A 57,671-nucleotide genomic window follows, 5' to 3' on the forward strand; every position below is an offset into this window, starting at 1 on the left:
CAAACAATAAAGATAAACAACGTAATAATAATTTAGAAAATAGCTGCACATCGATTGCTTATATTCAGTAATTAGCACAAGAGCTACCTTCTAAGCTGTAAATTTAAGAAACCTTCGTTACAGCACTTAAGCAAATTAACTTTAATGCGCTCGATAATTTTAAAAAAATTTTCAATTAAAATGATAACGCTAACAGCTGGGATACAGAGTTATGAACAACCTAATCAAAAAAGGATTTAACATTATATGTTTATTTTCTTTTACTATTTATGCTTACGCCTACGATAGTGACTTAAATCAAAAATTAAAAAATATGGCAGACAAGCAAGAAATAACAGCTCAAGGTAAAGTATTATTTGAGCAAGTCTGCGCATCTTGCCATTCAAAAGACTTAAGTGGAGCTTCAGGTTTTAACCTAAAGGATGGTGAATGGATCCACGGCAGTCAGCCATCACAAATAATTGAAAACGTAAAACGCGGTTTTGCAGATGCCGGTATGCTCGCCTTCAATAATGTATTTTCAGAATTACAACTTCAATCCATTGTTGCTTATGTATTATCTAAAAGAGAAGGTTTTGAAGGTCTTACCTACAAAATATATCAAATGGAAGATGCTAACGATAAGGTTATATCTGCTGAAAAAATTATAAAAACAGGTGAGTTAGCTTCTAACCTTCCTGATTTTCAATTACCAGAAATAAAGCATTACGCCATTGAATTTGAAGGTGATTTTTATGCACCAAAAGATAAAGACACAAAAATTTGGGTTGAATGGGGCCGCCCTATCGATATTGATTTTTATACTGATGGTGAAAAAATTGAGCGAGAAGAGCCCATTTGGTATCCCACATGGAAACTGAAAAAAGGTAAACAACATTTAAAAATTATATACCGCGCTGGTGATAACAAACCAAATCAAAGAAATGTTTCACTCATTGTAACTAATCCTGATAGAACCATTAAATTGTTTCCTATATCTACACGCGCAAAAGATATTTTGTCTGACAATAAGCTCGAAGTTAAAGCAACAAACCAAACCATTATACTTCGTAAAACAATACATAAATTACCTAGTTATTCCATTTCTGTAGGTTTACCTAGCAAAGTGAATTATGCCTTTAATACGCGTTCATGCTCGGTTGTTGGTTTATGGAAAGGTGATTTACTCAACATTGGCCCTAACATTTCAGGTCGAGGTGAAAGCCCAAGCTTACCTCTTGGCGATTGGTTATTTCGTTCGCCAGAAACATTACACTTAAATAATACCGATTCTAAATCATGTACTTACAAAGGCTATAAATTAGTAAAACAAGAACCCGTTTTTACCTTTACCATTGAAAATAATACATTTACTGTAACCGCCTTAAGTAAAAAGTCAGACGAAATCACCTTTAACTATCGTGTAATAGACAACAAAAACAGCTCTAAGTTTACAGTTAAACTACCTAAAACAAATTCTCTTATTTGGAGAACACCCAACGGTAAGGTTACAAAAAATAGTGCCACAGTTATCCCTGATGCATCAGGAAATTTCTCCATTATAGCCACTTTTACTAAATAAGCAGGTTCACATGAAAAAACAAATACTTACCACATCAATTGCCTCGTTATTACTTAGTAGCTTTGCCTTTAACTGTTTTTCTCAAGGTGCCCCTAAAAACACTTACAAACCAGATGGTTATAAAATTATAACTATTGAAACCCCTAAAGATGTTCGCTTCCATGTTACAGGTATAGACACAGATAAAAGTGGAGGCGTATATGTAACAACACGACTGGGCGATGTATGGTTATATAAAAACGAACAATGGAAGATTTTTGCTGAAGGTTTACATGAACCTACAGGGTTATTAATTGATGAAGACTCTATTTTAATCGCTCATAAACCTGAATTAACACGCTTAACCGATAACGACAAAGACGGCATAGCCGATCAATATGATAACTTCGCTAGCGGTTGGGACTTTCATGACAATTATCACGAATTTACTTTTGGCCCAGTAAAAGACAAAAATGGTAATTTTTATGGCACCTTAAACTTAAGTCATAACAACCCAGGAGCCTTTAGCTTAGGAGCCATGGGAAGTGCTGGAGGTTATAGAGGATTTGCATTTAAAGTAACACCAAAAGGCGACTTTACCCCTTACGCTTGGGGGCTTCGTTCACCAGCAGGGATAGGAGCTAGTCCAGAAGGATTAATATTTTTCACTGACAACCAAGGTGACTGGGTTCCTACGTCAAAATTACACTTACTAGAGCAAGGTAAATTTTACGGGCATCCAGTATCGTTAATTGATGTTGAAGGCTACACCCGAGACAAACTAAAAGAAATGCCGATAGAAGCTTTTGCCGCGATGAGTGAAAAACCGGTAGTTTGGATCCCACATATTGAAGTGGCTAACTCGCCGGGTAATCCTGAGTGGGATACAACTAGAGGAAAGTTTGGCCCATTTTCAGGACAAATTTTTATAGGCGATCAAACTCAATCAAATCTATTTAGAGTGCTACTTGATAAAGTTAATGGTAAATACCAAGGCGCTGTTATCAACTTTATGAACAAATTTCAAAGCGGCAACATCCGCACAAAGTTTGACTCGCAAGGACAACTTTGGGTTGGGCAAACAGCCAGAGGATGGGGAGCCCAAGGCGGTAAACCTTTTGGGTTACAAAAAGTGGTTTGGGACGGCACTAACCCTTTTGAATTATTAAACATAAAACTAACAACTACAGGTTTTCGATTAACCTTTACTGAAGTATTAGCTAAAAATAGTGTGATCAAAGAAAGCTTAAACGCGCAAGAATGGAATTATCATTATTCTGGTAATTACGGCTCTCCTAAAAAGAACTTAACATCATTAAAACTTAATAACATAAAACTCTCTGCAGATGGAAAGTCGATTGATATTGATATGCCACTAACGGCCGACAAAGTTGTACAAATAGACTTTACGGGTTTACGTGATATTAAAGGTCGTTCAGTGAGTGTTGATAAAGTTTACTACACACTAAATGAGTTATTAAAAAGTCACTAATTGATTAATAAGGTTTAAAAGTAAATGATAAAAAACATTTTTTTATTAATCGCTTGTTGCTGGATTTTATTAGGCTGCGTATCAAGTAATACAGCTGAGTTAGATATTAGCCAATCGATGCAAACAGTACCTGATACAGCAAAATTCATAGATCCTGATTATTATATTTGGGGTTCTAGCATGGTTGAAGGAGATGATGGAAAGTATCATTTATTTTATAGTCGCTGGCTTAAATCATACGGTCATAATGCTTGGTTAACTCACTCAGAAATAGCTCATGCTGTAGCAGATAAACCTTTAGGTCCATACAAACATGTAGACATAGCTTTACCTGCAAGAGGTAAAAATTACTGGGATGGTTTATCTACGCATAACCCAACTGTTCATAAATTTGGCGATAAATATTATATTTATTACATGGGCAATACAGGCGATGGCAAGGTGATGAAAGGCTTTAATTTTTCACATCGTAACAATCAAAGAATTGGCGTAGCTGTAGCAAATAGCCCCTATGGCCCTTGGAAAAGAACAGATACACCGTTAATTAATACCAGCGAAAATAACAATGCTTGGGATGCGTTGATGGTGAGTAATCCTTCTGTACTGCAAAAAGCAGATGGCACCTTCCTCATGGTTTACAAAGCAGTAGCTAAAAAAGCACCTCTGCCTGCAGGTGGTCCAGTGGTTCACTTAATGGCAACAGCAAAATCCCCTATAGGGCCTTTCACTAAACATGTAGATCCTGTATTTACTAAAGTTGGTGAAAAATTTCCCGCTGAAGATCCTTATATTTGGCTCCAAGATAATCAATATTGGGCCATAGTTAAAGATATGAAAGGTGCATTTACTGATTCAGGAAAATCATTAGCTTTATTTAATTCCCAAAACGGTTTTGATTGGCATAAAGCAAATATGCCTCTTGTTTCAAAACTTGAAATAAACTGGCAATCAGGTAAGCAAAAAGTCGCTCATTTAGAACGCCCTCAAATTTGGTTTAAAGATGGTAAACCTGCCATTTTATTTTGTGCTGCAGACGAAACACGAGAGCATTCTTACAACGTGCATATCCCATTGATTGAAATAGAAAAGCTAAAATAACCTCAACCCAATATAGGCAAAGTGACTCAACAAGCTTAGAAAAACAACAATAAAAATCGAGCCGTAGCTCGATTTTTAATTTTACAATATCAACAAAGCACTAACTATAGATGTTTTGTCTCTTTTAATTTAAAGGCTCTAGATGCGCCTCGACCATTTTGAAAGGTATAAAGAGCTAAGTAACTAGGCGTTTCAGGTATAGCCACCTCAAACGTTACTTCTGATACTTTATTTGCTTTCAATTTGTATTTTAATGGTTGAGTTAATGAAATTTCAGCACCATCAAGTGCATTAAAAGAAATATAAGCATCGTCTGCTGTTACTCTTTCAAATTGCAAAGTGACTAATAAACGATTAGGTTTACTGCCAACAGACATTTTATAGTAAGTATCTATACCTGAAGCACGCTTGTTAATTGGCGGGCTACCACCTAACCATAATCCACTTCGAGATTCGTCAACAGTAACAGCAAATTCAAGTGACTTATTTACACTCACTTTTTTTACTTTTACATGTTCAACTTTATCTTCATGGCCAGAGCTAAGCGACGCTTTTGTATCTGTCGTTTCAGGTGAGCACCCCATCATTACAAAAGATATAATAATGGGAGCAAATAAAGCAAAACAAGGTGAGTTTGCAATCTTCACTTTATTTTGCCTTTTTATTAACGATGAATATTTCATTCAAATTAATCAGCAATTCTAACTAATTCAAACTTAAAGCCACATTGGCTGCCTTTAAGAATAACTTCAGGATTATTCATACTTAATACAATATAATACTGATTACCCTCTACAACACTAATTTGACCAAAGTAGCCATCGTCATAATCATAAAGAGAAACTGCTTGTCCTGCATTAGTACGTATTTTTATATAACCTGATTGATCACTTACCTCATGACCTAACTTGTTTAAAGCCTTTATACCCACATAACCAGTAAAGTTAGCTGTAAATAATGCTCTACGTCTCATCCCTAACCCATTACTAGAATTAGCACCTGGTAAGTTATTATTGATACAAAACTCAGGTGAATTAGATGAAATCAATATTGCATCATCCGTTGGCGCTTCAGATTGAATAAGTGGAATAGTGATATATAACTGCTCTAAATCATTTGCACCAACACTTGAACCACCTTTATTTGCCGCTGCACTTATTTTAGGATCCGCAGGAGTATTCGCTGGATACATACCAAAAGGGTCACTTGTTTTAACGTTAGCTATTGCCATTAAAGCTTTAACTTCTGTTTCAACATCAGGGTTAGCTTTTAAGTAATAATCTAAGAATGTAAAAATAGTGGCTGAATGAATACCCGTTTTCATTTTAGTTACAGCATCAAAAAACTCATTAAAACCTTTACCGTCAATATTACCCATTGCATACATTAACTTAATAACAGTCTCTTCAGAATAAAAGCCATTTGCTCTGTCTTCACCAATAGGTGCGTTTAAATCTTCACAGGCACCATCAAGTTGCTGCTCACCTGCAGTATCACAATAGTAATGACTGCCAGATAACAAACCACCCACTGCAGTACCATAACCTTCACCGTAGGCTAAACTTGCGTCTTTATATTCATTATAAGAATGACTATCACCCGGGCTATCAGCATAAGATAATTGTGCTTGTAAGTAATGACCAAATTCATGACCGATTACACCTTTATCAAATTCATCAGTATCAGCATCAGCTTTACCTAATACATATACACCTGGCGATAAACCGCTACCGCTATAATGAGAAGTTCCTATTTCACCTATTGCTCTATCTCCCCAAACAGCAATGTTTTTAGGAGACCAATAAAGGTTTAAATCAGGCATTTCAATATTAGGATTAAGAGTTGTTAATTTATCAGCTGCACTTTTTACAATACGTAATATTGAGAATGGTGCTGATTCACGTTCGCTATCAGCATTCACATGTCCATCACTGTCAAAACCAACTTTAGCTCTAATATCAAGCTTGTTAGTGCTTTCAGCTTCATCTTTAATGGTTATAGCGTTTGAGGTCAGTTGGTATAATTTTTTCACAGCGCCAGCGCTGGTATTGTCACGAATAGCAAAATTGTACTCAGGACCCACATCAGGTGTTGAACGAGTTTTTTGAATTTGTGCTTTAACAACAACTTTAACTGTTGTTGATTCAGGCGCATTATCAAATTGATAAAAACCTTGATCATCTGACACGGTACTAGCAATTACTGCACCGTTTGAGTCAATCATATCAACGGGTACACCTGCAACAGCAAATATTTCTAAGCTGTTACTACTGTAATTATGCGCTGCACTTTCTGTGTAAACGATGCCAGGTGCTTCTGCCGTTATATGGCCAGATAAAAGGCTTGTGCCTGTAGCTATAGCAGAAACACGAGCAGGTGCTTTCTCTTTAATATTTGCAGTTGCGTTAGGTGCTTCAACCGTAATAGTCGTCGTGTTTTCTAATCGGCCATGATCCATGATAACCAGGTCAACTTCACCTTCACTTTGTGCCGGACAATCAGCAAACATAATATTATATTTAGTTGCGTTATTCGTATCAGTTAATGATTGAAGATCGTATACCGCACACTTTTCACCCGCTAAAGTAACGTCTAAACTCATTGACAGGTGTGTTCCAACAATATCAAAAGTCGATATTTCAGAGGCTGTAATTTTTGAAAAAGCTTCGTGATCATTACTTTCAGGGTGATCAGCATCAACATACTCAACTTGCGATGCAAGCGGAGCTAACACAACGTCATGGAAATAAGCATCAAGATCTACGTCATAACCTAAATTAGGATCAATAAGTGGGTTATCAAACATATTCTCCATTGCATAAAAATAGTAATCACGTATTTCATCACTAGTGAATAAACCATTATTTGCTAGGCCGTATACTAACGTTTCAATCACTTCATCAGCACTTTCAGCTTCAATATCTTGTTGCATTTGAGATAAAGCAGCAAGCACAACACCGTAGCGACCACCGGCAGTACCGTCAGCCTCTTCAATGTTTAAATCCATTGGAATTGCGCTGGTAAGATCAAAACCATTCATACCAAAGGCATTAGCTACATTCGTTAAAACACCTGAGTATTTCGAAATTGGGTCAAGGTCATACACCTCAACAACTTGTGTCGCTATTTCAGTTAATGGGGTTACGCTAGTACTAAAAGTAGAAGACGTTACATTGTAGTAAGCACGTGTAAGGCCTGCTGTAAATAATTCACCTGTGGCTTCATCTTTATATTCACCACCTTCACATTCAATAAGTGCAAAACCTAAATCCGCAGGAATATCTTTAAAGGTTGCAACACCTGTTTCAGTAACAGCCGATGCAATGGTTTCATTATTGGCATAAATCGAACAGGTACCTTCATCGACAGATGACAACATAAAATGTACTTGTAATTCTTGGCTAGGTATTGAAAAAGCTTTTAAAGCAAAAAACAGTGATTGAAAATCAAGCTATTTTTACTAGCGTTGTCGGATTTGTATCACAATGTAACAGCTATCATCATCTTGAATCTCGAATTCATTTTAATTTAAAGGATAAATATAAAATGCTAAAAAAATCAATAATAACAGCGTCAGTGTTTGCAGCTATGGCCGCAATGCCAAGCCAAGCTGGTGTAATGTTTAATTTCGACTACTCAAATAATACTGCTGGTGTTGGATTTCTAGATAACAGCGAAGGTGCAGCACGTCGTGCGGCGTTAGATACTGCAGGTAACATGTTTTCAAATATGTTTGGCACCTATTTTAGTGATTCAGCAACTTTAGATATTAGCGTAACCTCAACTGATGACATTAACAGTGATACGTTAGCGTCAGCAGGTTCAGAGCTTGTAAGTGCATGTCCTGTGTTAGGTGGTTGTGTTATTACTGAGGTTGTTAAAACTAAATTACAAACAGGTGTTGATGCTAATGGTGCAGCAGCTGACGGTAGCGTAGATGTGAACTGGGCATCAGAATGGAAGTTAGATCCAAATACTCCAGCAGATGCCGCGTTAGATGAATTTGATTTTTTTGCCGCTATTTTTCATGAACTAACCCATGCCCTTGGTTTTAATTCAATCATTGATAAAAATGGCGAAGGTTTCTTTAAAGATGAATGGTCAACATTTGATACATTTTTACAAGACTCTACAGGCGAAAAAGTTGTTACTGATACTTTCTTTATTAATCAACCTGCTTGGGATGCTGCTAGTGTTGGCGGAACAGGTAGTGGTTTATTCTTTGGTGGTGCTAATGCTGTAGCGGCTAATGGTGGTAACGCTGTTGAAATATTCAGCCCTACAACTTGGATTGATGGTAGTAGCGGTAGCCACATTGATGGTACGCCTTTCCCAACTGATATGATGAAATACGACAGAGGTTACGGCCCAGAAACTCGTGATTATAGTCCTGTAGACGTTAGTATATTAACAGATATTGGTTACACTAGAGTTGCCTCAATAAGTGTGCCAGAAACAGGAACTTTAAGTTTAGCTTTTCTTGGTCTTGCTGGATTATTTTTACGTCGCCGTAAAGCATAATACGGTTACAAGCGTTGAAATAAATGATTAAAAAGCTCGGAAACGAGCTTTTTTTGTTTTTGTCCCGAGGTATTCAAGCAATGTGGTTTAATCAACTTATCGTAATATGTGTAATAGGAACTTTATTAACGGGAACAGCTTGTATGGCAAAAGAAAGAAACACTACAACGAATATCCCTCCTGTAACCTACAAACTGGACGAGCTTAGTATTAACCTAACAATACACGCAGGATCTAAAAAAGGTAGCAGTGCTCAACGCCTCAACATTTTTGGGCGAGGTCATTCAACATTAGAAGAAAACGGTAGCTTAACCCCGTTAAATTATTCATCTGAAGATATTATAAAAATATTAAATAGCTTCTATCAAATTCGCTTTTTCGATCTACCAAGTCGTCATAACATTAAATATTCAGTTTATCTAAATGAAAATGGCTCTATTGGTACTAATGCTTTACGCATGATTGACGCGTCTAGTACAACGGTTTGTTTTAACTTACCTGATTATGAAAAGTGCGTGACTTATGGCTTAGACGGCCCAAATGAACTCCAATCACTAACACAACGTTTGTTTACTGAAGCTAAACAGCTCGCAAATGCGGAGATAACCAAGCAATAATTTTTATAATTATTTAATGTTTTATTTTAATATGGCTACCCTACCAATGCACAGGATCAACTTTATAGTACTGGCTTAACTGTCGGTAAAGCGTAGGGTAATGATGATTAAATTTATTCGATTGCTCAAAAAACACCTCACTAGCCACAGCAAAAAATTCAGCAGGATTTGTCGCTCCGTAATAATCAAAAAGTGATGGACTACCTGATAAGGCTTGTTTTTTTAATAACTCAAATTGCTTTGAAAATGCATCAGACCAGCTTTTATAATCTTGGTCTTTACCTAAAATAGGCGCTCCATTAGCACTACCGTCTTCTTGGTCAAGCTGGTGGGCAAATTCATGAATAACAACATTATGCCCATCATCAGGAATTTCAGCACCATCTAAGGTGTCTTGCCACGACAACACTATTTTACCAAGCTCCCAAGATTCGCCTGATAGTGCCGTTCTTTTTGTATATTGCACTCCGTCTGCATTTCGTATTTGTTGCTCTTTAACAAACGCACTTGGGTACACTAATATCGTGTTTAATTTAGGGTAATAATCTGTTTTTCTATTCAATAAAAGTAAACACGCTTGCGCGGCAATGGTGATTTTTATTTCATCGGTTATTTCAACACCATTACAACCAATAAAATCTTTTTCAGCTAAAAACACTTGAATATGTTGTTTTAACTGTAGTTGTAAATCAGCCGGCATTCTTCTGAAATATGGCATACGTTGTTGAATAATTTTACGCCACTGTTTGTTAAACGGCTTTTTTCGAATAACCCCACGTTTATATTCACGCCAATAAGGCTTACCTACAGAAAGGCCTATAAGTAAAACACAAATAATAATAGGTAACAGAAATGACAACATAATAAGTTTTTATAAGTAAACGTTATTATTAAATTGGTACGACGAGTATGGATATCAAGTGGTATAAGTGTTTTATTAATAGTCGTACTCGAACACTAAAATTTTAATCAATTCTAAAATTCAATGTCCTCCATGGTTTATATTAACCTGAGTTCGGCTTAATAAATGTTCTTCTAGCAGCAACTTTTACTAACTTCTGCGTTAAATTCACTTGTAATAGGCTAGCTATTGACGCGTAAATTTGCCTTGAATTAAGTAAAACTATCAAGCTAGAAGCGAACCGAGTTTTTAGTGATTACTTTTCAAGGAGTTAACAATATATTAAACCGAACTCAGGTTATATTGATAATTATTCAATTAAAGCTAGGTTACACATGTTCAATTTCTAACTTATTCCTCCCCGCACCTTTTGCTTTATATAAACAGTCATCAGCTCTCATGATCAAGGCATGTAAACTTGTATCTTCGCCGTGTTTAAAGCCAGCGACTCCCATACTAAAGGTTATATATTGTTCAGGGGGTAAACCAATTATAGGTCTATTATTAAGCTCTTGATGTAATCGTTCAAAAATAAGTTTAATATTATTTTTATTAGTATCAGGCAAAACAAAAAGCCACTCTTCACCACCATAGCGGCCAAATTTATCTTCTTTTCTCATGATAGTTCGACATGCTATTGCAAATGACTTCAATACTTCATCTCCCACATCGTGCCCGTAAGTATCATTGACTTTTTTAAAAAAGTCTAAATCAATAATCCCTATAGATAAGTCTACGTGATTACATTTAGCTTCTTTGAAACGTTCATTCGCATACTGCAGTATTGCACGTCGATTAGGCGAGTTAGTTAAATGATCTTTTAAAGCCATTTCTTTAAAGCGATTACGGTGTTGGTTAAGCTTAAATAGCATAAAAGCAAAAATAAAAATAACTCCTATTGTAAACGCTATGATCAAATACCCATATTTTTTCTGTTGTTGCTGTTGGGCAATTTTTAAATTCTTTAATTCATTTTCTTTAAGTAACATTTTATTTTCATTTTCTTTCAACTCACTTTCAAATTGCACTCGATATTTATGTGAATTTTGCTTTGTTTCTATTTTATGAATAAGCTCTTTTTGCTCTCGATATTTTTTTTCGTTTTGATAAGCCGTTAAGTAATCACCTTGTGCATAGGCAAGTTGAGCAGAAACCTCTAAAAAAAATGCGCTGTAAGTCGGTTGATTAATGTCAGCTAATAATATTTCTAATTGCTTTAAAACGTCTGCTGCTTCATCTGTATTCTTAAGTTTTATTTGAGTTTTCATAACTCCTAACAATGACTCAAAATACATATGTTTATCACCACTTTCAGCAAAAATTTCAGCAGTCCCCTTGTAATAATTTAATGCTTCTTGCCATTTTTTTTCATGAAAAAGTACGCTAGCTAACGAAAACTGTGCCCATGTCACGCCAATTTTGTCATCTAACAAGGTACTTAGTGCTAAGGACTCTTCAAAAATTTCTTTTGCCTCTTTATATTCACCGTTGAATAAATACGTTCGCCCCAAATTATGTAAGACTATAGATTCAGAAAATTGCTTTTTAGTTTCTTTGAAAATATTCAATGCTTCTCGGTAAAACTCTTTAGCTCTTTCATAATCTTCAAGACTTAAATAAACACCCGCGATTTCAGTAAATACGAGGGATGTATTCACTTTGTCGTCTAATGATAAATATAATTGATAAGCTTTTTTAAAATATTGAAGTGCTAGGGTATAGTTTCTAGAAAGAATTTCGCTTCCTCCTAAATCAACATAAATTAATGCGACAATAGATTTATCTGTTTCCGCTTCAGCTTTATTGAGTAATATTTCACGCATTTCAATAACTTTCTTTGAAAAGCCTTTAGCATCTTCAATAACAAGTGATCCTAATTCAAAATTTAATATTTCATTTTTTAAATTTAGTTTTTTAGCCTTGGGAAGAAATTCATTAATAAGATCATTAGCTTCATTAAAGTGCTCTAAAATACTTAACTGTTGAACTTTGAGCGACATAGCCTTAATTAAAATGACAGGCCATTGATTTTTTTTAATCACGTCAATCAGAGGATCAAGCTCAGCTAAAATCTCTTTTGGGGTAAGGGTAGTATCGTGAGTTAGTGAATCTATACGTTTATCAATTTCCATCTGGGTTTGGATTTGGGCTTGTGCAAACGTAGGCAACCCGAAAATAAATAACAGAACAAAAATACGGAAAGCGCTTAACCTAATCAACTTCATAAACAACCTTTAATCGTCTTTCATAAATTATAGACCAAGAAATAAGTTCTTCTGGATATTTATTTAATCCTTAAATCAACTCAATTATGCACTTACACAGATACTCGTTACCACTTAAACCAGTATATTGAATAAAAAGGGGCATATAAGAAGTTCATTTGAATATAGCTTTTAAGTAAAGATATATTTTTATATTGAGCGTAGTTTATAGATATTAATTATAGATTTGCATTTAAGAAAGGTAATATTAAGAAAGAAATAGTTACTTATTAATATTGAGTATTAATAAGTAACTTTAGACAGCTAATATGTTATTAAAGACAATGCGATACATAAACTTAGAGCATAAAAACACAAGGTTTTATACGTTAATAAAATTCCCCTTTAAGCCACTTTGTCCGCAGTCTTTTGATTATCAAGGTATTCGTCTAATGAACCTTGAAAATCAATCACTTTTTTATCTTTAATATCAATAATACGTGTTGCTAAGCTTGATACAAACTCACGGTCATGGCTTACAAAAATTAGTGTACCTTCAAAGTCTTTAAGCGCATTATTTAATGCGTCAATCGCTTCAATATCCATATGGTTGGTTGGTTCATCCATAATTAATACATTAACGTCTTGCATCATTAACATACCGAAAAGTAAACGGTTTTTCTCTCCACCTGAACAGTTACGGGCTTTTTTGTTGGCGTCGTCGTCAGTAAACAACATACGTCCTAACATGCCACGCACAGTTAAATCGTTATGACACGGTCTTCGCCATTGCGACATCCAATCCATTAAGGTTAAGTCGTTATCAAAAAAGTGTCCGCTGTCTTGTGGGCAATACCCTACTGAAGCATTTTCAGACCACTTAACTACGCCATCGAGCGGCTCTAATTCTTTCATTAAGCAACGTAAGAATGTTGTTTTACCTACGCCGTTTTCACCAATAATTGCAAGCTTAGCACCCGCTTCAAGGAGTAAATCACCGTTTTTAAAGAGTGTTTCGCCATCAAAACCATGGCTAAGATTTTCAAGCTCTAACGCTTGGCGATGCATTTTTTTGCCAGCAGCAAAAGCAATTTTAGGTGTTATACGGCTTGACGATTTCACATCATCAAGTTTAATTTTATCCATTTTTTTAGCGCGAGAACTGGCTTGTTTTGCTTTAGAAGCATTAGCGCCAAAGCGATTTACAAAGTCTTGTAGCTCTTCAATTTCAGCAGCTTTTTTCTCATTACCTGATAATAATTGCTCACGTAATAAGGCGGATTGCGCAAGGAAGAATTCGTAATTACCAGGGTAAATACGTAACTCACCGTAATCAATATCCGCCATATGTGTACAAACTTCATTAAGAAAATGTCTATCATGAGAGATGATGATCATGGTGCATTTACGTTTATTTAACTCGTTTTCTAACCAGCTAATGGTATGAATATCCAAGTTGTTGGTTGGTTCATCCAGTAATAAAATATCTGGATTAGCAAATAAAGCTTGTGCAAGTAACACACGTAGTTTCCAACCGGGCGCCACTTGTTGCATTAAACCGTAATGAAAAGATTCTTCAATACCTGCTTCTAATAAAATTTCACCCGCGCGGCTTTCCGCACTGTAACCGTCCATTTCTGCAAATTGGCTCTCTAAATCACCAACACGCATACCATCGTCTTCACTCATTTCGGCTTGAGCGTAAATAGCATCCCTTTCTTGCTTAACTTTCCATAGAGCCACATCGCCCATAATAACCGTATCAACCACGCTGTATTGTTCAAAAGCGAATTGATCTTGGCTTAAGGTACCCACTTTATTACCCGTTGAAATTGAAACATTACCTGAGCTTGGCGTTAATTCACCCGTCAGTATTTTCATAAAGGTAGACTTACCGCAACCATTAGCACCAATCAAACCGTAACGGTTACCGTTGCCAAATTTAGCCGAGATGTTTTCAAACAAAGGCTCTGCGCCAAATTGCATTGTAATGTTAGATGTAGTGATCAAAAGGATATTCCTAGGTTGTGCTAACAGCTATATAAAAGTAAAAAATTAAATAACAAAAGACTCAAATTTAAGGTCGCGTAGTATACAGGAATAACGACTTAAACCCTACTCTACATTCATCATTTATAATGAATGTTTTATGATGGTATTACAGTTGACTCTGCCCATTTCGCCTTACAACATAATAAATCGGCCTATTTTTGCAATTTATAAAACCAGTAAAGCCTTCAACAAACTAAACAGGCTTAAATTAACCCTATTCTCTTCATCAAAAGAGCCTATCGATTTTGGTGCAACAAAGAGGACTATCGATTGTTTAAGTTGCATTTTACGACTAACCAAACCTCACAAGAAAATATCTAGCAAATGTCATAAAAATTTATTCAATTAAAATACAAATACTTACGTAAAAATCAAATCTAAAAAACAAAAAACAAACCAATTGGTTATGTTTTTGCTTGTATCTATAACTACTAAGAAATACTTAACCTTTTGTTGCGTGATCAACAATGCTACACAAAATGATCATTAAACTTTAAGGAGTTTCATATTCGTTTTCATTCATTACTCTAATAAGGAAAGTTAAATGTTCTTATTTATAAAGCGCATACATTACATAATTGGGTTACTCGTAATTTTTGCTACGCACTCATTTGCCGTTGATAAGAATAGTACTACAGCTAACAAAACTGTTACTTCTTCCTTTATATCTTCAAATAACGAGCATCTTTGGTTTGAACAATTTAAAAAAAATGCAACAGATAAACAGCTTTATCATTTTTTATATAACATGCCTAAAGGTGGAGATCTCCATCATCATTCTAGTGGTAGTAACCTACCTAAATGGTGGTACGAGCTTGCATTAAACCAAGAAAAAAATGGTGGATACACCTATTTCACCCGAACTCACCTAAACATTTGTAACGGTTACGGAAAAAATGAATTTGGCATGGAAACTCAAACCCTCATGTTTCGTACTATTAGTGGTAGTAGTTATAACAAATTAAACGAATGTGAAAAAAATAATTACACTGCCCTCAATAAACTCAATAACAGTGAAATTGAATCTTGGAAAAAAAGTATTTGGTTAGATAAACCTCATGAGGGACGAGATGAGTTTTTCCAAACTCATTGGCAACGACTTAACGAACTTACTGCAAATCCTTTTATTGCAGCAGAAATGTTAGTAAAAAACATGGAGTCTTTCGGTAAAGAAGGACTTCTATATATAGAAGCACAATTAAATGCAACGCAAAAATATAAAGTAGACGGAAGCCCTTATACACAGGAAGAAGCATTAAACATATATATCGCTCGTTTAAGTCAACCAGACGCAATTAAAACAGGTGTAACTGTGCGTCTACAATATGCCTTATTACGATTTTTACCCAATGCAGAACAAGCATTAACATCTATGTATGACTTTGTTGATAAGCACCGTAATATTTATGTAGGTATTAATATGGTAGGCCGTGAAGATAACCCTAAAGGCCACCCTCTTCGTTTTTTACCTACCCTGAAAAAACTTAGGAGCAAATACCCCGCTATTAATTTAGCCATACACGCAGGTGAATCTGAAGCGCCTAATTTTAATATTCGCGATACGCTATTGTTGGGAGCCAAAAGAATCGGCCATGGAATTAACTTATTAAGTGATCCGCAAACACTATTATTAATGCGCAATAATGATTATTTAATAGAAATTAACCTGATCAGTAATTTAAAACTCGGTTACGTGGCTGACCTTAATCAGCATCCATTTCCTGAGTTTTTACGCTTAGGGATTCCTGTAGCGTTATCAACAGACGATCGAGGTATGTGGCATTCAAATATGACCGATGAATTTTTTATAGGAGTTAAGTATTTTAATTTGTCATGGTCTGAAATAACAAACTTAAGTAAAAACTCATTATCTTTCAGCTTTTTAGATACTAAAACCAAGAGAAAATTACTAAAAAAACTTGATAAGAACATCTTGGAATTTGAAAAAAACTATAAACACAAAGGGGAAAATTCATTAAAAAAACGCCCCATATTTAATGAATTTATTTTAAGCCACTCCCCTAGCGTGGCTGGTTAATATGAAAAACAATGATATAAATAACAAAAGTAAAACATACAAAAGCGTTTTATATTTTTTATTTTCAATATCCTGCTTTAATTATGCAGATACTCTTCCAAAGCAACTTTTAAAAAGCCAATCAAACAAGAGTTATGTTGAGGTTATCGCCCAAGCTCAGTTATCAGAAGTTGCACATACGATTACCCCAACACAGATAAAAGATATACTCTTAGACAGTGAACAAACACTTAATATCAATGCACTTAAAACCACAATCCAAGAACGTCAATCAGCCGCATTATTAAAAAAGTTAGGCTGTATTACGAAAATAGAACGTAAACCACCTCAACTCATCCAATGTAAAGCACTGTCCCCGTTAACCAATAAACATTTAGTTATTCCGAAAGAGATAATAAACCCATTAAATTTATTATTACGCAATAATATTATTCAGGGATATAACATTAAACAAAACAAAACCCATAACAATAATTTATTACAAAACAACACTTTACTCTACGGGCATTCATCTCTAGCACACGCTAAACAACTCATTGTTTTATTAACACTTAATCAAGTTAAATTTACTTGGGAATTAATACCTAAAACATCGGCCTTTAATATTAGATCCGGTTGGAACGACATAACTGATAACGAATTACAGGAAAAAATACGTTACGCACAAGAATATGATTTAAAACTAGCTTTTGAAAACCATCAAGAAAAGCTTAATTTTATGCCCCTTATTAATCAATACGCTAAACGCAATAATAACAACCAACAAGGCCTTATCATTCATGCTTGGTGGCAGCCATTTTATCGCTCATTTGTTCAAGAAAAAAACTACAAAAAAGTGACACGTATTAACCTAGTATTTAGTCATTTCACGGCATCAACTTTAGCACTTAACACACAACAATCTGATGTTATAAACCATATACAAAAACAGTTAGTGAACACTCCGAGTATTGTAAAAATAAATACTGAGTCTATTTGGGTGAACCCGTCTTTTTATCGTTACTTAACAGGAAAATATCAATAATTAAGGTTTATATATATGCAAAAAAATCATGATATTTTATATACATTAAACGACAAACCACCTTTTTTTGAAAGTGTAACGGCAGCTTTTCAGCACGTACTTGCTAGTTTTGTAGGAATTGTTACGCCTACACTTATTATTGGTTCAACCTTAGGCTTAACAAGCCAAATACCCTATTTGATCAGTATGGCTTTAATTGTGTCTGGTATAGCGACTTTTATTCAAGCTAAACAGTTTGGGCGTATCGGTTGTGGGCTTATTGCAGTGCAAGGTACCAGCTTTGCTTTTATTACCGCATTAATTACCGGTGGCTTTATAGTAAAAAGTCGTGGCGGTAGTTCAGATGATATTTTAGCCATGATGTTTGGTGTAACACTGGTTGGCTCATTTATTGAAATTTTTATTAGCTTCTTTATTGATAAAATTAAAAAAATTATTACCCCATTAACTACCGGCATCGTAATTACAACGATAGGTTTGTCACTTATAAAGGTAGGAATGACAGATTTAGCTGGCGGATTTGGCAGTGAATCATTCGGGTCAATACAAAATCTGTTATTAGGCGGAACAGTACTAGTCATAATAATTACCTTAAATGCCAGCAAGAATGCTTGGTTAAGATTGTCGTCTATTTTTATCGGCATTTTTGTTGGTGCATTAATCGCTTATCCGCTTGGGTTACTTTCATTTAATCACCTGTCACAACTACCTGTTATATCAATCCCTCTCCCTTTTAAATATGGCTTAGCGTTTGACTGGCAAATATTCCTTCCTGTAGCACTAGTGTACTTACTAACGGCTGTAGAAACCGCTGGCGATCTTACTGCTAATAGCTTGTATTGTGGCTTACCCATAAAAGGTAAACGTTATATAGAAAGAATAAAAGGCGGTATTTTAGCCGATGGTATTAATTCGTTAATTGCCGGGGTTTTTAATACTTTTCCTAATACTACGTTCGGACAAAATAATGCCGTTATTCAATTAACAGGTGTTGCAAGCCGATATGTTGCTTTTTTTATTGCTGGCATTCTTATTTTATTAGGTTTATTTCCTATTTTAGGAGGGATCTTACAAGCTATGCCGAAACCTGTTTTGGGTGGCGCAACATTAATTATGTTTGCCACCATTGCGGTTGCAGGAATAAAAATAATGTCTTTCGAGCCTATTAACAGACGAAACAGTTTAATTATAGCAACATCTTTTGGCATGGGCTTAGGCGCAATGTTAGTACCAGAAGCATTGGCGCAGCTACCTTTATGGTTAAAAAACATATTGTCATCACCGGTAACTACCGCAGGGTTTACAGCCATTACACTTACGCTTTTATTACCAAAAAATACTATTGAGCTAAACGAAAACGCTTTCGATACCAATATCAGTTCAGATAAAAATTAAAAGGCAAACTATGCAAAAAATTCAAAAGAATACGATTGAGCCAAACACAGCTAAAAGTAAATTATGGCTTAAATCTCCTCAAGCGGTATTTACCGCTAACGCTTTTGATGCAAGCAATGGATTAGTTATTCACAACAACAAAATTGTAGAATGTGTGCCTAAAGGAAAACAACCCGAGTGTAGTTACGACTCTGTAATAGATTGCAGTAATCTAGTACTAACACCAGGGTTAATTAATACACACCATCATTTTTATCAAACCTTAACGCGCTGCTTACCACAAGCGATAAACAAGCCATTATTTCCATGGCTAAAAACCCTATATAAAGTATGGCAACACCTTGATGAACCTATGTTGCATGCAGCCACACGCTTAGCATCACTCGAACTAATGCTTTCAGGTACAACAATGGTTTGTGATCATCATTATGTTTTCCCGAAAGGTTTAGAAAATGCCATTGATATTCAAATAAACGCATTACATGATTTAGGCTGTAGAGCTATGTTAACCCGTGGTTCTATGAGTTTAGGTGAACAAGACGGTGGTTTACCTCCAAACAGCGTAGTACAAAACGAACAAACAATTTTAGATGACAGCCAGCGCTTAATTTCTACATACCATGACGCAAGCGAAGGCTCATTTCTTAATATAGCATTAGCACCTTGCTCCCCGTTTTCCGTAACAACTGAATTAATGAAAGAAACAGCAACACTAGCCAACAAAAACAACGTACTTATTCATACTCACTTAGCTGAAACAGAAGATGAAAATGCTTTCTGCGTTAATCAATATGGTGTTAGACCTCTTGAATATTTAAACAATTGTGGATGGTTAACTAACAATACATGGCTTGCACACGGCATTCATTTTAATCAAGACGAAATCAATGCACTCGGTAAAGCACAAGTTGGAATAGCACACTGCCCAACATCAAATATGCTATTAGCTTCAGGTATTTGCCCTACCATAGCACTCGAAAAAGCGGGTTGTAACATAGGAATAGCGGTTGATGGTTCAGCCTCTAATGATTGTTCAAATATGATACAAGAAGTACGTCAGTCATTGTTACAACAACGACTCACTTATGGTGCACAAGTCATTACAGCTGAAAAAGTACTAGGCTGGGCCACCAAAGGCTCTGCCAACGTACTCCATAGAAGTGACCTTGGTGAACTTGCACCGGGTAAACAAGCCGATATTGCTTTTTTTAAGTTAGACGAATTACGGTTTTCAGGTGTAGGTGACTTTATCGCAAGTATAGTAACTTGTGGTGCGCAACACGTAGAAAAACTGATGGTAGGTGGAGAATGGGTAATAGAAAATGCAAACCATAGTAAAATATTACAAGAAGAACTCTTTTCATTACATAATAATTTAGCCAAAAAGCTACACGCTTTATGTTAATGAACCTGAGATATGAATTATTAACGTAATTCTAGGAGAAACCTTAAACCATCAACAAACTAACAAATAAATCGCTACCTACACTCACCTTTAAGATTAAAACTCTAACTTGATTGGTGCATTAAGCACCACCACGGTGCTTATTAAATAAACAAAACACGTAACTTTATCCTGTTACTTTTGCATAAAAAACAAACTAGCTCATATCAATAAAAACAAAACAACTAATAAACAATCACTTATAATTAAAAAAACAAATCCTGACACCAGTGTCAGGATTGTGGCATTAATTCTGCAGTTACCAAGTTTAGAAACACTATTTACTTATAAAAAAATATTTACACAAAAGCTAATAACAAAAATAGCGTCGAAAAATTTATAAACTATCAAGGGGTAATCATGCCAATAATAAAATATAAAGTATCATCGTTAGCAGCAGCTGTAGCATTAGGCTTGTCCATTTCGTCTAACGTACTGGCAGAGGAAGCTAGCAACACCAACAAGGAAATTGAAAAAATAGAAGTTACCGGTTCACTAGGAAGCTTACCTGGTAACGATGTAGAATCTGTATTTGGTTTTGGAAAATCAATTTTAGAAACCCCTCGTTCAGCTTCAACAATATCTGACGCACAAATTGAACGCTTTAGTATAAGTGATATCGATGAGTTAGTTGCATTCTCTCCAGGTACTTTTACACAATCATTTTTCGGTGTTGCTGGTTCTTTAGATGTTCGAGGCACTCCCGGTGAAACTTATTTCAGAGGCGTAAAACGCTTAGATAACCCGGGTAACTACCCTACTCCTATTGGTGCTTCTAGCCGTGTTGATATTGTTCGTGGTCCAGCTTCACCTATTTATGGCCCTTCAAAAATTGGTGGTTACTTAAATTTCACACCAAAATCTGCACGTGCAAGTGGAGGCGGATACCTTGATAAAAATGAAGGTGAATTTTCTTATACTACAGGTAGCTGGGATAAAAATGTTATTACAGCTGAAGTCGGCGGCCCTGCACAAATTGCGGGTAAAACCGCTGGATTTTATCTTTACGGTGAAATCGAAAACTCTGGCAGTTTTTATGATAATACCGATACGGATCAAACCGTATTGCAAGCTGCCTTTGATATAGATATTACTGACAATTTAAAATTAGAACTAGGTGGTATGCACCATAGATACGAAGGTAATCAAGTAGCGGGTTGGAACCGTTTAACACAAAATTTAATTGATACCCAAACGTACACAACAGGAACAGCTAAGCCACTAGATACAAATGGTGACGGTTCAATTTCACATCAAGAATATGCAGCTTTAGATCATCCAGTCTATGAAAAAGTAGATCTTGCTGGTGAAGGTTCTTTCTACGCATTTCCACCTTCATTTACTAATGATCAAGCAACACCAGAAATGATGCTTGATAACCCCGGCACAACAAAACTCAGTAAAAGCAGTGTACTTGTAGCAGCAGACGACATATTAGCAAATACAGTGAACACCTTGTATTTTGATGTAACCTATTATGGCGAAAACGACTGGGAAGTAAAAAATCAATTATTCTATGAAGCCTACGAAAATTTAAATGAAAATGCTTATGGCTTTTCACAATTTCACGACAGCTATGTCGTTGAAGATAAAGTTATACTTTCAAATGAATTTGAAATAGATTCACTTTTAGCACAAGTACAAATTTCACCGTCTATTAGACATACTAACTTTAAGCATGGCGATGATTTTACGCATGAATATTTCGACCGTCGTGATTTAACTATGCCTTCATCTGCATTGGATAGGCGTTTACTGTCCACACGTATAGATGCTGATTACACCACATACAGCACTGGTCATTACACCGATTATGGTATAGCTGCGATGACAGACCTAACATGGGAGTTTGGTTTAAACGCTGTGCTAGGTATCCGTTACGACAGCATAGATATTAAGTCAACCAGTCGAGGCGACAAGCTACTTGAAGTAGCACCAATTACGACAGAAAAAGATACTGTAGATGGTATTTCTTGGAACGCCAGTATTTCATTCAAAACAGAATTTGGTTTAATTCCATATTTTACTAAGGCTGAACAAGCGACCTTAATTGCAGGCCAAGGTGCTGAAATAGACGCTAGCACAGTGGCGTCTGGTGGTGCATTTGATACATCAGAATTAACTGAATTTGGTATTAAAGGTACCTTCTTAGATGATAGCTTGTACTTCGCACTTTCTTCATATGAACAAAAGCGTACAGACTTTAATGCTCAAGCGATCATAACCAATGCAACAACGCAAAACGAAGGTGTTGAATTTGAACTACGCTGGGTAGTTAACGAGCAGCTTGTTGTAAGTGCCGGTTACACCAATTTAAAAGTTTATAACATTACGGCGCAAGAAGAAGGCTCACAATTTGGTTTCTTAGGTGCAGAAGACTTAACATCACTGACTGATCCATCGTTAATTTATGGTGGTAACGTTATAGGTTTAACCTTTGTTAATAATAAAGAAGAGTCTCGTAAAGCTGGTATACCTGAACATATATATACAGCTACAGCAACTTACGACTTTCTTAATGGGTTCGCAGCTAACGCAAGTGTAGTAAGAGCCGACTCTACTTACTCTGGCTTTTCACAAGCCGTTGAACTACCCGCTTATACGTTAATTAATGCCGGTATTTTCTACGACGCTGAAACATGGACTGCGAGTATTAATCTTAAAAACATCACAAATGAAGATTATTACCGTGCCAACTTTCCTGATTTGTTTGGTGCTCAAATCGTATTGCCTGAGCTGCCTAGACACTTCCAAGCTAAATTTTCTTATAAATTTTAAGAAAATAAACGCTTAAGTTGAAAATTGTCAAAACGAGGGAACTCATGTGTTCCTTCGTTTTAATAAACCATTAAAGTTATTTTAAATAGCGAGAGAGAATACAATGAAAAATATTAAACAAATATTTTCCACATTAATAATAATAGCCATCACATCGGCTTGCTCACCAGCAAATAACCAATTAACACCAAAGCAAAAAGCAATTGAAGTAAAGGCTGTTGTCGTTACCATGTTTGAAATAGGTGAAGACAGCGGTGATAAACCTGGAGAGTTTCAATTATGGAAAAGCGGACAGAAATTAACAACAAAGTTTGACTTTCCACAAGGCCATCACGACTTATACTTTAATGAAAAAACAGGTGTTTTAGGTATGGTTACAGGCATGGGGATAGCAAGAGCGTCTGCTGCTATTATGGCACTTGGCCTTGATGACCGTTTTGACTTAACACACAGTTATTGGTTAGTTGCCGGTATAGCAGGATTTGATCCTGCGGATGCATCTATAGGATCTGCAGCTTGGGCAACCTGGTTGGTTGATGGCGATTTAGCTCATCAAATTGACGCAAGAGAAATACCAGATAATTGGAAAACGGGTTACTTTCCACTATTTGCTAATGAACCTTACCCCGCATCAAAAGAGTCTGACGGACACCATAAACCTAATGGTGAAGTATATAAACTTAATAGCCAACTTAGTGACTGGGCTTATGAGTTAACTAAAGATACTAAACTAAACGACTACCCATCAATGAAAACAATACGCGATCAGTACACCCAGTATCCTAATGCACAAAAACCTCCTTTTGTATTAAAAGGAGATCATTTATCTGGATCAACTTTTTGGCATGGTAAATTATTAAATGAATGGGCAAATGACTGGACAGCATTTTGGACCGATGGCGAAGGAAACTTTGTAAGCTCAGGAATGGAAGATACAGGAGCTTATCAAGCAATGACTTTCTTACATAAAGCAGGAAAGGTAGATAAAAATCGTTTTATGGTTTTACGTACAGGGAGTAATTACACCGTTCAACCTACCGGTTTATCTGCTGCAGAAAATTTGGCACAAGAAAGCAACGCAGAAGGTTATGCAGGAATGCAATCAGCCCTTGAGTCAGCCTATAGTGTAGGAAGTAAGGTTATCGACACCTTAACAAGTCATTGGGATACGTACCGAACTACAATGCCTTACGATAAAAAATAAACCTATTCCATACTGACTAATAAAATAGTCACTTATTGTTTATTAACACCAAATAAATAAAGCAATCTTGCAGTATATTTTTTATTTACTACGTTAAAATACAATACATAAAAACCATACATAAAAAATATAGCCTTACACTGAGCAATAATATGATAAAAATATTAGAAACACTTTTTAAACTGCAAGAGCACGGTACTGACATTAGAAAAGAAATTGTTGCAGGGTTAACAACCTTTGCAGCAATGTCTTACGTGTTAGTGGTAAACCCGAGCATATTAGCTGCTGGCGGAATGCCCATTGAAGGCCTTATTACAGTAACCGCCTTAGCAGCTTGTATTGGCACAATAATGATGGGGTTAATGACCAATTACCCCATAGCAATGGCACCTGGCATGGGCCTTAATGCTTTTTTTGCTTTTACTATTTGTTTAACTCGTGAGGTTCCTTGGGAAGCTGCTTTAGGTATTGTTTTTTGGAATGGGATTTTATTTCTACTACTTTCTTTAACAGGTATAAGAACTAAAATTGCAGAATCAGTACCCGAAGCTTTAAAAATAGGCGTGCAATGTGGTATTGGTTTATTCATCGCTTTTATTGGCTTAAAGAACGCGGGATTAGTGGTAAGTAATCCTGCGACCTTTGTTTCAATAGGTGATTTATCGCAACCCGTTACTTTACTTGCTTTGTTCGGTGTTTTACTTACCGTTGTATTAATTATTAAAAATGTAACAGGTGCCATTTTAATTTCAGTGGTTGTATTAACCGTTATTGGTGCCTTTATTCCAACTGAAACGGGTTATTTAACGACTCATCCAGAATCAATTTTAGGCGCACCCGACAGTATAAGTAATACATTTTTTGCTATGGATATTATGTATCCAATAATTAACATCGCTCAAACATGGGATCTTATTTTTGCGTTAGTGTTCGTTAATATGTTTGACACTATTGGCACCCTTATTGGTGTTACTCGTAAGGCCAATTTAGTTGATAAAAAGGGGAAATTACCTAAAATGGGCGCGGCTTTAACGGCTGATGCTGGTGCTAGCGTTATTGGGGCATCATTAGGTACTTCGCCCGTAACCTCATATATTGAATCTGCCGCAGGTGTATCTGCCGGAGGAAAAACAGGTCTAACTGCCATTGTGGTTGGTATTTGTTTTATTCTTGCTTTGTTTTTAACCCCCTTAATGAAAGTTATTCCTTTAATGGCCACTACGCCAGCATTAATCATGGTGGGAATATTTATGATGGAGTCTTTTCGCCATTTAGACACCTCAGACATGACATCATTAGCCACTGCAACTGTTGCACTTATAGCCATGCCGCTAACCTTCAGTATTAGTGAAGGTATAGCATTAGGCTTTATTACTTACGTGGGCATAATGATGGGAACAAACAGAATGAAAGAAGTATCAGGCATCACGTACTTTATAACGGCTATTTTTTTATTGCGTTATATTTTCGATTTAAAATAAGTAATTGAAAATAAAAACTATGACTCATTAAAACAAGCTAAATATTGACGAAGTAATTCATTAATTTCTTTGATCATTACCTCTTAATAATACACTTCAGCTGCCTCGTTTTGCAGCTGTATTTCCCCTTCAATTAACTGTGTTGACACACCATTTTTAACGTACCTTAAATCACGTAATACCATGGCAATACCATCATTAACAATATGAATACTCTACCCTTCAAAGCAAATGAGTTCTAATTCATTCCATTGCCCTATAGGGCGTTCAAAGTTTTCTTTACGTAAAACAAAACCTTTTATTTTTTCATTAGTTTCAACATTAATAAACGACTGAGATTCGTCAGCCACTAGGTTTCATAATAATCTCAGGTAAATAGGCTCTAACATCTATTGCTGAAGCAGCCTCCCCCCAATAATCACCGATATGGTCTTGCATAATTTAAAGCTCTTGCAAGAGCATCCAAAAATGAAAATATTCTGCGCCATGTTTTCCTAATGGCATCTATTTTAAATTTTAGTAAATGGTAACAATTTAATTTTTAAAAGTTAAAAGACTATTATCGCATTTTCTTGTTTGCTACAGTAAAAATATAAAAGTTCATACTTCCTATATTTTAGGTAGCTATAAACTTGATTTTAATACATATTTCAACTCAATTGATTAACTAAAAAATAATTATTAAAAATAAAAAATAAGGTATTCACTTGTCTCAGTCGTTTAAAGAACACCTACATTTAAATATGAAGGTGGAATTGAAAAAGTTAGCTTTTTGTTGTGCAGCTTCTATTTCGCTATTACCCGCAACGGTAATTGCTTCTGAAGAAGCCGCATATGAAAAAAGAATTGTTAACTTCGATATTCCTCAAAAAAGCGCTGAGCTATCGCTCATTGAGTTTGCTGAACAAGCTAACCTCACGTTTATATTGCCATTTGATACGGTTATTGGGAAAAAGCTGCATCAGGTAAAAGGGGTTTATACGGTACGAAAAGCATTAGACATTATGCTAGAAAATACTGACTTTAAAGCACATATCGATGAGCAAGGACAGCTAATAATAATTATAGATAATAAAAATCAAGAGACAACAGATATGATTAAAAAAAGTCAAGTTTCAACAGCTGTATTTGCAGCCTTAACCTCTACAGCTTTACTTACCAATAACGTAGCTGCTGAAGAAAATAATGGCGATAATGTTGAAGTTATTCAAGTTCGGGGAATACAAAGTAGTTTAACCAAAGCCATGTCGCTAAAACGTAATGCGGGTGGTATTCAAGATAGCATTGTTGCAGAAGATATAGGTAAGTTTCCAGATCAAAATGCAGCAGAGTCATTGCAACGTATTACAGGTGTTTCAATCTCACGCCAAAATGGTGAAGGTTCAAAAGTTACTGTGCGTGGCTTTGGTCCTAAATTTAACGTTGTAAAAGTAAATGATCGTACCTTAGCAACAACCGATGGCGGGCGAGACTTTGACTTTCAAGTACTCGCTTCTGAACTCATTTCAGGTATTGATGTAGTTAAAACCCCAACCGCTGATCTATCAGCCGGCAGTATAGGTGCTTACGTGAACATAGGCACAGCTAGACCCTTTGATAGCCCCGGTTTTAATGCTCTGGCCTCTGCAAAAGCAAACTACAATGACTTATCAGAAGAAGTAGACCCTCAATTTTCAGGGATTATTAGCAATACCTTTGCTGATGACAGCTTTGGCGTTTTATTTGGAATATCTACCAAAGAAACCAACAACCGCATTGATAAATATCGTACAAATCGCTGGCATGAGCTATACAGCCTTCCTGAAGGTTTAAATGACGCGGTTAAAGACGAAAGTGGTAATATCATTCCTGATGCAAATGGCTTCCGTCGACCGGGTCGAGCAGCTTTTGAAAGCCATGACGAACAACGTAAAAGAACGGGTGCTAACTTAGTTTTACAATGGGCGCCAACTAACGATATTATTTCTACATTTGATGTTTTATATACTGATTTAGATCGTCAAGCAACAAGTCTTGGTATACAAATTCCTACGCAAGCAACACAATATAATAGCGCCATTATTAATGAAAATGACACCTTGATTCGTGCCAATATTACCGATAATAACATTGACAGTTTAAACCGTGTTTTAGGAGGCGATTCAACATCTTGGGCTTATGGTTTTAATACCCTGTACAATAAAGGTAATTTAATTGTTGAATTTGATGCTTCGCATTCAACCGCAGAATCAACTCAAATCATCAGACAATATGTTCCTCACTTCACTTTACCTGATGCCCCTGAAAATCGTGAAATTACTTTAGACTATGGCGTAGGCGATGTATTAAACACCACTTCAACTATTGATGTTAATGATATAGACAGCATTCGTGGTCATTGGAATGGAGCAAGTACCAATGAAATTGAAGATGAAGTAACTGAATTAAAACTTGATACAACATATGAATTTGAGGGTGACTTAGTTGAGTCTGTTCAATTAGGTGCCGCTTATTTAGATCGTACAACCTCAAATAATGCCTTTAGTTTGAATAATAACGGCGGCTACTGTACTCCTTGTGGTGGCGCGCCTAATGTAACTTTCGATAACACAGCTCAAATATTTGGTCCAAGTAATAATTCGGGTTATTTAAGTGAAGAAGCCGGTAACTTCCCACGTAGTTGGTTGGTTATCAAAGATCTGAATGCTTACATTGAAGGTGTGCAAAGCATTGGTGAAAAAAACTGGTATAACGATCCTGTAACTGGGTGGCGAGTAGATGATACTTTAGGCTCTCCGTTATTAGCTCCAGGACAAAAATGGAATGAAGAAACATTTGATGCTGCACCTTCTTATGAAAATGAAGAAACCACTTTCTCTTTATACGGTCGCGTAAACCTTATTGGTGAGATTGGCGATTACTCTTGGTCGGGCAATGTTGGTTTACGTTATATCGATATTGAAAATACAGCGAATGGCTTTAGCCAACAGCTAACAACAATCAAAATCAACCCAAGTTCAAATGACTCTGAACTACGTTTAGATACAACCTTTACCGACGCACTTCCACTTAGCGTAAGTTCAAATAGCCAATACCTCTTACCGAGTATCAACCTTAATTTAGACTTAAATAACGGTTTATATTTACGTACCGCTATAGCACAAACGATATCTCGTCCAGCAATCAGCGATACCGGTGTAAATCAAAGTATTGTTGTTGATAATACAGGACAAATAACTACTCAATCAGGTAACCCTTTATTAGAACCTTATAAAGTAAATCAGTTTGATTTGTCACTTGAGTATTATCAAGACAATGGTAATACCTACTCTATTGCTTACTTCTATAAAGATATTACTGACTTTATTTCAACACAAAGTTTGCAAGCACCATACTCAGGTAGCGCAGTTATTGATGCCGATGTATTAGCTCGTATTTCAGGTGGATCTTTACCTGAAACTACCACAAATAAACAAAATCGCAGTGGCGGTACCGTGAACGGGCTTGAATTTAGTGCATTACATTACTTTGACTATTTACCCGGATTTTTAAGCGGTTTTGGTTTACAGGCTAACTATACTTACGCCGATAGTACTGATGATGATGCCGAAGAAATTAATCAACCGGGCATTACTGACCCAGGTAACGCATTAGAAGGATTTGCTAAAAACTCTTACAACTTGATCGCTTTTTACGATCAAGACGGTTTACAAGCACGTTTAGCTTACAACTGGCGTAATAACTTTTTACACGCTAGAGATGGTGCTGCTGAAAGTATCGCCGCGGCTTTACCTGTTCATACAGATGCTTATGGACAATTAGACGCGAGTGTTTCATACGACATTAACGACAAATATACGATCACAGCTGAAGCTATTAACTTAACGGATGAGGGCCGAGTAGAATACGTAGATATACGTGAACGTGTTACACGAGTTGAATACGCAGGTGTTCGTTATCAAGTAGGCATTAGAGCTAAATTCTAAGCCCTAATTAAATAACCTTAGCTCGGCATAATAAATATTATTTATTATTTCAATTAATTAAAAATATCTTAAACCAAGTTTAGGTTAATCACGAAAACAGAGGCTTAACGCCTCTGTTTTTTATCACTTATTATCTTGTACTAATATGCCGTTACCCCCCCCCCATTAACGTCTTATGTCATTGTTGGTGGTACTATGCGTACGACCACACAAAAAATGCGTCTAATAATAAAAAAAGTACACGTTATTTTGAAACAAAGTGAACAATCTTTGGTCAATAACATTAAGCCATTATTAAACCATCAAGCCTATATTGACCACCGATTAAAATTAATTTAATTATTTTTAAGGTAAAAGATATTTTGAATCGTTTAATAGACAGGTGAATTAAAAATAATATATAAATGCCAAATAAAAAATTTAGTTTCGTTCAGTCAGTTTTATCAATAAGACCCAGTCTTATGCACTATATATCAAAATTAGCGCCTCCCGCTGAAGTTGAAGATATAGTACAAGAAGCTTACGTTAAATTATGTCAGCTCGAAAAAAAACCTTCTGAAAATGAGAATGGCAAAGTACATCATCGTTCCTTATTGTATGTAATAGCCAAAAATTTAGCGCTAGATCATAATAAAAAATCAGAGGTTCGTTTAGCCGATGGTGTTGAACATGAAGATCAATATAAAACAGAAGAAAGCAATACACCGTTTGACTATGCAGTAACCCATGAAAGTTTTGGCCATTTTTGTAAAGTTATTCGAGAAATGCCCAAACAATGCCAAAAAGTATTTGTGTTAAAAAAAGTGTATGGCTTTACTCAAGTAGAAATATCTCAAGAGTTAAACATTAGTATTAAAGCAGTAGATAATCATGTTGTTAGTGGCATGAAACGACTTAAAAAACATATGGACAGAGCAAACAATGGTCTTTCAAAATCGAACAGGAAGGTAGGAGGATAATATGAAAAATAATATTAGCCGCTTATCCGACCATACAGCAAGCAGCGATGATCAAATTTTAGATCAGGCATTACATTGGCTTGCAGAGCTTGACCGTGGTTTATCACAACAGCGAGAAAACGATTTAAAAGACTGGTTAGCACAATCAAATAAACACAAAGATACCTTTTTAGAAATGGTCGCTATGTGGGATAACTTAGATGTTCTCTCGCAACTGTCTACTATATTTCCTTATAAGAAAACACAAACTAAATGGTATCAGTCAGCTAATATGTATCGTGTTGCAGCCTCAATATTCCTTTGTACTTTATTGGGAATTTATTATGTTGTTCCCTATAGCAATAACATAAACAACACGAATATTGCTGCAACAAACAATGAAAACATTGTTACGTACCGCACACAAATAGGTGAAAAATCAACCGTAAGATTGTCTGATGGATCTGTTATTACCTTAAACACCAACAGTGAAGTTACTGTTAATTATTCAGATACTCTACGTAATTTAATGCTCAATTACGGTGAAGTACACGTAGATGTTGCCCATAACAAACAACGTAAATTTTTAGTACATGCTGGTGGTAAAGTGATTGAAGCTGTTGGTACAGCCTTTAATGTTCAGCACTTTAATAATATAGATATTGAACTCATGGTAACTGAAGGTACTGTTATTGTATCCGAACTTGCTAATAGCGCAGCTTCAGACAAAAACATTCTCGACGAATTTACCAATTTGTTATCTAAGCCTGAAGAAAAACTTATTGCAGTAACCGCCGGTGAACAGGTTAATTTAACCGTTAACCAAAAAGTAAAAGAGTCAACCGTACACGTTGAGCAAGCACCTACCGAAATAGCATCACGATTGTCTTGGATGGATGGTAATTTAGTCTTTAAAGGTGAATCATTACAACAAGCAGTTGACGAAATAAGTCGTTACTCACAATGGAAATTAGAGCTGCAAGGCGACGATGTTAAAAAAGTTAAAATTATAGGTCGTTTTCAAACGGGTGACATAGAACCGCTACTCTCTATATTGAATAAAAACTTCAATATCAATGCAAAACATGTCGCTAACAACAAAATAATTTTAAGTTTAAACAAAACAAGTTAATTAATATGCGCTTTACGGGTAATAACTGGAAGGTTTTACCTTTTGCATCTAAGTTCAAACGGGCTTAGGTGCTTTTTTATTTTCCAACAAAAAGTCTTCAAAGTAATGTTCAAAACTCTGAAGACGTCATGTTAAATAACCTCAGCTCGGGATAAGCAAAGTTACTCAACAAGCTATTTTTATGCCTAACTTCGTTGAATTTATTACTAATAGCCAGCTATTAGATAGAAAAATTCGCCTTGTTATACACAAAAATATCAATGTTGAGAGACTAATATAACTTAGGAAAACAACGATACAGATTAAGGTTTTGATAAATAAGATTTTTAATTCATTATCTAACATTCATTAACCCGAGTTGAGATTAAATAGTATTCCCTACTCAGCTATTTCTGCTACTTTTGATATTTCAGCTTGTCTTATTTCTTCTAATTTTGCATATAAGTGCTCGGTAAAAAAGCCATGCATTAAAAAGCGTTGTCCTAAGTTCCAAGGGCCCACTAAATACTGTGGGTACTTGTTATATGCCAATTCAGTTAAGGTATTGTCCCCAATGATACGACCAATTCTTATGGCGATTGATTGATCTAAATTAAAGCCATTTATTGCGTCTCTGTATTCGTCTTTTTTCAGTAACAAACAAAATAAACACATGAATAAAGCATGGGAGGTTTCAAAATCTAAAATTTGAGTCGTCTTTTTCTCAACTAATAATTCATCCATATGAATAGGTTGCCAACTCTGCCATTGGTAAGGCGTATTAGTATTAAGATTACTGACTTTATTGCTATTACCTAGTTTTATAAAGCAATCAAATAACTCTTGGTCATGATCAACAAATGTACTGTGCAACATGTCGTTAATTGTTTTTGGATAAAGATTAACTCTATGTTCATGCCCTGTATTTTCTGACAAAAAATTCAAAATATTAGATTCTGTCGCGTAGTGCCTTAAAATAAGTAGGTTGGCTTCTGGTGAGACAAAGTATTTACAAAACCAGCAAATTGTTTTTTGTAATGCTTTATGCGCACTAAATTGAGGTAAAGGTAATCGCTTAACAAACCAAACAATATGCAACAAAATAGCAAAGGTAAATTGTAAAATAGGTCTTAGCACCCAGCGGAATTTATTATCTAAATCTTGTAACCATAAATTAGCCGCTTCACTTTGTATCGGTAAAGAATCGTCTGTACTTATGGCTTGTAAATAAGCGCTACGAGGTTTATTCATGGTTATCAACTTCTTCTAATTGTAGCTGGTATAACTTAGCTACCACTTTAGCCGTACGAATAATGCCATCAATATTTTTTTGCGAAGTGGCTACACGATCAATCAAATTATAAAGCTCTTGTAGATGGTTCTCGTCATTTTCACCATGGTAATCCATAAAAGAGGTGGCATTGTTTTCAAAGCTAAATTGCTCATTAATATATCGAGACCATTTCGTGGCCATTTTGTTACCCAGCCCTTCAATAATCCACATAGCGCCAATTAAATCAACAGGATTCGGCTGACTTGCTCGATACATTAAAAAACCATGTAAAGCTTCTGAACCTATATTTTTTTGTGTTGATTCAATCACACTTTGCTCACCGCCAGCAGCAACATAGTCTGCTTCTAATAATTGATAATCTCGGTGTTCTTCTTCTGCATGATGAATAACAGTTGAACGTATGTCTGAATAATCGCGGTCAAAACTTGAAGCACTCCTACTGATCCATCTTGAGCCTTCAATCACTTGTTGACGTAAATTGAGTAACAGTTTTTGGTAATCTTCAAGGCTTAATCGCCCTTGCTCTAATCGTTTTACAATAGCAACTTTAGACACAGCTAAATCAAAGTCTAACCAAACTTTTAATAACGCTTGTAAGCAGTTTTGTCCTAAAGGGGTTAATACAACTTGTTCCATCAAAAATTACTCCGCTACAGTTAAGTGCATATATGCACAATTAAATCGCCCACTTTCAGGCACCATACAAAAAATCGTTTCACCAACCTTTAAATCATGTGTGTTAATAAATTCATCAAGCATAATAAAAATTGACGCACAGCCAGTGTTACCTCTTTCATATAAATTGGTGTACCACTTTTCTTCCTCAATGCTAGCCCCTGCGGTTTCCAACATATCAAAAATTTTACTTTTAAAATATTTAGACGAAAAATGACATAACACGTGATCTATTTTGTTCACTTCAACATCACCTTGCGCAATTAGTTTCAAAAAACCATGCACGCCAACCGACACTATATTGTCTAATAACCTAACATCTTGTCGGAGCATTAACGCCCCTGCTTTTTCTGCATCAGCATAAGTATCGTAGTCTTGCCAGGTTTTGTGTTCTTCATTTTTAGCCGTACCCACTGACATACAAACCGGATAAACATTGGCATGAGAAAAACTTTTGATCCAATCTATTCTTAGGCTTTTTCCTGTAGGTCTAGGCTGATTTTCTAAAAGTAACGCGCCTGCCCCATCAGACAACATCCAACGTAAAAACTCAGCATTAAAATCTACTTCGTTACCTTCAACTTGCTCATAACGTTTATTCTTAAAAAGTCTTGAAGTGAGTTCGCTAGCAACCACTAAAGCATTTTCGCTACATTCTGATTTTATACCAGTGAAGGCAGCTTTTAACGCCATCATGCTGCTAGAACAAATTCCATGGCTGGTATGTAGTTCAACTTCTGAAAGGTTTAACGAGGCCTGCACCATACTCCCAAAGCCAGGTAATACCATATCACCTTGGCTAGTGGCACAACTTAGCATTTGTATTTTTGTAGGTGAAAGGTAACTATTTTCAATACAAGCTACGCCTGCATTTGCCGCCATTTCACTGTTAGAGATTTGTGTTTGTTGCTGCTTATTAATGGCGTAATGTCGTTGCACTATGCCATTCGAATTAAGTATTTTATTTTTTAGTCGGCTTTTTTTACCGTTAATTAAACCTAAAACATCTTCAATTTCATCGTTGCTAATAGGGTCGCCCGGTAGATAATGCCCTGTACTATTAATATAAACGTCCACTTAAGATCCTTTTTTAAAATATACGTTTAAACAACGCAGGTTTTCTTCAATATACGGAAATACACAAACCACACACATAAATATTAAATAAGTAGGTAAATATGATGAAGTGCCATGAGGATTTTCAAGCGGTATTAATGACATATTCCCCGCCCACTCTAACGTGATTAGCGACTGAAATTCATCCCAATTAATCACTAATATCGACGTTAACATGTAAAGAGGTAAAGAACCTAAGTAGGTATGTGCATGCATTTCCCATATTGATATTTCACGCTTTGGAGCTGCATAACGAACATCCCAATGAGCGACAATTTCATGCGAAACCCAAGTTATAATACAAATAAGTAAAATAAGTACATTCACTTCAAACATCAAGCACATCAATATGGGAATACCCATTTGAATGCCCATTAAAGAATGCATTAACGATTCTTGAATACCCGAAGTGACTTCAATTTTTGTTGCTCGATGACAGCACCAATCAGCAAAACCCGCAATTCCCCACAAGGGCAAAAAAACATACAACATCGCATTAATCAGTAATACCGAGGTGTCCATTTCAATCATTCCATTATTTTTGAAAAAAACAAATACTACTTGAATCAATAGAAAATATATAGGTGTTTGGCGAGTTATCTAGCTATTAGTGATTGAATTAAATTAAGTTTTGGCTATCAAGTTCAGAACATTATCAGAGATATTTATCCTATTACCTTAACGCTTTATTTATCAATCCTTCAAAAGCTTCAACATCAGTTGTGCGGTCCACTACCTCATTACCTTTTAGCAAAATGAGTGTCGGTAAATGTTTAATTTTAAAGTTGAAAAAAGCATCCCCTTTGCGATCTATATTGGCAGATATTTTAATATTGTATTTGTTTATATACTCTTGAAGATCTTTTGACTCAGTCCATAAGTCGCTTGTTAATAATTGCCAATTTATATGAGGGTATTTATCAGCAAGTTTGTTCACTAAATTTTGCCCTGCGATACACGCTTTAGACATTGCTGGGCGTGTTTTTTCTAAATACCAATCACACCAAGTAGCGGTAATGTAAAGTGCCGTGTATTTATCATTTTCAAAGTTAAGGGACTGTGCTTTACCGCTGGCGCTTTCTAACACGATTGCTGGTAGTTTATTTTCGTGTTGTTGGGCTAGTATATGAAGCTTTCGGTCTAACGCCTCATCGGCAACATTCCCTTTATGTACAACATCGCCCTCTTTATCAATTAACACATGATATGGCGTACCATTAAATTCAAGTTCTTGTGCTAAACGACCATTATCATCTTTGTAAATGGGTAAGGTTAAACCGTACTTTTCAATAACATTTTTAATATTTTCGTCTGTTTCATTTAAGTCTATATTTATCGCTAAAAACTGAATGCTATTGCTATAAGTATCAAAATTTTCTTGTAAATGCGGCATTTCTTTCATACAAGGCTGGCACCAACTCGCCCAAAATTTCAAATAAATAGGTTTCTTACCCATAAGTTTTTCAACAGAAGTGACTTGGTTATCAAGTGTTGTTAACGGTACTGTAAAATCAGCCGCCTTAGTTTGATAACTACATAACAATAATAAGGTTATTACTGTGCTAATTAACCTAGATAACGTATTTTTCATCGTAAACTCGCCATATATAAAGTTGTTTTAATTATTCATTATTATGCTTATATTATTGGTACCTTATAAGAGCCACTATCGAGTTAATTAATGGATCCACTCTTTGAATTAGATATCACGGTTTCTGATAGTAGAACACGAACCTTAGTTGAAATATTTAGCCAAGCAATAAAAGTAGCGATTCAAGAAAAAAGATTAGTTGATGGTTACAAAATGCCTTCATCACGCGAGTTTTCACGTATAAAAAAAGTGTCTCGAAATACTATAATAGCGGTCTACGATGAGCTTTGCGTTACCGGTTATTTAGAAACAATTACAGGTAAAGGCACGTTTGTTAAAACTCAAAAACAAAGCCAAATAGTTATCAATAAGACACAACAAAAAAGTAGATTAGCAACCTACTGGAACAATTTAAACAACGACGATATTTTGCCTAAGCAAACGATGAGAACATACGACTTTAGTGTTGGAATACCCAACACTGCGCAATTTCCGTTTGATGTATGGCGAAGAGTTGTTAATAAAGCCACACGTTTACAATATTTAAATCATACTAAAGCAGCACCCCAGCAAGGCTTGGTTGATTTAAGGCAAGGCATTGTTAATCATCTTTCTTATTCAAGAGCTATTTCAAGTTCGTTCGAGCATGTATGTATTACATCTGGCGCGCAACAAGCGTTAGATCTTATTTGTAAATTGTTGATAACGCCTAAGCAAACTAAAGTAGCTATGGAAAGCCCTGGTTACCCTATGGCAAAACATTTATTTAAAATGCATAGGGCAAAAATAATTTATGTTGATGTAGACGAACAAGGGATGTGTATTGATCAAATACCAAATGATGTTGCATTAATTTACACTACTCCCTCGCATCAATTTCCAACAGGTGTCGCTATGTCGTTAGAACGACGACGTCAATTATTGCACTTAGCCAACAAGCACAACATTTCGATTATTGAAGACGATTACGATAGCGAGTTTAGACTAAGTTCCACACCTATTGATGCATTAAAATCTTTAGATACGTCTCAAAATGTATTTTACGTTGGTACATTTTCTAAATGTATGTTTCCAGATATTCGCTTAGGTTTTTGTGTGTTACCTCCTTGGGCGATAGAGGCATTTTGTAATGCCAAACTGCTTACCGATTGGCATAATTCAGTATTACTACAAACAGCTTTATTTTTATTTATTAGTGAAGGCCATTTAATTAAACACATCAGAAAAATGCGTAAATGTTATCAAGAGCGTTATCAAGCCATTTGTCAGCAAATTAACTTACATTGTGCCGAGTATTTAACACCTACGAATGTGTTTTCTGGCGTGCATCTTTCCGTAAAAGTAGTAGAGCATATTAACGCTTTTACTTTAGCGAATACATTACAAGAACAAGGTATTACGGTAAGTTCAATTACCCATTTTGAAAACGATATAAATGCACAAAACAGCTTAGTATTAGGCTATGGAAATATAACGGTTGAAGAGATTAAAAGCGCTGTTCGCTTGATAGAAAAAACACTTAAAAGTATGAATAAAACAATAGGAATACTCGATTCAAATAAATCCCCTCATCAATGATACAATACGCTATTAATACCTATCAGCGACTTATAAATAACCTATGAAAGATTGTAACCAATGCGGTAAATGTTGTATCAAATACGGTGGTGAAGATCTTTCAGTAACAAAAGAAGAAGTTGACCTTTGGGAAATGTTTGAACCAAACATATTCAAATTTGTTAAAGATTACAAAACTTGGTTTGATCCTGAATCTGGCGTTAGGCTGAAACAATGCCCTTTTCTTGAAGTAGTACCTAAAGAAACACCTCTTACTGCCAATAAGTATACTTGTAGTATTTACTTCAACAGACCTGAAGATTGTCGTCTTTACCCTAGTCTTATTCCTGAAATGATAAGAGACGAATGTGAAATGATTGAAGCCGTAGATATAGCAAATCCAAAACAAGCTCAAATAAAATTAGATGTATTGATGATAGATAGTCATTCATAAAATGACGTAGGATTTAACGCTAATAAAAAGGAATAAACTTTGCTGGCAGGGGTTACCAGCAAAGTTTATTTAGCGCATTAATGAGTCTATAAAATTAATGCGCTATTACAAAAAACTCTCTACTTAGCTTTTTGCCAAACACGTAAGTATTCCACTTCAAAATCAACAATACCGTCGTCTTTCTCACCTTCAGGGCTGTTAGCTTCTAAATCTTCTTTAGAGTCTGGGTAACCTCTCCACGGGAAAGATTCCGTATCCAACCAAAGATGCATTGCTTTATCAATAACCCAACCTTTGTCACGACCTTTTTTCTTAGCAAATGCTTCTACATCAGCAATAGATACGTCAGAAACTAATTTACCATCAACATAATAACGGATACCTGTTTCGCTCCACTCAAACCCATATACATGGAAAGCATCAGCAACTCTAAAACCTAAGTCTTTAGTTTCAGTATAAGTAACGTTTTTACCATTTTCGTGACCATATTTAGGATCCCAATCATGAATAGTCCACCATAAATCTCTATCTCTATCGGCTTCCCCTTCCATACGATGGCTACCAAAGTGTTCGAAAATATCTAACTCTAATGAAGTATCATTTCGTTGACCATTTGGAGTTTCATGTCTAGTCATCCAAAGTGCGCTAGATACTTCAGCATCAGCAGCTTTAGCACGTACTTCCATATAACCGTATTTAAATATTTTACGATTAATAATAGCAGCAGTCGTAAAGTTCCCATATTGCCATTTAACGTTATCTAAGCCTTGTTCCGTCGTAAATGGAAAATCAGGTTCCCAACGAGCTGATAACTTTAACATGCCATCTTCTAAACGGACGTTGCCACCAGAAAACTGCGCTGGAGCACGACCAATCCATACTTCACGTTCTGGGTGATCTGGGTCTTTATAAATAGGGTGTCCGTTTTCATCCAGCTTACCAACAATAAACCATTTATCTTCGTCTAAAGCTTTACCGTCAAACTCGTCACTCACTTCAGTATTTAATACCCAAGCGCCTGTATTTTTAGGGTCGCTTAACGGTAAAAACTTTTGTGCCGGAGCTTTGGTAGCAGCAGCTGTTTGTTTTTCTGCGGTGTCAATACAACCTGTTAATGTTACAGCAGCAGAACAGAGTGCTACTAATGCTAATTTATTTATCGATTTTTTATTTTTCTTAATCATACAGTTATCCATATGTCTTTTATTTGATGAATTGATTTGAATGTAGTCAAGAAGTAAGTCTATGGATATTGCTAAAGAGAGTCAACAAACATCATACCTTTATATAAAAAATATGATTAGGAGTTTACATATGCTTATGAATTTTAATCTATGTCATAGTAATAAAACTAAAAATAAATAATTGAAAAACAGTTAGATAAATAGTCATTAAAGAAGTGTCGTTATGGTACATCGTATTACTTGGCTTATTTTTTATTTGTAATAAAATATTATGCTAAAACAAAAAAAAGCCCGAATATTGCTATTCGGGCTAAGTTATCATTAAAATAATTTTCTATCGAAATAAGTAAAGCTTAACGCTTTGCGCCACCTGTTTTTTTCATTTGTACAACTTTTCTAGCTATAGCCAACAATTCTGGTGCAATATCGTCCGCGCCATCTTTTATTAATTTACTCACATCGCCTGAAGAAAAAAACGAACCACGTTCAGCTTTAATACCTAAAGCTCTCACAAAATCTTTTGTTTTTCCTGTGCTACCTGTATCTATATATTTAAAAATAATTTGTTCATTAAGACTATGAGGCTCTTGCTTTAACATAGCGACATCATCTGAAAGTTCTTTTATTTCAGCTTCTAAATTTTTAATTAATTCGGCAATATTATTATATGGCTTCATTCAGTGTTAACTCTCTTAATTATCGCTATAGGGAAAAACGGGTGTGCTAATAAAATATAAGCATTGTAATGTTAAATTTAATGAGTAGGTATTAACCACAGCACTTTTTATATTTTTTACCACTACCGCACGAGCAAGGCTCATTACGATTTGGTGTTTTTTCAAAAGTCGTTGTTACGGGCTTATTTAGAATGGTATTAAGTTCATTAATATTCTCATCCTCATCACTCTTTAAGGAATTATCTACAGTAATCTCTGCAAATAATTTATTATCAGCAACTAAAGTAGCAACTTCTATTTTTCTTTCTTCACTAGCAACAACCAGTGTTAAAGGATTTTTTTCTGTGCCAAGTTTAACGGTACGCTTAGTGTTATAACCTGTTGTTACATGATTTTCTCTGGTATGGATACGCCCTTTGTAATACAGATCGTGCATATATGCTCCGTTAATTAAACCTTTAATTCAGCGCGGCAGTATAAAGCAAACGAGTAAATAGTCACGGATAATGCAAAGAATAGCTAATTTTATATGAGTTTAATAAATATCTGATTTATTTTTTTATTTTTCATAAGCACATTATAAAAAACAACCTATTATATAGGGTAAGATTATATCAACTCCAATCTTCTGTATAATAAGCTATCAAAAAAATATCTAAGTAATATTAACAAAAGCATAGGCTTAATTAGTGTCGACATTGCCAAATAAAAAAATTGAAAAAATATTAGTTGAAGCATTATTATTAACAAAAGATGGTGTTGGCCTTTTTGATCTTGGCGATCGACTTATTTTTTGTAACGACCTCTTTGGTGAACTTTTTGGTTTATCTGCTAGCGAAGCACTAAATAAAACATTTACGGAGTTATGTTTTGGTTGCTTTAATACAAATAAAGGAGCCAATATTGAAGCCGATGATTTTGAAACATGGATCTCCAACGCTTTATTAAAAAGAAGAAGTAGTAACTACCGAACCTTTGAAACAGATACAGTAGAAGGTAAGCACTTCATCGTTACTGAGCAAATTGCCCAAGAAGACTTTTTATATGTTTATATTACAGATATTACTGAAAAGAAAAAAAACGAACTTCGATTAAAACTTATGTCGCAAGAACTAGAAGAACTTGCAACAACGGATTATTTAACTGGTATCCGAAACCGTCGCTATTTTTATCAAATGGCACGAGCCGAGTTTAACCGCAGTAAAAGAAAGTCAACAACGCTATCACTTCTTATTTTAGATCTTGATAAGTTTAAATTAATAAATGATAACTATGGGCATAAAGCTGGCGACATAATATTACAAACCGTAACGCAAACCATAAGTAAGTTATTAAGAAACTATGACATTTTTGCGCGTATAGGCGGCGAAGAGTTTGCTATTTTATTACCTTCAACCGATGCTAAGCTCGCTTATATCATTGCAGAGCGCGTCAGAAAGTCAGTAGAATTAATAGAAGTTACCTTTGAAGATACAATATTAACTATAACCACCTCGATAGGAATGGTTGAAAGTTCAGAAGAAATCACCTCTTTTGATCAGCTCGTACAAACCGCTGATAAATACTTAAATCAAGTTAAAAAACAAGGAAGAAACAAAGTATTATTTAGTTAAGCTTATGACCTTTTCTCAAAAAACTTAAACAAAAAAATCACTTTTTTCAGGGTGTTTTTCCTGATACTTAATAATATAAGTACATTGCGCCACGGCTTTTTTATTATCTTTTTTAATCTGCTCAAGCACATCTTCTAACAATGTTTTTGCTAATCCCTTACCAGCTAACTCATCAGGTACAAAGGTATGGGTTAAGTGCATTTCGCCGTTTTGATCATCATAAATAATATAGGCGATATAACCATCAATATGATATTCGTATTGACATGCGTTAGCATTATGAATAAGCGTATATGACATAGATTTTAAACTCTTTAATTAAGTGGCTTCAGGAGGTTTTTGTTTTAAATGCACATTTTTCAGCGTACATACTTTTATCTGCCTGATGAATAAAATCATCTGGTGATAAATAAGCTTCAGGCCCTGTTTGAGCATAACCTATACTCATGGTTAATTGATCTAATTCATTATGTACGTTTTCTAATAACCTCTGCCCGTAGCTATTTTTTGCTTGTTCTAAAGTACAATTTGGAAAAACAATACAAAACTCATCTCCACCATATCTAAAAGAATGATCTTCAGCGCGAGTAATGCTCTTGATAGTATTAGCAACGCTTAATAGTATTTCATTACCTTTTTGATGACCCTGAGTATCATTTATTTTCTTAAAATCATTGAGATCTATATAAGCGATAGTAACTGATTCACCACGACGTTCAGCACTATACAAAACAGAAACAAGAATATCATTTAAATTTCTTACATTTAACAACCCTGTTAGTGGATCTCTTGTTACTTGCTCTTTTAACCGAGCAATAACCGCTTCACTTTTAGATTCGTACACATAAACCATCGACCAAATAGCTATTACACAAAGCCCAAAATTCCCCATAACAATCCAATGTATATCTGAGTTCATTTGAAAGACTAAACGTCCAAGAAACCCTAAACCAACAAATACACTTATTGCTGTTAATATGGTTCCTACTTTACGTCCTAAAAGTAAATAAGAGATGATAGGGAAAATAAAAAGCCAAGCAAATAAACCACTTCGATAATTAGTGAAATAAATTCCATATAAAACAAGAGAATAAAAAGTACATAAATAAATAAAAGACCAACGTTCCAAATGTTTAGTTGTTGATACAATACTCAGAATATAGAGCCAAAAAAGCGCTATAACCCCTTCCATAATAGCGAAAGAGTACCACCCGCTAATCCAATTTTTTATCGCAAAAAATGTTGCAGAAAAAATAGTGACTACCAACAGTATACGTAAAGCGAATCGCCTGTAATCATAGCTTTCTTGTTTAATCATTAAAATTTACCATCATAAAAATCAATTAAATATTTAATTGGTTACCTAAAAATTCATTTAAAACGCAGATTCCCATTATTTAAATATATTGATTAACATAAATGCTATTTGGAGTATAAATTTTAGAAAAATCATTGCTAATAGTATCTAAATTCAGATGTTATATAACAACAAACTAATGATGTTATTCATACATCTATAACGCTCACGGTATATTCAGCGGTATGGGTATTTACAACAATTCTTTAGTTGTACTGTTATTACTAGCATAGCTGAGAAAATTGAATTTGTTTATTGAATATAAAATATTTATTGTGAAAAATTAATATGTTGAACAATAGATAACGAGTTTAAAACCTAATTACGGAAATTTTTCTTTTAAGTGTCACATAACTGACATTCATTATTTTTAATTGTTCTATAATAATGCCATCACATTCGCTCATTTTTCCACCTAGTTTGAACTAAATAGTTATACACACTGTTTTTAATCCGCTTATCTACAATTAAAACAAATCTGTAGTAGCTAACTTAGGTGTTATTTACGCAGGAGGTTATCGTGAATTATAAAGATTATTATAAAATTATGGACGTTTCTAAAACAGCGTCTCAAGATGAGATCAAAAAATCGTATCGCAAATTAGCACGAAAATTTCATCCTGACGTTAGTAAAGAGAAAGACGCCGAAAGTCGCTTTAAAGATATAAACGAAGCTTATGAAGTACTGCGCGATAAAGAAAAACGCGCCGCTTACGATCAACTTGGTAGCAACTGGAAATCAGGTCAATCAGGGTTTACACCTCCACCTAATTGGAAAGATCAATTCAACCAAGGTAATACTAACGCAGGTGACCCAGGTGACTTTAGCGACTTTTTTGAATCACTCTTTGGAAGCAGTTTTGCTGGCAATCAGCGTGCTCCAAGAGGCCGAGGCTCGTATCAAAAGCAAGGCCAAGACAGTAATGCGAAAATCATGATAGATTTGCAAGACTCATACACAGGAGCTACACGAAGTTTTACCCTGCAAGATCAAATAATTAATCAACACGGACAATCGCAACCTAAAGAGCGTACGTTAAAAATTAATATTCCAAAAGGGATAAAAGCAGGCCAAAAAATTCGCTTGAAAAATCAAGGTGGGGCTGGCGTTGGCGGTGCTAACAACGGTGATTTATATATTGAAATAAGCTTTAACCCTACTCCATTATATGAAGTTGATGGAGCAAATATTACAACCGAGTTAAACATTAGCCCGTGGCAAGCAGCCTTAGGTGACAAAGTTAAAGTACCTACTCCAACAGGAGTTATCGACTTAAGCGTGCCTAAATTAAGCAACAGCGGTAGTAAAATGCGTTTAAAAGGTCGCGGATTACCTAGTAAAGTACCGGGAGATTTTTTTGTAAAACTGAAAATTGTTCTACCAAAAAGTTTATCCACTGAAGAAGAAAAGCTGTATCAATCTTTAAAAGCGCTAACGGCTAATAATAAGGAAAAGGCATAAGCCAAAGAAAATATTTAGCTATTCCCATAACACTTCAAGATCCAACTTATGTATCTTGAAGTGGCATGAGAATAAGATTTTCTACTCTTTAAAAAAGCTTATCTAAAACCGTTTTAGCTTGGCGAATCTTACTAAAGGCTTCAGCACAACCACCTTTATCTGGATGATGCTTTTGAGCGAGATGTAGGTACTGAGCTTTAACCATTTTTGCATCAGCATTCGACGGCAGACTTAACGTTTCAAGCGCCTCTTTCTTGTGGTCTTGTGCGATATATTTTTGCCAAAATGATTTGAGCATGTCATTTATTTGATCTTCTTGCGTTTCAAAATAATGCGTTGAATTTAAGTAATAACTTTCTAGAGGATCGATTGCTTCAAGTGCTGTTGGTAACTCGCTATTGCTTAGCCTAGGTTCATTTATCGCTGTTCTTTGTATTCGTACAGACTCAATCATAAGTTCAAAGTTTTGCTCGCAACAATATTGTTTTTTTAAATGATAAAGCCCGTGCATACAAAGAAAATGCGCACTAAATAAATCTTTAGTATTCGCCAATGAAAAACACTCAAAAGGTGCTACTTTATTATCCTGCAAATGCTTGATTATCTGATACTCATTGGTTAATGGTGAGCTATTCAAGAATTGATCTATTTCATCAAGTATTGGGGTTAAGTAAGGATTTAATGTCTGCATTTTTAAATAATAAGCTTCAGCTATTAACTTTTAAAAGATGAGTTAGTTGATAAAGGCGCATTAGGTAAAACCTCTGTGTACTTAGCTTCTTTTTCTAATGCTTCTAAATCTTTAATAATTAACTGATTACGTTTTTTATCAAGGGTGTCTTCTTGCTTCCAAAGTTGTAATTGTTTATTAATGACCTGCCGTACAGAGCCCGTCATTCGCGCTAAGGTTTCATCGTTTAAACCATTCACTAAATGATGCTGATGCTCTTCTTCTTTCGCCCCCGTATAAAACTTAATTTTATTAATATGTTCTAAAATAATTCGACTTAAACGTGTAGGAACATCGTGCAATATTAAATTACTTGCCTGTTGTTCTTTTTCACGCATTTTTTTAGCTAAATAAGGCATAAACTGCTGGTTAAATTCAGGATATGTCCACAACCAATGGCGCATGGTTGCCAACTTAACCGACAGTAATTTAACCGTTGTTAAAGGTGAAATAATAACATCGTGTGGTTGGTCATCAAACAGCACCATTAAATCAAAACAATCGCCCGCATAAAGCATGTCTAACGTAGCTTCTCGACCGGTTTCAGCATTGCTTTGTTTAATTTCTAATTGCCCTTCAATCATCACAAAAAAGCGCTGAGTCAGTATATTTGAATTAATATATTCGCCTTTGTGCCATTCGTTCAGTTGAAACTCTTGTTGAAAATCTTCAATAAGTTTTGCGGGTAAATCTGCAAAAAGATTAGCTTGCTTTACTAAAACGGGGCTGGCTTTTTGTGGTAAATGATTAACATCTTTATTCATAGATAAAATGATTTGGCCGTAACATAAGCGAGTGTTTTTATTCTACCTAGATGTTGCTATATAGCAAAGTAAAGCGATAGCTCTATTTTTTAAAGAATTGCTGAACGTTTAGTAATCGCCACTTTGAATAATAAATTAACAAATAACATTTACTTCACATACTATGACTTAATGCGTTCTTTGATATTTCTTCTCAAAAAAATCAGATATTATAATGCCAGTAACTTTTACCACGATATCAATATGTTCAATAACTTAGAAATTCACCACCTCAAAACGTTAGAAGCACTTTATTACTATAAAAGCGTAGCTAATGCTGCTGAAAAGCTGAATATTTCGCAACAAGCTATCAGCCTAAAGCTTAATAAGATGCGGAATATTTTTGGTGACCAATTATTTCTCCGTCAAGATAACAGCTTAGTACCTACAGAATATACGCATAAAATACTTCCATATGTTACTAACGTACTAGAAAACATTCATAACATTCCATTACCTAGTGCCCTAAAACTGTGTGAAATAAATAGAACATTAGTTATTTCTGCAACCGATTACGCACAAAAAGTGCTTATTACTCCATTAATAAGAAAGCTTTCAAAAGAAGCGCCTAATGTACAGTTAATTGTATGTAATATCGAAGTTGCTAGCCTCGCAAAAAAAATGGCTATTGGGAATATTGATTTAGCAATCACTTCATATGGTTATGTACCTGAAGGACTTTTAGCCACTCCCATTCATACTGAAAGCTATCGCTGCCTTAGCGGTAATACCTCCACAAGCAATACACAACCAATGAGTTTAAAAGAGTTGGTTGAATTTGACTTTATAGTGACCAATCCAGGAACAGGCAACTTAAAAGGATCGGCTGATTATTGGTTTGAAAAACAAAACCTTTCACGAAAAATAATTATGTCGGCTCCTTCTTTTGATATGACAAAAGCGTTCCTTAAAAATACTAATATGGTGGCTTTTATACCATCACGTTTGCTTCCATGTGATGGTCTTAATGAAATAATTCTTGAGAAATACCCACCTGGATATGAAGTCGTTGCAACCTATCATCCAAGAAGTAAAGACGACATATTAATTAACTGGGTATTAAAAGAAATGGCAAAGCATTCTAATTAAACACTACAACTACACCTTGTAACCACTACAACTCCATCTTGGTATCTCTAGCATGAACTATAGCGTATTTTTATTTTCTCTAAAAAACACTTAGGAAATCAAATGAACATACTAAAAATAAATCCCAACTCCCTTTACGATTGCACTCCTAACGGAATGTCTCAAGCCACCATATCGACTAAGTTAGGGCTTGTCTTTGTTTCTGGGCAAGTAGACTGGTCAATTGAACATAAAATATCGAGCAATACCATAAAAGGACAAACACAAGCTGCTATGGAAAACCTAAAAAAGGTTTTACACGCATCAAACTCTTCTTTAGATAAGATTTTACAATTACGTGTTTATGTCCGTGGAGAAGTAGCTGAACATTTAGAAGAACTAGGTTCTGTTCTCTACGAATATACCCAAAAATCTCTACCCGCCTTAACAGGAGTAGGCGTTAGTTCATTGGCTAGTCCTGAGCTACTTATTGAGATAGAGGCAATAGCCGAACAATTAGATTATAAATAGTTAGTAAGTTAATAAATTTCAGTAAACCTCAGTAAATAATAAAAAATCACACTTCTGTCACTTTTGTGACAGAAGCATTTCTCCAGCTCCCCTATTATAGCTTCACTAACCAAGCAGCCTTGTATAACAGTAGATTTATACAAGGTTGTTTATCGGGTCAACGTGCTGATTTGGACATTACCAAAAGCATAAGACTTTTTATTAAATACTTTCAAAGTAACAGGTGATTATTATGACTAAAACAATTGGTATTGACTTAGGTACAACAAACTCATGTGTAGCAGTTATGGAAGGCGGCAAAGCACGAATTATTGAAAACGCAGAAGGTAGCCGTACAACCCCTTCTATTGTTGCTTATGCAAATAACGAAACCTTAGCTGGCCAACCAGCCAAAAGACAAGCAGTAACAAACTCAAAAAACACCTTATTCGCTATTAAGCGATTAATTGGTCGTAAGTTTGATGATAAAGAAGTGCAAAAAGATATTAAATTAGCCCCTTATAAAATCATAAAAGCAGACAACGGCGATGCTTGGGTTGAAGTAAACGGCAAAGCGTTATCGCCACAAGAAGTATCAGCGCAAATTTTACGTAAACTGAAAAAAGATGCTGAAGCTTATTTAGGGGAAACAGTAACCGATGCCGTTATTACCGTACCCGCTTACTTTAACGACTCGCAACGCCAAGCAACGAAAGATGCAGGTAAAATTGCCGGCCTTAACGTAAAACGTATTATTAACGAACCAACCGCAGCAGCATTAGCTTACGGCGTTGATAAAAACAGTAAAGCCGACCAAAAAGTTGTCGTTTACGATTTAGGTGGCGGAACATTCGATGTATCGATTATTGAAATAGCCAATGTAGACGGCGAAAAACAATTTGAAGTATTAGCCACTAACGGTGATACCTTTTTAGGTGGTGAAGATTTTGATTTACGCCTGATTAATTACCTTGCAGATGAGTTTAAAAAAGAAAGCGGTATTGATGTGCACGAAGATTCTTTAGCTTTACAGCGTATTAAAGAAGCAGCTGAAAAAGCGAAAATTGAATTATCATCAGCTATGCAAACCGACGTAAATTTACCGTACATAACTGCAGATGCAAGTGGCCCTAAACATTTAAACGTAAAAGTTACACGTACTAAATTAGAGTCATTAGTAGAAGACTTAGTAAAAAGTACCATAGCGCCATGTGAGCAAGCGTTAAAAGATGCTGGTATAAGTAAAGGTGATATTAGCGAAGTTATTTTGGTGGGTGGTCAAACACGTATGCCAAAAGTACAAGAAGCCGTTAAAAGCTTTTTTGGCAAAGAACCACGTAAAGATGTAAACCCAGACGAAGCCGTTGCCATAGGTGCAGCCATTCAAGCGGGTGTGTTATCAGGAACGGTTGGCGATGTGTTATTGCTTGATGTAACACCACTATCGCTAGGTATTGAAACCTTAGGCGGTGTAATGACCAAGCTTATTGAAAAAAATACCACTATACCAACACGTGCTTCTGAAACCTTCTCTACAGCTGAAGACAACCAAGCAGCGGTAACCGTGCATGTATTGCAAGGCCAACGCGAAATGGCAAGCGATAATAAATCGTTAGGTCAATTTAACTTAACGGATATTAAGCAAGGTCCACGTGGCTCTGTACAAGTTGAAGTAACCTTTGATATTGATGCAGATGGTATTTTAAATGTATCGGCTAAAGACAAAGCTACAGGTAAGGAGCAAAGTATTAAAATTACCGCATCAAGTGGTTTAAGCGAAGATGAAATTAACAGCATGGTAGAAGATGCCGAAAAACACGCAGCTGAAGACAAACAAAAACGCGAGTTAGTTGAGCAACGCAACCAAGCAGATCAATTAATTCATACCGTGCAAACCTCGATGACAAGTTTAGCTGAAGATCAGCAAACAGAGCTTAAAACATTAATTGAACAACTAAAAATGGCAGTTAATGGCAATGATAAAGCAGCAATTGAAATGCGAAAAAATGCATTACAAGAGGCTTACAGTAAAGTTATGCAAGCGCAAACACAACAAGCTGAACATGCACAAAGTGAAAACAGTGCTGCCAACGATATTGTAAATGAAGATGTAATTGACGCTGAGTTTGAAGATGTTAGTAACGGGTAAAAACTGAATAGCTGATAAGGTCGAGCGGCTTATAATAAAGTTAACAAGACCTTATCTCAGATCAAGCTAATTCAGTTCATATTCGCTTAATATACTACTCATATTAAGTAATAAGATAACTCAATAGACCAACGGTGCTTTATTTTATAAGGCACCGTTTTATTGCCTAACCTTAAAACATTTTTCCCATTAATTTGTTCAAATTAGCAATTGTTTTTCATTAACTAAACACGGACTTTACAATGAATACTAAGTTTTCGAACCCACTAAAAAATCTTTCAAATCAGTTTGAAAATATGGTTAGAGGACGCCTTTGGTTAAAAGTATTATTTGCACTCGCCCTTGGTGTAATTGCAGGTATTCTCTTAGGGCCAGATCTCGGTTTACTTTCAGCTGACACAGTAAAAAATATTACCTCATGGCTTGCCCTGCCTGGCCAAGTGTTTTTAGCTATCATTCAAATGATTGTTGTACCGCTTGTACTTGCTTCAATCGTGCTCGGCTTAGCAGCAAACAATAATCCCGACGCAATGAAGAAAAATGGCGTAATCGCAATTCTTTTCATTATGTTTTCAACCGCATTAGCTGCCATCATAGGTATTGCCTTAGCATTAAATATTCAACCGGGTAATTTTGTTGATGCCTCAGCGTTAATGGAAGCAGGAACTGACCAAGTTGCAAATGTAGCAGCCAAAGGCTTCCCGTCTATGGCAGACTTACCGAGTAAAGTTTCAGGCCTTATTCCTAAAAATCCGTTAGCTTCTATGGCCTCAGGCGAAATGTTACAAGTTATACTCTTTTCAGCTGTACTCGGTGCGGCTTTATTATCTATTCCTGCAAAACAATCTAAACCCTTATTTGATCTACTTAGCGCACTTCAAGAAGTGAGTTTACGTATTGTGTCTTGGGCGATGTTATTAGCGCCTTTAGCTGTTTTTGGTTTAATTACTCGCTTAGTTGCCAACCTTGGCGTAGAAGTTCTCGGCGGTATAGCCGTTTACGTATTAACGGTAGTAATAGGCTTATTACTGGTTGCCTGCTTTTACTTTATTGTGGCTAAAATAACCACTAAACAAAAATTCAGCCTATTTTTCGTTAACGTTAGAGAATTATTATTGCTTGCATTTTCAACCAGTAGTTCAGCCGCTGTTATGCCAATATCTCTAAAAGTTGCTGAAGAAAAGCTAAACATTAAACCCGAAATATCACGATTTTTAGTACCACTGGGCGCCACCATCAATATGACAGGTACAGCCATGTATCAAGGCGTTGCAACAGTATTTCTTGCACAAGTGTTTAATGTCGATCTTAGCTTGTCGAGCTACTTATTTATTATCACCATGTCGGTTGCCGCATCAATCGGTTCACCAGCTACTCCCGGCGCTGGCATTATTATTTTAAGTATGGTGTTAGAAGGTGTTGGTATTCCAGCAGCCGGTATCGCGATTATTTTGGGTGTAGACCGCATACTCGACATGTGCCGAACCTCTATCAACGTACTTGGCGATATTGTTGCTTGTACCACGGTGCAATATTTTTCTAAAGAAGATGTTATAGAAAATAAAAACATACCAAATTCAGAGCAACCGCTCTAATAATCTAATACACTGATTATAATTAGAGAGTTAAAAAGATAGCCTCTTCCTTATAGTTAATAGCGAGATAACGTTTGAGTATGAACAATAAAGAAAACAACAATAGCGCAACACCAACACTACAGTTAGAAACACAAAGACAAGCCATTATGGATAGCGAATCTTATCGTTTAGCCTACACTGATAACGACTTTATTTTACGCGACGATTTAAAAGCAGTGCGTTTACAGCTTGAAATGCTAAAAGCCGATTTAATTCTAAAAGAAAACCAAATTGAATCAACCGTAGTGATTTTTGGTGGAGCACGAATACTTGAAGAACACAAAGCAAAGGCAGCTTTTGAAGAAGCCAGTAAAGCATTATCTGAAGATCCTGAATCAGCGATTAAACAGCAAAAAAGTAAACTTGCCGAAAACGCAGTAAAACACAGTTATTATTACAATGAAGCGCGAATATTAGGTAAAAAAATTACAGAACTCTCTTTGCAACATCAAGGTAAACAATTCGTTGTTGTTACTGGCGGAGGTCCAGGTGCCATGGAAGCTGCAAATCGCGGAGCTGCTGATATAGGCGGAACAAGTATCGGGTTAAATATAGTATTGCCATTTGAGCAAAAACCTAATCCTTACATTACTCCTGAGCTGTGTTTTCAATTTGACCATTTTGCTATACGCAAAATTCACTTTCTTAAACGAGCAAAAGGTTTAGTTGCCTTCCCTGGTGGTTTTGGAACCCTTGACGAATTATTTGAAGCGCTAACCTTAATACAAACTAAAAAAATAAAACCAATCCCTATTGTACTCGTAGGAAAAGACTACTGGAGCAAGTTGATAAATTTTGAATTTTTAGTTGAGCAAGGCGCTATAGCTGAAGCCGATCTTAAAATATTTCATATTGTCGATAACGCAATAGAAGCTTATGAATATTTAGAACAGCACTGGCCCCAAAATAACAACAGTAAATTATAGGATTAAAATAGCATGAAAATATGTATGTATAGCAGCAAACCTTACGATGAAAAATTTTTCGGTTTGAATAACCCTAAAAATTTAGAAATATCATACTTTTCATCGCACCTAAACGAAAAAACAGCAAGCATGGCGCAAGGCTTTGATGTGGTTTGCTGCTTTGTAAACGACAATCTTAATGCTGAGGTTTTGGAACAATTAAAAAACCAAGGCGTTCAATTAATAGCTCTACGTTGTGCAGGCTTTAATAACGTAGACCTAAAAGCGGCTAAAGCACTTAACCTTCCAGTGTGTAGAGTTCCTGAATATTCCCCATACGCAGTCGCAGAACATGCTTGTGCTTTAGTACTTGATTTAAATCGTAATATACACCGAGCCCATAACAGAATACGCGAAAACGACTACTCCCTTGATGGCCTTTTAGGTTTCGACCTACATGGAAAAACCGTAGGCGTAATAGGAGCAGGAAAAATCGGGCGTGCCTTTGTAAAAATAATGAAAGGTTTCGGCTGTAATGTACTGGTGTACGACCCGTTTCTTAAAGAGCAAGATGTTAACGACGACTTCACTCAAGCCAGCTTACAAACCCTATTAACGCAATCCGACATTATATCGTTGCATTGCCCGTTAACGACCGATACCCACCATTTGATCAATACTCATGCAATTGAATCAATGAAGCCCAATGTTATGCTCATTAATACCAGTCGGGGTGGATTAGTTGATACCGTTGCTATAATTAAAGCACTTAAATTGAAACAAATCGGTTATTTAGGTATTGATGTTTATGAAGAAGAAAGTGACATTTTCTTTGAAGATTTATCAGATACCTTTATTCAAGACGACGTCTTCGCTCGCTTACAAACATTTCCTAACGTTATTATCACAGGGCACCAAGCTTTTTTTACAAAAGAAGCTTTAAATAAAATTGCAGATACAACACTTACTAATGTACAAAATTACTTTGCAGGAAACCTTGAAAGTGCGAATACCGTAACTGTCGATTAACTAAATAAAACCTCGTTAACGGTATTCATTAAATGCCGTTAACGATTATTAACAATCCCATAAAAATCCCTCTTTAAAAATATCATTAGTACTCTAACCTTTAATCATAAATAACAAACATATTCAGTAGCTAACAGTAGTAACTCAGCGTACTCCTCAGTAATAAAAACCCACAAAAACCTTAATAAATAAGGTTAACCGTTAATTCCCTCTTTAAAAACCCGAATTGATTATTACAACTAAAACCATTAGAATAGATATTAATTGAACGTTCAATTAAAAAAGAAAGAAGCATATGCCCAAAGTTGGAATGAAGCCTGTACGTAAACAACAACTCATCGACGCTACATTAGAATCAATAGGTGAATACGGCTTACAAAGTACGACTATAGTCACCATAAGCCGTATTGCAGGCTTGTCCTCTGGCATTATTAGTCATTACTTTGGTGGTAAACAAGGCTTGATAGAAGCTACGATTATGCACCTTTTAGAACAACTAAAATTAGCTTTACTTGAACGTATATCGTCGCAGCAACTTAGCGCAACAGAACGACTTAAAATAATTATTGAAGCTAACTTTACGCCGTTTCAACGTTCTACTCCGGCAATAAAAACATGGCTTAGCTTTTGGACAGAGTCGATGCACGACTCTAAGTTGAAAAGACTACAGCATATCAATAGTAAGCGTTTATACAGCAATCTGCTTTTTTCATTTCGTCAGTTATTAGATGAAAATGCTGCCAAAAAGGCAGCGAAACAAACAGCAGCGATGATAGATGGTTTTTGGTTACGTTGTGCTTTAAGCCCAAAACCAGATGAAGAATTTAAGCAAGCTGAGCAGTTATGTAAAAGCTTTATAGACGCTCAACTTAACTGAGTAAAATACCCTCATTCAAATAAACAAATAAACTAACGAAAACGGAGATGTTACTTGTCATTAATACGTTACAAAAATTATGTCGATGGTACTTATATTGAAAATACTCATGGTGAAACCTTTGATGTAATTAACCCTGCAACGGGAAAAGTTATCTATCAAGTTGAAATTGCCGATGAACAAGTGAAAGAAAAAGCGATAGCAAGTGCTAAGCGCGGTTTTGCTACTTGGTCTGCTATGAGCGCTATGGAACGTAGCCGTATTTTATTAAAAGCCGTAGCCTTATTGCGTGAACGTAATGACGAGTTAGCCAAAATTGAAGTACTTGATACAGGTAAACCATGGCAAGAAGCCTCAGTAGTTGATGTATTAACGGGTGCTGACTCTATTGAATTTTTTGCTGGATTAGCGCCGGGTATTGAAGGCAATCAACAAGCGGTTGATGGCGATTTTTATTACACTCGTCGCGAACCTTTGGGTATTTGTGCTGGTATTGGCGCTTGGAACTACCCTCTTCAAATCGCCTGTTGGAAAGCAGCTCCTGCGCTAGCTTGCGGTAACGTAATGATTTTTAAACCGTCAGAAGAAACGCCACTTGGCGCATTAAAACTGGCTGAAATATTTACTGAAGCAGGTGTACCAAACGGCGTATTTAATGTTGTTCAAGGTGCTGGTGAAGTCGGTGCATGGTTAACTCATCATCCTGAAATAGCTAAAGTTTCTTTTACTGGCGAGGTAGGTACAGGCAAAAAAGTGATGACGGCTTCAGCTAATACACTTAAAGATGTCACTATGGAACTTGGCGGTAAATCACCCTTAATTATTTTTGATGATGCCGACATCGACAATGCAGTTTCTGCCGCTATGTTAGGTAACTTTTATACCCAAGGTGAAGTATGTACAAACGGTACTCGCGTATTTGTACAAAAGTCTTTATACCCTGTTTTTATTGAAAAATTGATTGAACGCACCAGCAAAAACATTGTGATTGGTGATCCTATGGATCCTAACACCAACTTTGGCGCACTTATTTCTGAAAAGCATCAAAAGCTTGTACAAAGCTATATAGACATTGGCATTAAAGAAGGCGCTACATTACTGCACGGCGGTAAAGCACTTCAACCAGAAAGCGCGCCTAATGGTTACTTTACTGCACCTACCATTTTTGGTGATTGTACTGACGACATGACCATTTGCCGCGAAGAAATTTTCGGCCCAGTAATGAGTGTACTCACTTTTGAAAATGAAGAAGAAGTGATCAACCGAGCTAACAACACAGAATTTGGTTTAGCCGCAGGTGTATTTACCCAAGATATTACGCGCGCTCATCGTGTTGTACATCAAATGGAAGCGGGAATTTGTTGGATCAACAGCTATGGCGCATCGCCAGCACAAATGCCTGTAGGCGGTTACAAGCAATCAGGTATTGGTAGAGAAAACGGCCTTTCTACACTGAACTATTTTACCCAAATTAAAGCGGTATATGTAGGAATGCAAAAACTTGATAGCCCCTTTTAGCCAGCTACATAGTAAATACAGCTAAAGGTACAAAGATTAGAAAAGTTTTAATCTCCACTTCTTTACATTATTAAAACGGGTTTTAAATGAATAGCGAAAATTTTGATTACATTATTGTAGGTGCTGGCTCTGCGGGTTGCGTATTAGCAAACCGTTTAAGTGAAGACGGCACCAACACTGTATTGCTTATTGAAACAGGCGGTAGCGATAAAAGTATTTTTATTCAAATGCCAACAGCCTTATCTATTCCAATGAACACAAAAAAATATGCATGGCAATTTGAAACGCAGCCTGAGCCATTTTTAGATAATCGTCGTATGCACTGCCCTCGCGGTAAAGTATTAGGCGGTTCTTCTTCAATCAACGGTATGGTTTATGTGCGTGGACACGCAAAAGATTTTGATGAATGGCAACAGCATGGTGCACAAGAGTGGGATTATGCACACTGCTTACCTTATTTTAAAAAATCTGAAGATTGGGCTTTCAGAGCAAACGAATACCGTGGAAAAGCAGGCCCACTTGGCGTAAACAACGGTAATCAAATGAAAAACCCTCTTTACAAAGCCTTTATTAATGCTGGTGTTGAAGCGGGTTATTTTGAAACCAAAGACTACAACGCTGAACAGCAAGAAGGCTTTGGTCCAATGCACATGACCGTTAAAAACGGTGTGCGTAGCTCAACAGCTAACGCATATTTACGCCCTGCTATGTCGCGCAGCAACTTAACCGTTGTTACTCATGCATTAGTACATAAAGTACTACTCGAAGGCAAAAAAGCCGTTGGCGTTAGATACGAACGCAAAGGTAAAGTAGTTGACGTAAAAGCCAATAAAGAAGTTGTTTTATCTGCAGGCCCAATTGGTTCTCCACATTTATTACAACTTTCAGGCATAGGCCCTAAAGCGGCACTTGAAGCGGCAAATATTGAAGTAAAACACGATCTACCCGGTGTTGGCCAAAACCTGCAAGATCACCTCGAGTTTTATTTTCAATTTAAATGTAAACGCCCTATTACCCTTAATGGCAAACTAGATTGGTTCAGTAAATTAAAAATAGGTGTGCGTTGGATTTTAACTAAAAAAGGTTTAGGTGCCACTAACCATTTTGAATCTTGTGGTTTTATTCGCTCTAAAGCGAGTGTGGAATGGCCCGACTTACAATATCACTTCTTGCCCGCAGCAATGCGCTACGACGGTAAAGAAGCCTTTGCGGGTCATGGTTTTCAAGTTCATATTGGCCATAACAAACCTAAAAGTCGTGGGCATATAAAAGCCGTTTCAGCCGATCCTACAGCGCACCCAGAAATTTTATTTAACTACCTTGAACACGAAGCAGATCGAGAAGGCTTCCGTGCTTGTGTACGCCTAACACGCGAAATTATTAATCAACAAGCCCTTGATGAATATCGAGGGGAAGAAATTCAACCGGGTACACATATTCAAACCGATGAAGAAATAGACACCTTTGTACGTCAATTTGTTGAAAGTGCTTACCACCCTTCTTGTTCGTGCAAAATGGGGACAGACAACATGGCCGTAGTTGACCCACAAACACGAGTTCATGGAATTGAAGGGCTACGCGTAGTTGACTCGTCTATCTTCCCAACCATTCCTAACGGTAACTTAAATGCACCTACCATTATGGTTGCTGAGCGCGCTGCCG

General features: G+C 35.9%; 46 protein-coding genes (1 of these 46 only partly in view). 28 read left to right on the plus strand and 18 right to left on the minus strand.

Annotated elements, in window-relative coordinates:
• Positions 1-211 precede the first annotated feature (211 nt).
• Genes B0X80_RS04820 through B0X80_RS04830 form a run of 3 tightly spaced genes read left to right on the plus strand, consistent with a single transcriptional unit; the run spans position 212 to position 4,130 of the window.
• The gene (locus B0X80_RS04820; RefSeq protein ID WP_077338657.1) at positions 212-1,561 is read left to right on the plus strand and encodes a c-type cytochrome; all 1,350 of its coding nucleotides are present in this window, start codon (positions 212-214) and stop codon (positions 1,559-1,561) included.
• A 10-nt stretch (positions 1,562-1,571) separates the two neighbouring features.
• Positions 1,572-3,032: a DUF7133 domain-containing protein gene (locus tag B0X80_RS04825; RefSeq protein ID WP_077338658.1), complete on the plus strand. Its 1,461-nt coding sequence runs from the start codon at positions 1,572-1,574 to the stop codon at positions 3,030-3,032.
• Positions 3,033-3,056: 24 nt separating this feature from the next.
• Complete coding sequence (locus tag B0X80_RS04830; RefSeq protein WP_077338659.1) at positions 3,057-4,130, plus strand: glycoside hydrolase family protein; 1,074 nt, start codon at positions 3,057-3,059, stop codon at positions 4,128-4,130.
• 104 nt (positions 4,131-4,234) lie between these two features.
• Here B0X80_RS04830 and B0X80_RS04835 read toward each other — a convergent pair whose 3' ends face one another.
• The gene (locus B0X80_RS04835; RefSeq protein ID WP_077338660.1) at positions 4,235-4,777 is read right to left on the minus strand and encodes a hypothetical protein; all 543 of its coding nucleotides are present in this window, start codon (positions 4,775-4,777) and stop codon (positions 4,235-4,237) included.
• A gap of 41 nt (positions 4,778-4,818) precedes the next feature.
• Entirely contained in the window at positions 4,819-7,509 is a 2,691-nt protein-coding gene (locus tag B0X80_RS04840) for a hypothetical protein (RefSeq protein ID WP_077338661.1), read from the minus strand.
• A 167-nt stretch (positions 7,510-7,676) separates the two neighbouring features.
• Here B0X80_RS04840 and B0X80_RS04845 point away from each other — a divergent pair, with 167 nt between their 5' ends.
• Positions 7,677-8,651, plus strand: coding sequence for a PEP-CTERM sorting domain-containing protein (locus tag B0X80_RS04845; protein WP_139345290.1), 975 nt, complete (start codon positions 7,677-7,679; stop codon positions 8,649-8,651).
• 80 nt (positions 8,652-8,731) lie between these two features.
• Complete coding sequence (locus tag B0X80_RS04850) at positions 8,732-9,268, plus strand: hypothetical protein (protein ID WP_139345291.1); 537 nt, start codon at positions 8,732-8,734, stop codon at positions 9,266-9,268.
• 40 nt (positions 9,269-9,308) lie between these two features.
• Here the strand turns inward: B0X80_RS04850 and B0X80_RS04855 are convergent, their stop codons facing one another.
• The 3 genes from B0X80_RS04855 to B0X80_RS04865 all read right to left on the minus strand — a co-directional run bounded on the left by B0X80_RS04855 (position 9,309) and on the right by B0X80_RS04865 (position 14,383).
• A complete protein-coding gene (locus B0X80_RS04855) occupies positions 9,309-10,130 on the minus strand; it encodes a M90 family metallopeptidase (protein ID WP_077338664.1) in 822 nt (273 codons plus the stop codon).
• A gap of 368 nt (positions 10,131-10,498) precedes the next feature.
• A complete protein-coding gene (locus tag B0X80_RS04860) occupies positions 10,499-12,394 on the minus strand; it encodes a tetratricopeptide repeat-containing diguanylate cyclase (RefSeq protein WP_077338665.1) in 1,896 nt (631 codons plus the stop codon).
• Positions 12,395-12,778: 384 nt separating this feature from the next.
• Positions 12,779-14,383 carry an ABC-F family ATPase gene (locus B0X80_RS04865; RefSeq protein WP_077338666.1) on the minus strand — a complete coding sequence of 535 codons (1,605 nt, stop codon included), beginning with the start codon at positions 14,381-14,383 and terminating at the stop codon, positions 12,779-12,781.
• Positions 14,384-14,969: 586 nt separating this feature from the next.
• Here B0X80_RS04865 and B0X80_RS04870 point away from each other — a divergent pair.
• The 7 genes from B0X80_RS04870 (at position 14,970) to B0X80_RS04900 (ending at position 25,789) form a co-directional block, all read left to right on the plus strand.
• Entirely contained in the window at positions 14,970-16,463 is a 1,494-nt protein-coding gene (locus tag B0X80_RS04870) for an adenosine deaminase family protein (protein WP_077338667.1), read from the plus strand.
• 1 nt (position 16,464) lies between these two features.
• Entirely contained in the window at positions 16,465-17,487 is a 1,023-nt protein-coding gene (locus tag B0X80_RS04875) for a hypothetical protein (RefSeq protein WP_077338668.1), read from the plus strand.
• Positions 17,488-17,502: 15 nt separating this feature from the next.
• Complete coding sequence (locus B0X80_RS04880) at positions 17,503-18,882, plus strand: nucleobase:cation symporter-2 family protein (RefSeq protein WP_077338669.1); 1,380 nt, start codon at positions 17,503-17,505, stop codon at positions 18,880-18,882.
• A 10-nt stretch (positions 18,883-18,892) separates the two neighbouring features.
• On the plus strand, positions 18,893-20,287 hold the full coding sequence (locus B0X80_RS04885; protein ID WP_077338670.1) for an 8-oxoguanine deaminase: 1,395 nt from the start codon (positions 18,893-18,895) through the stop codon (positions 20,285-20,287).
• A gap of 399 nt (positions 20,288-20,686) precedes the next feature.
• On the plus strand, positions 20,687-23,104 hold the full coding sequence (locus B0X80_RS04890; RefSeq protein ID WP_077338671.1) for a TonB-dependent siderophore receptor: 2,418 nt from the start codon (positions 20,687-20,689) through the stop codon (positions 23,102-23,104).
• 103 nt (positions 23,105-23,207) lie between these two features.
• Positions 23,208-24,308: a purine nucleoside permease gene (locus B0X80_RS04895; RefSeq protein ID WP_077338672.1), complete on the plus strand. Its 1,101-nt coding sequence runs from the start codon at positions 23,208-23,210 to the stop codon at positions 24,306-24,308.
• Positions 24,309-24,460: 152 nt separating this feature from the next.
• Positions 24,461-25,789 (plus strand): NCS2 family permease, encoded by a 1,329-nt coding sequence (locus B0X80_RS04900; protein ID WP_077338673.1) that lies wholly within the window; start codon positions 24,461-24,463, stop codon positions 25,787-25,789.
• A gap of 215 nt (positions 25,790-26,004) precedes the next feature.
• Here the strand turns inward: B0X80_RS04900 and B0X80_RS20640 are convergent, their stop codons facing one another.
• Positions 26,005-26,139 carry a hypothetical protein gene (locus tag B0X80_RS20640; RefSeq protein WP_281252992.1) on the minus strand — a complete coding sequence of 45 codons (135 nt, stop codon included), beginning with the start codon at positions 26,137-26,139 and terminating at the stop codon, positions 26,005-26,007.
• Between the two features lie 357 nt (positions 26,140-26,496).
• On the opposite strand from B0X80_RS20640, the gene B0X80_RS04905 reads away from it, so the two are divergent.
• From B0X80_RS04905 to B0X80_RS04915, 3 genes are all read left to right on the plus strand, one after another.
• Positions 26,497-29,754: a TonB-dependent receptor gene (locus tag B0X80_RS04905; protein WP_077338674.1), complete on the plus strand. Its 3,258-nt coding sequence runs from the start codon at positions 26,497-26,499 to the stop codon at positions 29,752-29,754.
• Positions 29,755-30,158: 404 nt separating this feature from the next.
• The gene (locus B0X80_RS04910) at positions 30,159-30,713 is read left to right on the plus strand and encodes an RNA polymerase sigma factor (RefSeq protein WP_077338675.1); all 555 of its coding nucleotides are present in this window, start codon (positions 30,159-30,161) and stop codon (positions 30,711-30,713) included.
• Position 30,714: 1 nt separating this feature from the next.
• Positions 30,715-31,824 carry a FecR family protein gene (locus B0X80_RS04915; protein WP_077338676.1) on the plus strand — a complete coding sequence of 370 codons (1,110 nt, stop codon included), beginning with the start codon at positions 30,715-30,717 and terminating at the stop codon, positions 31,822-31,824.
• A gap of 378 nt (positions 31,825-32,202) precedes the next feature.
• Here B0X80_RS04915 and B0X80_RS04920 read toward each other — a convergent pair whose 3' ends face one another.
• The 5 genes from B0X80_RS04920 to B0X80_RS04940 all read right to left on the minus strand — a co-directional run bounded on the left by B0X80_RS04920 (position 32,203) and on the right by B0X80_RS04940 (position 36,479).
• Entirely contained in the window at positions 32,203-33,054 is an 852-nt protein-coding gene (locus tag B0X80_RS04920) for a DUF6999 family protein (protein ID WP_077338677.1), read from the minus strand.
• Positions 33,047-33,733 carry an iron-containing redox enzyme family protein gene (locus tag B0X80_RS04925; RefSeq protein ID WP_077338678.1) on the minus strand — a complete coding sequence of 229 codons (687 nt, stop codon included), beginning with the start codon at positions 33,731-33,733 and terminating at the stop codon, positions 33,047-33,049. The genes B0X80_RS04920 and B0X80_RS04925 overlap by 8 nt, the downstream gene beginning before the upstream one ends.
• Positions 33,734-33,739: 6 nt before the next feature.
• Complete coding sequence (locus B0X80_RS04930) at positions 33,740-34,849, minus strand: beta-ketoacyl-ACP synthase III (RefSeq protein ID WP_077338679.1); 1,110 nt, start codon at positions 34,847-34,849, stop codon at positions 33,740-33,742.
• Positions 34,850-35,419 carry a diguanylate cyclase gene (locus B0X80_RS04935; RefSeq protein ID WP_245825393.1) on the minus strand — a complete coding sequence of 190 codons (570 nt, stop codon included), beginning with the start codon at positions 35,417-35,419 and terminating at the stop codon, positions 34,850-34,852.
• Between the two features lie 142 nt (positions 35,420-35,561).
• A complete protein-coding gene (locus B0X80_RS04940; protein WP_077338681.1) occupies positions 35,562-36,479 on the minus strand; it encodes a redoxin domain-containing protein in 918 nt (305 codons plus the stop codon).
• Positions 36,480-36,569: 90 nt separating this feature from the next.
• On the opposite strand from B0X80_RS04940, the gene pdxR reads away from it, so the two are divergent.
• Entirely contained in the window at positions 36,570-38,057 is a 1,488-nt protein-coding gene (pdxR, locus tag B0X80_RS04945) for a MocR-like pyridoxine biosynthesis transcription factor PdxR (protein WP_077338682.1), read from the plus strand.
• A 43-nt stretch (positions 38,058-38,100) separates the two neighbouring features.
• Positions 38,101-38,490 carry a YkgJ family cysteine cluster protein gene (locus B0X80_RS04950; RefSeq protein ID WP_077338683.1) on the plus strand — a complete coding sequence of 130 codons (390 nt, stop codon included), beginning with the start codon at positions 38,101-38,103 and terminating at the stop codon, positions 38,488-38,490.
• Between the two features lie 119 nt (positions 38,491-38,609).
• On the opposite strand, the gene B0X80_RS04955 is transcribed toward B0X80_RS04950, so the two are convergent.
• The 3 genes from B0X80_RS04955 to B0X80_RS04965 all read right to left on the minus strand — a co-directional run bounded on the left by B0X80_RS04955 (position 38,610) and on the right by B0X80_RS04965 (position 40,787).
• A complete protein-coding gene (locus B0X80_RS04955) occupies positions 38,610-39,674 on the minus strand; it encodes a family 16 glycosylhydrolase (protein ID WP_077338684.1) in 1,065 nt (354 codons plus the stop codon).
• A 353-nt stretch (positions 39,675-40,027) separates the two neighbouring features.
• Positions 40,028-40,351, minus strand: a complete 324-nt coding sequence (locus tag B0X80_RS04960) for a hypothetical protein (protein WP_077338685.1) — start codon at positions 40,349-40,351, stop codon at positions 40,028-40,030.
• 91 nt (positions 40,352-40,442) lie between these two features.
• Positions 40,443-40,787: a PBPRA1643 family SWIM/SEC-C metal-binding motif protein gene (locus tag B0X80_RS04965; protein WP_077338686.1), complete on the minus strand. Its 345-nt coding sequence runs from the start codon at positions 40,785-40,787 to the stop codon at positions 40,443-40,445.
• Between the two features lie 253 nt (positions 40,788-41,040).
• On the opposite strand from B0X80_RS04965, the gene B0X80_RS04970 reads away from it, so the two are divergent.
• On the plus strand, positions 41,041-41,964 hold the full coding sequence (locus B0X80_RS04970; RefSeq protein ID WP_077338687.1) for a sensor domain-containing diguanylate cyclase: 924 nt from the start codon (positions 41,041-41,043) through the stop codon (positions 41,962-41,964).
• Positions 41,965-41,988: 24 nt separating this feature from the next.
• Here the strand turns inward: B0X80_RS04970 and B0X80_RS04975 are convergent, their stop codons facing one another.
• Both B0X80_RS04975 and B0X80_RS04980 read right to left on the minus strand, forming a co-directional pair.
• The gene (locus B0X80_RS04975) at positions 41,989-42,264 is read right to left on the minus strand and encodes a GNAT family N-acetyltransferase (protein ID WP_077338688.1); all 276 of its coding nucleotides are present in this window, start codon (positions 42,262-42,264) and stop codon (positions 41,989-41,991) included.
• Between the two features lie 28 nt (positions 42,265-42,292).
• Positions 42,293-43,282, minus strand: coding sequence for a GGDEF domain-containing protein (locus B0X80_RS04980; protein WP_077338689.1), 990 nt, complete (start codon positions 43,280-43,282; stop codon positions 42,293-42,295).
• Positions 43,283-43,841: 559 nt separating this feature from the next.
• Here B0X80_RS04980 and B0X80_RS04985 point away from each other — a divergent pair.
• Positions 43,842-44,783 carry a DnaJ C-terminal domain-containing protein gene (locus B0X80_RS04985; protein WP_077338690.1) on the plus strand — a complete coding sequence of 314 codons (942 nt, stop codon included), beginning with the start codon at positions 43,842-43,844 and terminating at the stop codon, positions 44,781-44,783.
• 88 nt (positions 44,784-44,871) lie between these two features.
• Here B0X80_RS04985 and B0X80_RS04990 read toward each other — a convergent pair whose 3' ends face one another.
• Positions 44,872-45,474, minus strand: coding sequence for a DNA-J related domain-containing protein (locus B0X80_RS04990; protein ID WP_077338691.1), 603 nt, complete (start codon positions 45,472-45,474; stop codon positions 44,872-44,874).
• Between the two features lie 23 nt (positions 45,475-45,497).
• On the minus strand, positions 45,498-46,277 hold the full coding sequence (locus B0X80_RS04995) for a Crp/Fnr family transcriptional regulator (protein ID WP_077338692.1): 780 nt from the start codon (positions 46,275-46,277) through the stop codon (positions 45,498-45,500).
• Between the two features lie 243 nt (positions 46,278-46,520).
• Here B0X80_RS04995 and B0X80_RS05000 point away from each other — a divergent pair, with 243 nt between their 5' ends.
• The 9 genes from B0X80_RS05000 to betA all read left to right on the plus strand — a co-directional run.
• Entirely contained in the window at positions 46,521-47,405 is an 885-nt protein-coding gene (locus B0X80_RS05000; RefSeq protein WP_077338693.1) for a LysR family transcriptional regulator, read from the plus strand.
• A 102-nt stretch (positions 47,406-47,507) separates the two neighbouring features.
• A complete protein-coding gene (locus tag B0X80_RS05005) occupies positions 47,508-47,915 on the plus strand; it encodes a RidA family protein (protein WP_077338694.1) in 408 nt (135 codons plus the stop codon).
• 232 nt (positions 47,916-48,147) lie between these two features.
• Positions 48,148-50,043, plus strand: a complete 1,896-nt coding sequence (dnaK, locus tag B0X80_RS05010) for a molecular chaperone DnaK (RefSeq protein ID WP_077338695.1) — start codon at positions 48,148-48,150, stop codon at positions 50,041-50,043.
• Between the two features lie 242 nt (positions 50,044-50,285).
• Positions 50,286-51,638 carry a dicarboxylate/amino acid:cation symporter gene (locus B0X80_RS05015; protein WP_077338696.1) on the plus strand — a complete coding sequence of 451 codons (1,353 nt, stop codon included), beginning with the start codon at positions 50,286-50,288 and terminating at the stop codon, positions 51,636-51,638.
• Between the two features lie 80 nt (positions 51,639-51,718).
• Complete coding sequence (locus B0X80_RS05020) at positions 51,719-52,606, plus strand: LOG family protein (protein ID WP_077338697.1); 888 nt, start codon at positions 51,719-51,721, stop codon at positions 52,604-52,606.
• Between the two features lie 12 nt (positions 52,607-52,618).
• Complete coding sequence (locus B0X80_RS05025; RefSeq protein WP_077338698.1) at positions 52,619-53,614, plus strand: 2-hydroxyacid dehydrogenase; 996 nt, start codon at positions 52,619-52,621, stop codon at positions 53,612-53,614.
• Positions 53,615-53,909: 295 nt separating this feature from the next.
• Positions 53,910-54,491, plus strand: a complete 582-nt coding sequence (gene betI, locus B0X80_RS05030) for a transcriptional regulator BetI (RefSeq protein ID WP_077338699.1) — start codon at positions 53,910-53,912, stop codon at positions 54,489-54,491.
• A gap of 54 nt (positions 54,492-54,545) precedes the next feature.
• Complete coding sequence (gene betB / locus B0X80_RS05035; RefSeq protein WP_077338700.1) at positions 54,546-56,009, plus strand: betaine-aldehyde dehydrogenase; 1,464 nt, start codon at positions 54,546-54,548, stop codon at positions 56,007-56,009.
• Between the two features lie 86 nt (positions 56,010-56,095).
• A protein-coding gene (gene betA, locus B0X80_RS05040; RefSeq protein ID WP_077338701.1) for a choline dehydrogenase crosses the window boundary here: on the plus strand, positions 56,096-57,671 show its 5' portion. 110 nt of this gene lie beyond the right edge of the window; 1,576 of the gene's 1,686 nt are visible here — the first part of the coding sequence; it begins with the start codon at positions 56,096-56,098; the stop codon falls past the right edge of the window.

Source organism: Pseudocolwellia agarivorans (assembly GCF_002000085.1).
Taxonomy (GTDB): domain Bacteria; phylum Pseudomonadota; class Gammaproteobacteria; order Enterobacterales; family Alteromonadaceae; genus Pseudocolwellia; species Pseudocolwellia agarivorans.

Coding starts and splice junctions, on each gene's coding strand:
- B0X80_RS04820 (WP_077338657.1), top strand. CDS start 212: ATGAACAACCTAATCAAAAAAGGATTTAACATTATATGTTTATTTTCT.
- B0X80_RS04825 (WP_077338658.1), top strand. CDS start 1,572: ATGAAAAAACAAATACTTACCACATCAATTGCCTCGTTATTACTTAGT.
- B0X80_RS04830 (WP_077338659.1), top strand. CDS start 3,057: ATGATAAAAAACATTTTTTTATTAATCGCTTGTTGCTGGATTTTATTA.
- B0X80_RS04840 (WP_077338661.1), bottom strand. CDS start 7,509: ATGTTGTCATCTGTCGATGAAGGTACCTGTTCGATTTATGCCAATAAT.
- B0X80_RS04845 (WP_139345290.1), top strand. CDS start 7,677: ATGCTAAAAAAATCAATAATAACAGCGTCAGTGTTTGCAGCTATGGCC.
- B0X80_RS04850 (WP_139345291.1), top strand. CDS start 8,732: ATGTGGTTTAATCAACTTATCGTAATATGTGTAATAGGAACTTTATTA.
- B0X80_RS04855 (WP_077338664.1), bottom strand. CDS start 10,130: ATGTTGTCATTTCTGTTACCTATTATTATTTGTGTTTTACTTATAGGC.
- B0X80_RS04860 (WP_077338665.1), bottom strand. CDS start 12,394: ATGAAGTTGATTAGGTTAAGCGCTTTCCGTATTTTTGTTCTGTTATTT.
- B0X80_RS04870 (WP_077338667.1), top strand. CDS start 14,970: ATGTTCTTATTTATAAAGCGCATACATTACATAATTGGGTTACTCGTA.
- B0X80_RS04875 (WP_077338668.1), top strand. CDS start 16,465: ATGAAAAACAATGATATAAATAACAAAAGTAAAACATACAAAAGCGTT.
- B0X80_RS04880 (WP_077338669.1), top strand. CDS start 17,503: ATGCAAAAAAATCATGATATTTTATATACATTAAACGACAAACCACCT.
- B0X80_RS04885 (WP_077338670.1), top strand. CDS start 18,893: ATGCAAAAAATTCAAAAGAATACGATTGAGCCAAACACAGCTAAAAGT.
- B0X80_RS04890 (WP_077338671.1), top strand. CDS start 20,687: ATGCCAATAATAAAATATAAAGTATCATCGTTAGCAGCAGCTGTAGCA.
- B0X80_RS04895 (WP_077338672.1), top strand. CDS start 23,208: ATGAAAAATATTAAACAAATATTTTCCACATTAATAATAATAGCCATC.
- B0X80_RS04900 (WP_077338673.1), top strand. CDS start 24,461: ATGATAAAAATATTAGAAACACTTTTTAAACTGCAAGAGCACGGTACT.
- B0X80_RS04910 (WP_077338675.1), top strand. CDS start 30,159: ATGCCAAATAAAAAATTTAGTTTCGTTCAGTCAGTTTTATCAATAAGA.
- B0X80_RS04915 (WP_077338676.1), top strand. CDS start 30,715: ATGAAAAATAATATTAGCCGCTTATCCGACCATACAGCAAGCAGCGAT.
- B0X80_RS04920 (WP_077338677.1), bottom strand. CDS start 33,054: ATGAATAAACCTCGTAGCGCTTATTTACAAGCCATAAGTACAGACGAT.
- B0X80_RS04925 (WP_077338678.1), bottom strand. CDS start 33,733: ATGGAACAAGTTGTATTAACCCCTTTAGGACAAAACTGCTTACAAGCG.
- B0X80_RS04935 (WP_245825393.1), bottom strand. CDS start 35,419: ATGATTGAAATGGACACCTCGGTATTACTGATTAATGCGATGTTGTAT.
- B0X80_RS04940 (WP_077338681.1), bottom strand. CDS start 36,479: ATGAAAAATACGTTATCTAGGTTAATTAGCACAGTAATAACCTTATTA.
- pdxR (WP_077338682.1), top strand. CDS start 36,570: ATGGATCCACTCTTTGAATTAGATATCACGGTTTCTGATAGTAGAACA.
- B0X80_RS04950 (WP_077338683.1), top strand. CDS start 38,101: ATGAAAGATTGTAACCAATGCGGTAAATGTTGTATCAAATACGGTGGT.
- B0X80_RS04955 (WP_077338684.1), bottom strand. CDS start 39,674: ATGATTAAGAAAAATAAAAAATCGATAAATAAATTAGCATTAGTAGCA.
- B0X80_RS04960 (WP_077338685.1), bottom strand. CDS start 40,351: ATGAAGCCATATAATAATATTGCCGAATTAATTAAAAATTTAGAAGCT.
- B0X80_RS04965 (WP_077338686.1), bottom strand. CDS start 40,787: ATGCACGATCTGTATTACAAAGGGCGTATCCATACCAGAGAAAATCAT.
- B0X80_RS04975 (WP_077338688.1), bottom strand. CDS start 42,264: ATGTCATATACGCTTATTCATAATGCTAACGCATGTCAATACGAATAT.
- B0X80_RS04980 (WP_077338689.1), bottom strand. CDS start 43,282: ATGATTAAACAAGAAAGCTATGATTACAGGCGATTCGCTTTACGTATA.
- B0X80_RS04990 (WP_077338691.1), bottom strand. CDS start 45,474: ATGCAGACATTAAATCCTTACTTAACCCCAATACTTGATGAAATAGAT.
- B0X80_RS04995 (WP_077338692.1), bottom strand. CDS start 46,277: ATGAATAAAGATGTTAATCATTTACCACAAAAAGCCAGCCCCGTTTTA.
- B0X80_RS05000 (WP_077338693.1), top strand. CDS start 46,521: ATGTTCAATAACTTAGAAATTCACCACCTCAAAACGTTAGAAGCACTT.
- B0X80_RS05005 (WP_077338694.1), top strand. CDS start 47,508: ATGAACATACTAAAAATAAATCCCAACTCCCTTTACGATTGCACTCCT.
- dnaK (WP_077338695.1), top strand. CDS start 48,148: ATGACTAAAACAATTGGTATTGACTTAGGTACAACAAACTCATGTGTA.
- B0X80_RS05015 (WP_077338696.1), top strand. CDS start 50,286: ATGAATACTAAGTTTTCGAACCCACTAAAAAATCTTTCAAATCAGTTT.
- B0X80_RS05020 (WP_077338697.1), top strand. CDS start 51,719: ATGAACAATAAAGAAAACAACAATAGCGCAACACCAACACTACAGTTA.
- B0X80_RS05025 (WP_077338698.1), top strand. CDS start 52,619: ATGAAAATATGTATGTATAGCAGCAAACCTTACGATGAAAAATTTTTC.
- betI (WP_077338699.1), top strand. CDS start 53,910: ATGCCCAAAGTTGGAATGAAGCCTGTACGTAAACAACAACTCATCGAC.